Source organism: Parasedimentitalea maritima, assembly GCF_005771405.1.
GTDB classification, from domain to species: domain Bacteria; phylum Pseudomonadota; class Alphaproteobacteria; order Rhodobacterales; family Rhodobacteraceae; genus Parasedimentitalea; species Parasedimentitalea maritima.
This window is the reverse complement of record NZ_VAUA01000003.1, coordinates 55,162-110,428: the sequence shown is the minus strand read 5'-3', so window position 1 is coordinate 110,428 and position 55,267 is coordinate 55,162. Positions and strand designations below refer to the sequence as shown.

General features: G+C 54.5%; 62 protein-coding genes and 1 tRNA gene (2 of these 63 running past the window's edge). 38 read left to right on the top strand and 25 right to left on the bottom strand.

All coding sequences use genetic code 11. The features are described 5' to 3' along the window. The 6 genes from FEE96_RS06790 to FEE96_RS06760 form a co-directional block, all read right to left on the bottom strand. Positions 1–660, bottom strand: partial view of a VirB4 family type IV secretion/conjugal transfer ATPase gene (locus FEE96_RS06790; protein ID WP_138162268.1) — the beginning only. The gene continues 1,707 nt to the left of window position 1, outside the view; 660 of the gene's 2,367 nt are visible here — the first part of the coding sequence; it begins with the start codon at positions 658–660; the stop codon falls past the left edge of the window. Then, positions 650–928 (bottom strand): VirB3 family type IV secretion system protein, encoded by a 279-nt coding sequence (locus tag FEE96_RS06785; protein ID WP_138162267.1) that lies wholly within the window; start codon positions 926–928, stop codon positions 650–652. Before FEE96_RS06785 ends, FEE96_RS06790 begins: the two co-directional genes overlap by 11 nt. A 7-nt stretch (positions 929–935) precedes the next feature. After that, a complete protein-coding gene (locus tag FEE96_RS06780) occupies positions 936–1,226 on the bottom strand; it encodes a TrbC/VirB2 family type IV secretion system protein (RefSeq protein ID WP_138162266.1) in 291 nt (96 codons plus the stop codon). Continuing rightward, entirely contained in the window at positions 1,226–1,804 is a 579-nt protein-coding gene (locus FEE96_RS06775) for a lytic transglycosylase domain-containing protein (protein WP_138162265.1), read from the bottom strand. Before FEE96_RS06775 ends, FEE96_RS06780 begins: the two co-directional genes overlap by 1 nt. A 64-nt stretch (positions 1,805–1,868) precedes the next feature. Continuing rightward, a complete protein-coding gene (locus FEE96_RS06770) occupies positions 1,869–2,195 on the bottom strand; it encodes a hypothetical protein (protein WP_138162264.1) in 327 nt (108 codons plus the stop codon). A 585-nt stretch (positions 2,196–2,780) separates the two neighbouring features. After that, complete coding sequence (locus FEE96_RS06760; protein ID WP_138162263.1) at positions 2,781–3,200, bottom strand: MerR family transcriptional regulator; 420 nt, start codon at positions 3,198–3,200, stop codon at positions 2,781–2,783. A gap of 73 nt (positions 3,201–3,273) precedes the next feature. Here FEE96_RS06760 and FEE96_RS06755 point away from each other — a divergent pair, with 73 nt between their 5' ends. Genes FEE96_RS06755 through merA form a run of 4 tightly spaced genes read left to right on the top strand, consistent with a single transcriptional unit; the run spans position 3,274 to position 5,641 of the window. Beyond that, on the top strand, positions 3,274–3,678 hold the full coding sequence (locus FEE96_RS06755) for a mercuric transporter MerT family protein (protein WP_138162262.1): 405 nt from the start codon (positions 3,274–3,276) through the stop codon (positions 3,676–3,678). 11 nt (positions 3,679–3,689) lie between these two features. Then, positions 3,690–3,980, top strand: coding sequence for a cation transporter (locus FEE96_RS06750; protein ID WP_138162261.1), 291 nt, complete (start codon positions 3,690–3,692; stop codon positions 3,978–3,980). Between the two features lie 2 nt (positions 3,981–3,982). Beyond that, positions 3,983–4,189 (top strand): mercury resistance system transport protein MerF, encoded by a 207-nt coding sequence (merF, locus tag FEE96_RS06745; protein ID WP_138162260.1) that lies wholly within the window; start codon positions 3,983–3,985, stop codon positions 4,187–4,189. 18 nt (positions 4,190–4,207) lie between these two features. Further along, positions 4,208–5,641, top strand: a complete 1,434-nt coding sequence (merA, locus tag FEE96_RS06740) for a mercury(II) reductase (protein WP_138162259.1) — start codon at positions 4,208–4,210, stop codon at positions 5,639–5,641. Positions 5,642–5,644: 3 nt separating this feature from the next. On the opposite strand, the gene FEE96_RS06735 is transcribed toward merA, so the two are convergent. Together FEE96_RS06735 and FEE96_RS06730 are read right to left on the bottom strand one after the other, a co-directional pair. Next, positions 5,645–6,055, bottom strand: a complete 411-nt coding sequence (locus FEE96_RS06735) for a VOC family protein (protein WP_342770956.1) — start codon at positions 6,053–6,055, stop codon at positions 5,645–5,647. A 128-nt stretch (positions 6,056–6,183) separates the two neighbouring features. Next, positions 6,184–6,612: a MerR family transcriptional regulator gene (locus FEE96_RS06730; RefSeq protein WP_138162257.1), complete on the bottom strand. Its 429-nt coding sequence runs from the start codon at positions 6,610–6,612 to the stop codon at positions 6,184–6,186. A 74-nt stretch (positions 6,613–6,686) separates the two neighbouring features. On the opposite strand from FEE96_RS06730, the gene FEE96_RS06725 reads away from it, so the two are divergent. Together FEE96_RS06725 and FEE96_RS06720 are read left to right on the top strand one after the other, a co-directional pair. Next, entirely contained in the window at positions 6,687–7,322 is a 636-nt protein-coding gene (locus FEE96_RS06725) for a cation efflux transmembrane domain-containing protein (protein WP_138162601.1), read from the top strand. Further along, entirely contained in the window at positions 7,322–7,870 is a 549-nt protein-coding gene (locus FEE96_RS06720; protein WP_171021632.1) for a methyltransferase family protein, read from the top strand. The genes FEE96_RS06725 and FEE96_RS06720 overlap by 1 nt, the downstream gene beginning before the upstream one ends. A 71-nt stretch (positions 7,871–7,941) precedes the next feature. On the opposite strand, the gene FEE96_RS06715 is transcribed toward FEE96_RS06720, so the two are convergent. After that, a complete protein-coding gene (locus FEE96_RS06715) occupies positions 7,942–8,142 on the bottom strand; it encodes a hypothetical protein (protein ID WP_138162255.1) in 201 nt (66 codons plus the stop codon). A gap of 2 nt (positions 8,143–8,144) precedes the next feature. Next, entirely contained in the window at positions 8,145–8,357 is a 213-nt protein-coding gene (locus FEE96_RS06710; protein WP_138162254.1) for a helix-turn-helix domain-containing protein, read from the bottom strand. Between the two features lie 158 nt (positions 8,358–8,515). Here FEE96_RS06710 and FEE96_RS06705 point away from each other — a divergent pair, with 158 nt between their 5' ends. Next, positions 8,516–9,157, top strand: a complete 642-nt coding sequence (locus tag FEE96_RS06705) for a hypothetical protein (RefSeq protein ID WP_138162253.1) — start codon at positions 8,516–8,518, stop codon at positions 9,155–9,157. A gap of 2 nt (positions 9,158–9,159) precedes the next feature. Here FEE96_RS06705 and FEE96_RS06700 read toward each other — a convergent pair whose 3' ends face one another. Continuing rightward, positions 9,160–9,474 (bottom strand): Arc family DNA-binding protein, encoded by a 315-nt coding sequence (locus tag FEE96_RS06700; protein WP_138162252.1) that lies wholly within the window; start codon positions 9,472–9,474, stop codon positions 9,160–9,162. A 60-nt stretch (positions 9,475–9,534) separates the two neighbouring features. Between FEE96_RS06700 and FEE96_RS24075 the strand changes: the two genes are divergently transcribed. The 3 genes from FEE96_RS24075 to FEE96_RS06685 are packed head-to-tail and all read left to right on the top strand — an operon-like array spanning position 9,535 to position 10,997. Further along, complete coding sequence (locus FEE96_RS24075; protein WP_106607234.1) at positions 9,535–9,753, top strand: Arc family DNA-binding protein; 219 nt, start codon at positions 9,535–9,537, stop codon at positions 9,751–9,753. 24 nt (positions 9,754–9,777) lie between these two features. Next, on the top strand, positions 9,778–9,969 hold the full coding sequence (locus tag FEE96_RS06690) for a hypothetical protein (protein WP_024096637.1): 192 nt from the start codon (positions 9,778–9,780) through the stop codon (positions 9,967–9,969). Next, on the top strand, positions 9,966–10,997 hold the full coding sequence (locus FEE96_RS06685; RefSeq protein WP_138162251.1) for a site-specific integrase: 1,032 nt from the start codon (positions 9,966–9,968) through the stop codon (positions 10,995–10,997). Before FEE96_RS06690 ends, FEE96_RS06685 begins: the two co-directional genes overlap by 4 nt. A 68-nt stretch (positions 10,998–11,065) precedes the next feature. Here the strand turns inward: FEE96_RS06685 and FEE96_RS06680 are convergent. From FEE96_RS06680 to FEE96_RS06655, 6 genes are all read right to left on the bottom strand, one after another. Continuing rightward, positions 11,066–11,139, bottom strand: a tRNA-Cys gene (locus FEE96_RS06680). Between the two features lie 888 nt (positions 11,140–12,027). Then, positions 12,028–12,876 carry a flagellin N-terminal helical domain-containing protein gene (locus FEE96_RS06675; RefSeq protein ID WP_138162250.1) on the bottom strand — a complete coding sequence of 283 codons (849 nt, stop codon included), beginning with the start codon at positions 12,874–12,876 and terminating at the stop codon, positions 12,028–12,030. Between the two features lie 987 nt (positions 12,877–13,863). Next, complete coding sequence (locus tag FEE96_RS06670) at positions 13,864–15,294, bottom strand: hypothetical protein (RefSeq protein ID WP_138162249.1); 1,431 nt, start codon at positions 15,292–15,294, stop codon at positions 13,864–13,866. A 772-nt stretch (positions 15,295–16,066) separates the two neighbouring features. Further along, positions 16,067–16,777, bottom strand: a complete 711-nt coding sequence (locus FEE96_RS06665) for a CbiX/SirB N-terminal domain-containing protein (RefSeq protein WP_342770955.1) — start codon at positions 16,775–16,777, stop codon at positions 16,067–16,069. A gap of 39 nt (positions 16,778–16,816) precedes the next feature. After that, positions 16,817–17,995 carry a 4Fe-4S double cluster binding domain-containing protein gene (locus tag FEE96_RS06660; protein ID WP_138162247.1) on the bottom strand — a complete coding sequence of 393 codons (1,179 nt, stop codon included), beginning with the start codon at positions 17,993–17,995 and terminating at the stop codon, positions 16,817–16,819. Positions 17,996–18,075: 80 nt separating this feature from the next. After that, positions 18,076–18,951, bottom strand: a complete 876-nt coding sequence (locus tag FEE96_RS06655; RefSeq protein ID WP_138162246.1) for a LysR substrate-binding domain-containing protein — start codon at positions 18,949–18,951, stop codon at positions 18,076–18,078. 115 nt (positions 18,952–19,066) lie between these two features. Here FEE96_RS06655 and FEE96_RS06650 point away from each other — a divergent pair, with 115 nt between their 5' ends. Both FEE96_RS06650 and FEE96_RS06645 read left to right on the top strand, forming a co-directional pair. Continuing rightward, entirely contained in the window at positions 19,067–20,023 is a 957-nt protein-coding gene (locus FEE96_RS06650) for an NAD(P)-dependent oxidoreductase (protein ID WP_138162600.1), read from the top strand. 88 nt (positions 20,024–20,111) lie between these two features. Beyond that, positions 20,112–20,603, top strand: a complete 492-nt coding sequence (locus FEE96_RS06645) for a hypothetical protein (protein ID WP_171021630.1) — start codon at positions 20,112–20,114, stop codon at positions 20,601–20,603. Here the strand turns inward: FEE96_RS06645 and FEE96_RS06640 are convergent. The 3 genes from FEE96_RS06640 to FEE96_RS06630 are packed head-to-tail and all read right to left on the bottom strand — an operon-like array spanning position 20,600 to position 23,420. Beyond that, on the bottom strand, positions 20,600–21,199 hold the full coding sequence (locus FEE96_RS06640; protein WP_138162244.1) for a TadE/TadG family type IV pilus assembly protein: 600 nt from the start codon (positions 21,197–21,199) through the stop codon (positions 20,600–20,602). The genes FEE96_RS06645 and FEE96_RS06640 overlap by 4 nt on opposite strands. A 2-nt stretch (positions 21,200–21,201) precedes the next feature. Then, the gene (locus FEE96_RS06635; RefSeq protein WP_138162243.1) at positions 21,202–21,738 is read right to left on the bottom strand and encodes a TadE/TadG family type IV pilus assembly protein; all 537 of its coding nucleotides are present in this window, start codon (positions 21,736–21,738) and stop codon (positions 21,202–21,204) included. Beyond that, positions 21,735–23,420 carry a TadE/TadG family type IV pilus assembly protein gene (locus FEE96_RS06630; RefSeq protein ID WP_138162242.1) on the bottom strand — a complete coding sequence of 562 codons (1,686 nt, stop codon included), beginning with the start codon at positions 23,418–23,420 and terminating at the stop codon, positions 21,735–21,737. Before FEE96_RS06630 ends, FEE96_RS06635 begins: the two co-directional genes overlap by 4 nt. 334 nt (positions 23,421–23,754) lie before the next feature. On the opposite strand from FEE96_RS06630, the gene FEE96_RS06625 reads away from it, so the two are divergent. The 17 genes from FEE96_RS06625 to ribD all read left to right on the top strand — a co-directional run bounded on the left by FEE96_RS06625 (position 23,755) and on the right by ribD (position 40,305). Next, positions 23,755–25,185, top strand: coding sequence for a Glu/Leu/Phe/Val family dehydrogenase (locus tag FEE96_RS06625; protein ID WP_138162241.1), 1,431 nt, complete (start codon positions 23,755–23,757; stop codon positions 25,183–25,185). Positions 25,186–25,648: 463 nt separating this feature from the next. After that, a complete protein-coding gene (locus FEE96_RS06620) occupies positions 25,649–26,902 on the top strand; it encodes a sarcosine oxidase subunit beta family protein (protein WP_138162240.1) in 1,254 nt (417 codons plus the stop codon). 93 nt (positions 26,903–26,995) lie between these two features. Further along, on the top strand, positions 26,996–27,265 hold the full coding sequence (locus tag FEE96_RS06615) for a sarcosine oxidase subunit delta (RefSeq protein ID WP_138162239.1): 270 nt from the start codon (positions 26,996–26,998) through the stop codon (positions 27,263–27,265). Beyond that, positions 27,262–30,192, top strand: coding sequence for a sarcosine oxidase subunit alpha family protein (locus FEE96_RS06610; RefSeq protein ID WP_138162238.1), 2,931 nt, complete (start codon positions 27,262–27,264; stop codon positions 30,190–30,192). The genes FEE96_RS06615 and FEE96_RS06610 overlap by 4 nt, the downstream gene beginning before the upstream one ends. After that, entirely contained in the window at positions 30,185–30,730 is a 546-nt protein-coding gene (locus tag FEE96_RS06605; RefSeq protein WP_246079327.1) for a sarcosine oxidase subunit gamma, read from the top strand. The genes FEE96_RS06610 and FEE96_RS06605 overlap by 8 nt, the downstream gene beginning before the upstream one ends. A gap of 38 nt (positions 30,731–30,768) precedes the next feature. After that, the gene (locus FEE96_RS06600; protein ID WP_138162236.1) at positions 30,769–31,086 is read left to right on the top strand and encodes a hypothetical protein; all 318 of its coding nucleotides are present in this window, start codon (positions 30,769–30,771) and stop codon (positions 31,084–31,086) included. An 82-nt stretch (positions 31,087–31,168) separates the two neighbouring features. Next, positions 31,169–33,151 carry a DNA primase gene (gene dnaG / locus FEE96_RS06595; RefSeq protein WP_138162235.1) on the top strand — a complete coding sequence of 661 codons (1,983 nt, stop codon included), beginning with the start codon at positions 31,169–31,171 and terminating at the stop codon, positions 33,149–33,151. A gap of 115 nt (positions 33,152–33,266) precedes the next feature. Next, complete coding sequence (gene rpoD, locus FEE96_RS06590; RefSeq protein ID WP_138162234.1) at positions 33,267–35,252, top strand: RNA polymerase sigma factor RpoD; 1,986 nt, start codon at positions 33,267–33,269, stop codon at positions 35,250–35,252. Beyond that, positions 35,249–35,842, top strand: coding sequence for a hypothetical protein (locus tag FEE96_RS06585; protein ID WP_138162233.1), 594 nt, complete (start codon positions 35,249–35,251; stop codon positions 35,840–35,842). The genes rpoD and FEE96_RS06585 overlap by 4 nt, the downstream gene beginning before the upstream one ends. After that, the gene (locus FEE96_RS06580) at positions 35,839–36,216 is read left to right on the top strand and encodes a hypothetical protein (protein WP_138162232.1); all 378 of its coding nucleotides are present in this window, start codon (positions 35,839–35,841) and stop codon (positions 36,214–36,216) included. The genes FEE96_RS06585 and FEE96_RS06580 overlap by 4 nt, the downstream gene beginning before the upstream one ends. A gap of 216 nt (positions 36,217–36,432) precedes the next feature. Beyond that, positions 36,433–36,711, top strand: a complete 279-nt coding sequence (locus tag FEE96_RS06575; protein WP_138162231.1) for an HlyU family transcriptional regulator — start codon at positions 36,433–36,435, stop codon at positions 36,709–36,711. 124 nt (positions 36,712–36,835) lie between these two features. Continuing rightward, positions 36,836–37,117 carry a hypothetical protein gene (locus FEE96_RS06570; protein ID WP_138162230.1) on the top strand — a complete coding sequence of 94 codons (282 nt, stop codon included), beginning with the start codon at positions 36,836–36,838 and terminating at the stop codon, positions 37,115–37,117. Positions 37,118–37,264: 147 nt separating this feature from the next. After that, positions 37,265–37,678 carry a hypothetical protein gene (locus tag FEE96_RS06565; protein WP_138162229.1) on the top strand — a complete coding sequence of 138 codons (414 nt, stop codon included), beginning with the start codon at positions 37,265–37,267 and terminating at the stop codon, positions 37,676–37,678. Between the two features lie 89 nt (positions 37,679–37,767). Continuing rightward, a complete protein-coding gene (locus tag FEE96_RS06560) occupies positions 37,768–38,190 on the top strand; it encodes a hypothetical protein (RefSeq protein ID WP_138162228.1) in 423 nt (140 codons plus the stop codon). Between the two features lie 10 nt (positions 38,191–38,200). Then, entirely contained in the window at positions 38,201–38,620 is a 420-nt protein-coding gene (locus FEE96_RS06555) for a secondary thiamine-phosphate synthase enzyme YjbQ (RefSeq protein ID WP_138162227.1), read from the top strand. 120 nt (positions 38,621–38,740) lie between these two features. Continuing rightward, entirely contained in the window at positions 38,741–39,208 is a 468-nt protein-coding gene (nrdR, locus tag FEE96_RS06550) for a transcriptional regulator NrdR (protein WP_138162226.1), read from the top strand. Further along, positions 39,205–40,305, top strand: coding sequence for a bifunctional diaminohydroxyphosphoribosylaminopyrimidine deaminase/5-amino-6-(5-phosphoribosylamino)uracil reductase RibD (gene ribD, locus FEE96_RS06545; RefSeq protein ID WP_281278353.1), 1,101 nt, complete (start codon positions 39,205–39,207; stop codon positions 40,303–40,305). Before nrdR ends, ribD begins: the two co-directional genes overlap by 4 nt. A gap of 110 nt (positions 40,306–40,415) precedes the next feature. On the opposite strand, the gene FEE96_RS06540 is transcribed toward ribD, so the two are convergent. From FEE96_RS06540 to FEE96_RS06525, 4 genes are all read right to left on the bottom strand, one after another. Next, positions 40,416–40,907 carry a metal-dependent hydrolase gene (locus FEE96_RS06540; RefSeq protein WP_138162225.1) on the bottom strand — a complete coding sequence of 164 codons (492 nt, stop codon included), beginning with the start codon at positions 40,905–40,907 and terminating at the stop codon, positions 40,416–40,418. Positions 40,908–40,991: 84 nt separating this feature from the next. Continuing rightward, complete coding sequence (locus FEE96_RS06535; protein ID WP_138162224.1) at positions 40,992–43,004, bottom strand: capsular polysaccharide biosynthesis protein; 2,013 nt, start codon at positions 43,002–43,004, stop codon at positions 40,992–40,994. 5 nt (positions 43,005–43,009) lie between these two features. After that, the gene (locus tag FEE96_RS06530) at positions 43,010–44,143 is read right to left on the bottom strand and encodes a polysaccharide biosynthesis/export family protein (RefSeq protein ID WP_138162223.1); all 1,134 of its coding nucleotides are present in this window, start codon (positions 44,141–44,143) and stop codon (positions 43,010–43,012) included. Positions 44,144–44,241: 98 nt separating this feature from the next. Further along, entirely contained in the window at positions 44,242–45,534 is a 1,293-nt protein-coding gene (locus FEE96_RS06525; RefSeq protein ID WP_138162222.1) for a capsule biosynthesis protein, read from the bottom strand. 170 nt (positions 45,535–45,704) lie between these two features. On the opposite strand from FEE96_RS06525, the gene FEE96_RS06520 reads away from it, so the two are divergent. From FEE96_RS06520 to nusB, 9 genes are all read left to right on the top strand, one after another. Beyond that, positions 45,705–46,307: a riboflavin synthase gene (locus FEE96_RS06520; protein ID WP_138162221.1), complete on the top strand. Its 603-nt coding sequence runs from the start codon at positions 45,705–45,707 to the stop codon at positions 46,305–46,307. Positions 46,308–46,367: 60 nt separating this feature from the next. Further along, positions 46,368–46,907: a GNAT family N-acetyltransferase gene (locus tag FEE96_RS06515; RefSeq protein ID WP_138162220.1), complete on the top strand. Its 540-nt coding sequence runs from the start codon at positions 46,368–46,370 to the stop codon at positions 46,905–46,907. Beyond that, positions 46,908–47,126, top strand: a complete 219-nt coding sequence (locus FEE96_RS06510; protein WP_138162219.1) for a DUF6500 family protein — start codon at positions 46,908–46,910, stop codon at positions 47,124–47,126. 87 nt (positions 47,127–47,213) lie between these two features. After that, positions 47,214–48,317 (top strand): quinone oxidoreductase family protein, encoded by a 1,104-nt coding sequence (locus FEE96_RS06505; protein ID WP_138162218.1) that lies wholly within the window; start codon positions 47,214–47,216, stop codon positions 48,315–48,317. Positions 48,318–48,488: 171 nt separating this feature from the next. Continuing rightward, positions 48,489–50,258: a caspase family protein gene (locus FEE96_RS06500; protein ID WP_138162217.1), complete on the top strand. Its 1,770-nt coding sequence runs from the start codon at positions 48,489–48,491 to the stop codon at positions 50,256–50,258. Positions 50,259–50,458: 200 nt separating this feature from the next. Beyond that, positions 50,459–51,655 carry a trans-sulfuration enzyme family protein gene (locus tag FEE96_RS06495; RefSeq protein WP_171021627.1) on the top strand — a complete coding sequence of 399 codons (1,197 nt, stop codon included), beginning with the start codon at positions 50,459–50,461 and terminating at the stop codon, positions 51,653–51,655. A gap of 534 nt (positions 51,656–52,189) precedes the next feature. Further along, positions 52,190–53,311 (top strand): 3,4-dihydroxy-2-butanone-4-phosphate synthase, encoded by a 1,122-nt coding sequence (gene ribB / locus FEE96_RS06490; protein ID WP_138162216.1) that lies wholly within the window; start codon positions 52,190–52,192, stop codon positions 53,309–53,311. A gap of 1 nt (position 53,312) precedes the next feature. Then, positions 53,313–53,864 carry a 6,7-dimethyl-8-ribityllumazine synthase gene (locus FEE96_RS06485; protein WP_138162215.1) on the top strand — a complete coding sequence of 184 codons (552 nt, stop codon included), beginning with the start codon at positions 53,313–53,315 and terminating at the stop codon, positions 53,862–53,864. After that, complete coding sequence (gene nusB, locus FEE96_RS06480) at positions 53,861–54,352, top strand: transcription antitermination factor NusB (RefSeq protein ID WP_138162214.1); 492 nt, start codon at positions 53,861–53,863, stop codon at positions 54,350–54,352. The genes FEE96_RS06485 and nusB overlap by 4 nt, the downstream gene beginning before the upstream one ends. 162 nt (positions 54,353–54,514) lie before the next feature. Here the strand turns inward: nusB and FEE96_RS06475 are convergent, their stop codons facing one another. Continuing rightward, positions 54,515–55,267: the 3' portion of a hybrid sensor histidine kinase/response regulator gene (locus tag FEE96_RS06475; RefSeq protein WP_138162213.1), read on the bottom strand. Its footprint extends 1,242 nt past the window's final position; only the last 753 of its 1,995 coding nucleotides appear in the window; the start codon falls outside the window, past its right edge — the gene reads right to left on this strand; it ends in the stop codon at positions 54,515–54,517.

Here is a 55,267-nt window from a genome sequence, read left to right as displayed (position 1 = left end):
CCGCGTATTGGCCACATCCTCAGCGATGATGCCAAGGCGGGATTTTGCGAAGAGCGGTCGTTCCTGGCCGATGTTGAGCGCCCCGAGGAACCCCAGCAGTTCGCCGCTCTCAGCCCCAAGCAGGCGTGGGTTCATCTCGGCAAAAGATGAGAGCAGAAACCCAACGACTTCTTCGAGCTTGCGCAGCTGCTTGGCCGTCTGGTCTTTCAGCTGTGCGATTGAGTCTGCACGATTCAGGCGCAGCCGCGCGCCGAGGGGAGGACGTTTCAGCACCGTGAGCGTGAGTGTTTTATCTCGAAGGCCCGCACGCGTCATGGCGGCATGCCAACGGGCATCCAAAGCTTGGGCAAACCCTTCACTGGGCACTGGTGGCAAGGCGGTCTCAATCGCTTTTGAGACCTTGTGCACATAGAAACTGTACTCCGGCCCGATCTGCGCGATGATCGCCGCGAAGAGCGCGCGGATCTTTTCCAAATGCGCATCATCGGTGGTCATGCTGTTGACGCCATCAAGGCGGATGCACTGGAACAAGGCATTGCCGCGCGTGCGGATCGTCACGTCATTCACCAGGCTGACATAGGGCAGCATGCTGGCCATAGGGCGCTCTTTGCGCGCCCAGTCCGGCAGCATCACAAGATCATCCGAAGGATCACGGAGCATAGCTGTCCCCCGAATGGATCTTGCGGTTCGGGGTCGGTGGCGTTTCCTGCAAAGCGGTGACCATCACTTCAAGAAACGCGGGATCCCAGTCAGCCGCTTTCCATAAGGCTGGATAGGCCAGAGCGGCGATGACGATCACCGGCCAGCTCTGAACCCATAAAAACAACAACACAAACCCGAAGAGCCAGACCATAGCATAAATGATCGGCAAGCCGATGAGCTTTGGCGGCCGGATCAGGCCCAAGAAGAGGCGGGTTTGCGTTGCCATGTCGGAGTTACGCGCCCCAGATCGCGGTCACGATGGTCGGCGCAGCTGCGATGCCTGCGATGGCAACCAGTACCCAGAGGGCCTGGCGGAAATCCAGAATGCCAAAGAGCCAGGAGAGGAACACGCCAATCAAGGCCAAGGTGCCGATGACAATACCCAAGGGGCCGGTGATCGTGTCGACGATGCCTTGCAGAAGGTTTTGGACCGGTGAGAGGTCGATGCTCTGCGCAAGGGCGGGATTGGCTATCATCAAGCTGGCCAGAGCCAGCGACAGGATTATGCGGAATTGTGTGTGCATCAGGAGGCTCCAGTCAGTCGGTCACGCACGGCCATGACGCGGCGCACGTGATTTTGGGTTTCTTGGTAAGGGGGAATGCCGCCGTAGCGCGCGACCGCGTCTGGTCCGGCGTTATAGGCAGCAAGCGCGAGTTCGGGCGTGCCGAACTGCGCGAGCATCATCAGAAGGTATCGAGCGGAGCCATCTAGGTTGGCCTGCCAGTCGAGAGGGTCCACACCAAGCTGCGCAGCTGTGGCTGGCATCAACTGGCCGAGGCCGATCGCGCCTGCCGAGCTGCGCGCATTCGGCCGATAAGCGCTTTCGATCTCAATGTTGGCTTGGAAGAGTGCCTGCCATTCCGTCACCGACAGCCCGGCGCGGCGCAGTGCAGGATGCCCGCCATAACGATGCGCGGTGCTTTCAAGAGCTGCGAGGATTTCAGGGCGAGGGAGTGCCGGAGCGGGTGCAGATCGCGGCACTTCAGGCTCAGGTGCTGCGAAAACGATCAGCTCTGTTGGGTTTGTGCCAATCCCGTCGACATAACTTTGCGCAAAACCTGATTGGGGTGTTTTGGTCTCCAGCTGGCCATCGGCCCACATAGAAAGAACGAAACCTTCAGAATAGGCGGGTGTAGCAAGGAATGCTGCGAGGACAGCAAGTGCCTTAACTCGAGTCGTCCAGTGTGTGCGAGGCGACCTTGCCTTCGAACATCGGGATAGAAATGATCGAAACGCCAAGCCCGGCAAGGAAGCTGGATAAGCCGTTGATTGTCTTGAACTCTCGCGCGGCCATGTTGTTGCGCGCGGTGACAAGCAGGCGACGCGTCTCGCCATCTGGCGAGACGCAATGCACGGTCCAAACTCCGGACCACTGAGCACCTGTACGTTTGGGCGTAACTCGGCACACGACATCCGCCGAATGTCTTTCGGCAAGCAGTGTGCGCAGCCCGTCTTCGCTGACAACATTGGGGGCGTCTTGCATCAAATTCATAGGATCGAGCCTTACAGAATTGTGCATTGGCCCGGCAGTCCTTCGTGGACTACCCAACCGATACAATATTATAATCTTGCAATCAATAGGTGTAGTTTGAGTTATTGCACCTTTGATGCGTTGAAACGAATTTACTGCAACGGAGTGGCTGAGCCAAGATAATATGGCGCTTTTGAAACAAACATGGGCAGCACTGGCTATTTTGAGTTGGAGTTCTGCCGCAATCGCGGGCAGTTGCCTGCCGCCTGTGCCGCCATGGATGCCCACCGATCCCGATGATGTCAGGGCATATGCTGACCTGTTGAGGCGTGACGCAGAGGCATACTTTGACGATGCCGAACAGTACTTCCGGTGCCAGGACCAAGAGCGACGTGAGGTTTTTGAGCAAGTGCGGGCAGTCAGCGAAGACTATGCGCGCGTTTTGGAAGTTTTGAGGAGTGGTAGTTAGGAGTGGCTGCGTCGTCGCGAAAGCAGCCACTCACAATCATGGTGGCGAAGGTCGCCAATGCGGGACAAACCGACCATTGGTCCTTAAAAATCCAATGTCCGCTGAGCTTCATTACCTCGCGGCGTCAGACCTTTAGTTCACCTTGCCTCAAACAGCGTTTCCAGGATCGGGCAGTCTGGCAAATCGCCTTGGCTACATTCTGCCGCCATGCCGACAAGCGCCTTTTCCAATTTGCGCAATCCTTTGATCTTTTCACGTACAGACGCCAAGTGCCCGATGGTCAGTCCATGCACCTCGCCACATGTGAAATCTTGCCTGTCCACCATTTCCAGCAGTGCGCGTATCTCATCAATGCTGAACCCAAGTTCTCGGGACGTCTTGATGAAAGACAGCCGTTTTAACTGCTCGTGATTGTACTGTCGGTTGCCACCTGCCGTGCGGTCCGGCTGCGGCATGATGTTGATGCGCTCATAATAGCGGATTGTTTCGATATTCACTCCGGTGCGCTTGGACATTTCACCAATAGGATAACCTCGCGCGTTCGTGATGTCAGACATCGAAAAAACCTCTTGCTTCTGTAGTGGCTACAGACCGCATCTTACATTAAGAAACCTAAATTGCGAGTGCGGTATGACTGACACAATAGACGTTGACCTAAACCAGAGCGATCCTGACAGCCGCAAGGCGCACATGATTGCAGCAGGTGGTATTCTCGGCGCTCTTGCGGCCTCAACATGCTGCATTGTTCCGTTGATCCTGTTTAGCCTTGGCGTATCCGGCGCATGGATCGGCAATCTGACTGCTCTTGAACCTTACAAGCCAATCTTCATCGTGATCACGCTGGGGTTTCTCGGCTACGGCTATTGGATGGTGTACCGCAAGCCCAAGGCCTGCGCAGAGGGCGAAACCTGTGCGCGGCCACTTCCCAATCGCGTGGTCAAATCCGCGCTTTGGGCATCAACATTTCTCATCGTGATCGCGCTGTTCTGGAACTGGATCGCACCGGTCGTTGCCCCCATTCTTCTTGGTCTGTGAAAGGACATACAATGAAACTCTACACTTCCGCCTTGGCCCTGATTGGTTTTATGGCCGCCGCCCCTGTCTTTGCGGCGGAGCAGACCGTGACATTCTCTGTCCCCGGCATGACCTGTGCCAGTTGTCCCTATATCGTTGAATCCGCGATGAGCGGGGTCGATGGCGTTGTTACAGTGAGTGCCGATTCCGACACACGCACAGCTCTGGTTATCTTTGATGACGCCATTACCAACGCAGACGATATTGCCTTTGCATCCACGTCTGCGGGCTATGAAGCCGTTATTTTAGAGCCGAAATCCTGAACATGAACGATAAATCACTTCTCATGGTTGGCGTCATAGGCACCATCATAGCGGCGCTGTGCTGTTTCACGCCTGTCCTCGCAATCCTTTTTGGCGTTGTGGGTCTGTCGGTCATCGTCGGCTACCTCGACTATGTTTTGTTGCCTGCCCTTGCCGTGTTCGTGCTGATCACGATTTACGCCGTCATCCGCCGTGCGCGGAAAACCTGAACCCGAAAGACCAACATCATGCTTGATTTACTGAACCCAAACGCGGTGGACGCCGATACATTTGACCTTGCCGTCATTGGTGCTGGCTCTGCTGGATTTTCCGCTGCAATCACCGCAGCCGAAGACGGTGCGCAGGTTGCTCTGATAGGCTTTGGCACCATCGGCGGCACTTGCGTCAACGTCGGGTGTGTCCCGTCAAAAGCAATGATCCGCGCAGTGGAAACACTGCATTCAGCCAAAGGCGCTGATCGGTTTGATGGCGTGGAGGCTACGGCAAAAGTAACCGATTGGGCGGCGATGGTGGCCCAGAAACAAGCACTGGTGGATGATCTTCGTGCCGCAAAATACGTTGATGTTCTGCCAAACTATGAAGGCGTCACCTACATCGAAGGTCAGGCGAGCTTCGCAAACGATGGTTCTTTGAAGGTTGGCGACCGCACCATTCGTGCACCAAAAGTCATCATTGCAACGGGTTCGGCCCCGCATGTCCCCGATATCCTAGGACTGGACGGCGTCGATTGGCTGGACAGCACTTCTGCACTTGAACAGACGCAGCTCCCGAAATCATTGATGGTGATGGGAGGTGGCTATATCGGCGTTGAGATTGCCCAGATATTTGCCCGTGCAGGCGTCGATGTAACCATCGTCACGCGTCGTGGTTTGCTGCCAGAGGCCGAACCGGAGGTCAGCGATGCCCTGACGAAAGCCTTTGTCGATGAGGGCATCAAGGTGCTGGACGGGCTGTCATATGACAGATTTGAACAGTCAGGCGATGGTGTCACCCTTCACGCCGCGCATAACGGTGTGGCGGTCAGGATCGAGGCCGAAAAGCTCCTGCTGGCGACGGGCCGTGTCCCGAACACTGGCTCATTGGCGCTTGATGTCGCCGGTATCGACACGAATGCGCGGGGCGGGATTGTCATCGATCCGCAAATGCGCAGCACGCGAGACGGGGTTTATGCCACGGGTGATGTGACCGGAACAGATCAGTTCGTCTATATGGCTGCATACGGTGCAAAACTTGCGGCCAAAAACGCTATGAATGGAAACACGTTGAATTACGACAACAGCGTCATGCCTGCCGTTGTGTTTTCTGATCCACAAGTGGCCAGTGTTGGTCTTACGGAGGCACAGGCCATCTCTGCTGGACATGAGGTCGTTTCGTCGGTCTTAGGTCTTGAGCATGTCCCCCGCGCATTAGCTGCACGCGACACACGTGGACTGATTAAGCTGATTGCCGACAAGAACAGCAAGATGCTCTTGGGCGCACATATCATCGCGCCAGAAGGCGCTGACAGCATCCAGACAGCGGCCATGGCGCTCAAAATGGGCATGACCTACGATGATTTGGGTGCGATGATCTTTCCCTACCTCACAACTGTCGAAGGGCTGAAATTGGCAGCGCAGACTTTCGAAAAGGATGTGGCAAAGTTGTCCTGCTGCGCGGGATAGTCATCAACGGTTCTGTTCTGTTGGGGTTTCAGTCCGCTCACCAAAGACAATTTCTCGACCGTCCGGAGCTACGGCAATGATTTCTCGACATCCGTAAGCCTTGTCGACAATTTGACCTTTGAGTTTTGCGCCGCGACTTCTGAATTCGGCCAGCAAACTTTCAATGTCATCAACCCAGAAATACGCGGCCCATCCACGTTTGCGAAGCCCAAATGATCGGCGGCAAGCAAGCATGATTGTTTGACCATCTCTATCCAAAGTCACAAAGCTGGGGCCATTTCCAACTTCAGCTCCAATTTCAAAACCGAGCCGATCAACAAAAAAGTCCCGCATTGATCTTATCGTCCGACTGCTCACTTGAAGAACAGCAGCAGTTTGTTGGATGCGAGTGGACGATGTTTTTGTGCCCTTCATGCAATAGCCATAGCGATACGAGTTCACCAAAACCAGTCATTCTCTGCGAAGCAGAAAGCGAAGAAAATGGGCCCTTCCGTAGCATTTGCCGCACAAACCGCCGTTCGATCACGCCTAAGTAACGTATGCTAAGCGCCTCGTGTATGTTCTCGATCGCATAGACCGTGATCAGCCAAAGACGCCAAAACATAGCAATCTTCCGAAACGCCATGCCCATCACAGCCCTTAGATATTCGGACAAGTTCCTTTTCTAGGGCTTTGAGCCGTTTGATTTTGGCACGCACGTCCACAAGCTGAGATGTTGTGATATTGGTTGCCGCCTCGCACGAACGGTCTGGGTGTCCTTGCAGCTCTATCAACGATGAAATCGCCTCAATTGAGAAGCCAAGATCGCGGGCATGGCGTATGAAACCGAGCCGTTCCAACCCTGCTTTGTCATAGCGCCTTTGATTGCCTACTGTCCGCTCTGCCTCTGCCAGCAATCCCATTTCCTCATAGTAGCGGATCGTCGGAACTTTGACTTTTGTGCGCTTCGAAAGCTCGCCAATAGAAAACATAAAGAAACCTCTTGAACCTCTAGTTACTAGAGACATTACACTGTGGGTAACCAAAGATGAAAGAGGATTCCCAAATGGCTGGTTGCTGTGGACATGACGCCAAATTTGATGGCGTTTCAGACGACTACAAACGACGGCTTTGGATCGTCATAGCCCTTAACGCAACGATGTTCTTCGTGGAAATGACGGCGGGACATCTGGCAAAGTCCCAAGCATTGCAGGCGGACGCATTGGACTTTGCAGGGGATGCGCTCACCTATGGCCTATCGCTTGCGGTAATCGGGGCATCCCTACGCGCCCGCACCAATGCCGCATTGTTTAAGGGCATAACCTTGCTCTTGATGGGGTTATGGGTATTGGGTTCAACCGTATACCGCGTTTTCTACGTTGGCGTTCCAACGGCAGAAATTATGGGCGTTGTTGGTTTTCTGGCTCTGCTGACCAATCTTGCGAGCGTGTTTCTGTTGGTGCGTTACAAAGACGGCGACGCCAATGTGCGTTCGGTTTGGCTGTGTTCGCGCAACGATGCCATTGGCAATGTAGCCGTGATGTTTGCGGCTCTTGGTGTCTGGGGGACGGCAAGCGGTTGGCCTGATCTGATCGTTGCAACAATCATGGCGGGTCTATTTCTTTCTTCGGCATTCCAGATCGTGCGCCAAGCCCTCGGAGAACGTCGGGAGGTGCTAAACCACAAGCACGCGGAAGTATGATGAAGATTTTCTTAGTTAGCCTCGGTCTGGGCGTTGCAGCGGCAACATTTGTAGCAATCTTTTGGTCAATTGCTTTTCCTGCGCATCGTCTATGGCCACCAAAACGCTATACAACGATGACACCGGTTCTGGTCTGGGTTCCCACTTTTACGCTGTTTGGAGTTCTTCTGGTTTTGGGTGTCATGGAATGGAATAGCCTCGCAGTGCCCGCTTGGATTCGTTTTGGCTTGGGTGTTCCCCTGATCGTGGCGGGAAATATCGTCGTCTGGTCAGAGGCTTCCCATTTCGGCATCCCGCAAACAGGTGGTGCCAAAGGTTCCCTTCGGACGGAGGGCATGTATCGTTACTCTCGCAATCCTCAGTATGTGGCCGATATTGCGATAGTTGGAGGCTGGATCATCCTATCCGCGTCCGGGTCAGTCGCTGCTGTGGGCCTCGCAGGAATTGCCATTTTGATCGCCGCACCATTTGCAGAGGAACCTTGGCTAAAAGCACAATATGGGTCGGCATTTCAGGACTACATGCGAAGGGTCAGAAGGTTTTTGTGACGTGTCGCAGATCACCGAAGCCGTCATTCCTGCGTTGCGCAGCATCGGTCAATCTGGGCTCATTCCGGCTCTTAGCCGCGATTTGCACCAAGGTCCGGTCCTGCCTGTTGCTCTGGGCAGATTGTCGATCGAAGCTGGCCGTCTTCGTGCAGCGCGGCCTGCGTGTCGCCGTTATCCCACAGATAAAGTAGGCCGATTTCGACGCCTGTTTTGATGCACGTAATGCGGCCGATGGCTTCGGCTGTTGTGCGACCACTCTCAAATTCGGGCAACACTAGCCCCTCTCGTTAAACAATTCCTTGGGAGCGACCTCGAGAGCATGCGCGATCCGCTCTAGAACATCGATCGATGCTGAGAATTTCGCGAGCTCGATCTCGCTGATATAGCTGCGATCCAGGTCAGCAGCTAAAGCTAATTGTTCTTGGCTCAATCCTTTGGAATTTCTTAGATTCCGAATATTTAACCCTACTGTTTCCCTCAATTTCATGGCCTGTATTCGGCCAGATCACAAGAATTGAGCTACGGAATATATTCCACAAAATGCGCGCGAGTGGATCTAATCCCTTGCTCGCATATGGTGTGCGGGGCGAAGTTGGGCAACAACCATCAAGATTATAGTAATGAAGTCGAAAGGCGCTTATTGATATGTGGCTCAAATCCATCCGAAATTTGCTTGGCGGGGTCGCCATAAGTGTCGTTTCTAGCTTGGCACCGCAGGCAGCAAAAGCCTACCAAGTTGATTGCGCCATTCTGCTTTGCCTGGCTGGCGGGTGGCCAGCTTCAGCAGAATGTGCCCATGCTCGTGCGGTTTTCATTAGGCGGATTACGCCTTGGCCGATCGAGCCGCCGTTGCAAATCTGGCGCTGCCCGATGGGTGTTTCTGAGCGGGTGCCTTTGCAAAGCACGGCCCCAAAGATCTGGGAGGCCAGCAACCAAACAGGTCAGACGCTCGGCCAAGTCATTCTGACACAGATGGCTGAAGGCGGTGCCGATATCGACATCAGTGGTCTGGAATTCGATTTCGTGCGCTCGATCCGCGTCTGGGATGTTCGGTACTACAGCCATCGCGAACGCGGTCGCGACGATGACTGCTCTGAAAGCTACAATATTCGCCTCGGGACCTATGGCACGCAGGGCGAATTCGGATGGCAACGCACGACACCGGCGGCCGCCCCGCAGTGGGTGTTGCCGTCGCGGCGCTGTTCGTCATCGAATTGGCGACGCGGGGTTGGCGTTGAATGGGAAGATCACGAAGGCAACCATGGATACGAGTGGGTGGCCTACTAAGGCTATTCCCCGATATCCTTCATGCGTTCCGATATATCGCCCGCAATACGCTCGTATAGGGCGGCTTGCTTGTCTCTGGGTGAGCCCGGTTGCGGGCTTCTCCGTCGGATTCGTTTGGCGAGCCAGAATAGCATTCGGGCTGCGGGGTCGCTGATGTTTTCCGGGACTGGCGCGGGGTAGTTTTCTTCAAGGACGGCAACGACCTCAGCGTTCATGCTACGGTGGTTGCTCTCGGCCGCAAGCCGTATCCGGTCACGAAGGCCATCCGGCAATCGCACGATGAACTTGTCCTGATTTTGAGCACTTTGTTCTGACATGGTGGCACTGTGCCATAAGATTCGATTGACGCAATAGTGGCTAAGTGCCACTAACGGGGTATGTTTTCAACCTGGAGGCGTTTCATGAATAGTCGTAAACCAATGCAGCTTCGGCTTCCGCAAGAGCTCAAGGAGTGGATCAAGGCGGAGTCCGATCGCAATGGCAACTCCCAAAACTCTGAAGTTATCCGAGCCATTCGCGCGGCGAAGGACAGGCGTTCCACACTCGGTTCAATTGGAAATATCAATATGAATCAGTGTGATAATGCGCGTTGTTAACGAGGTGAGAGAGGTGTCGAGACGATGACCAAAGCAAGTGCACAGACGAAAGCGAAACAAGCGGCCTCAGCCTTTATCCGCGAGGCGCGGGAGGCAGGTTGGCAGCGCGCAAAGTTCGAAATCAAGCCTGATGGCAGTGTCATCGTCGATGCGAATATGGTCGCGCCAGAGGCCGCCGACGACTTTCTCAACAGCGACTTGAGAATGGGCGAATGACCCGCAAGAGCCTGCCAAAATACGTCTATAGTGACAGGGGTTACCTACGGTTCATCCGGCGATCGCGCGGCATCTCTGTTATGATGCACGAGGAAGCGGGCACACCGGAATTTTGGGATCACTACAATCGCTTGCTGAAGGGAAAACCAGCGCCTGCGCCGGTGAAGCGCAATTTTGAGGCGTTGATTCTCAGCTACTATGAGAGCGATGCCTACAAGAAGCTGAAGCCCCGGACGAGATCCGACTATCGGCGTTACATCAGCCACATTCGTGAGATATGGGCGGAGAAAGACCCGGCCAGGATCGAAACCCATCACATTTACGAATTGCACCGCGCCAATGCGGATCACTGGCGGCAAGCCAACTATCTCGTCCAGGTCATGGTCGTCTTGATGAACCACGCCCGTCTGATTGGTTTTATCAAGAAAGAGCATGGCAATCCGGCGAAGGGCATTCCGCTCTTCAAGCAGCAAAGCGACGGGTGGGAGCCTTGGCCAAACGATGTTCGAGCAGAGTTCGAGGCGCTGGCTTCAAAGCGGGCGCGGCTGGTCTACGAGCTTTGCGTTGGTACAGGCCAGCGCATTGGTGATGTCGTGAAAATGAAGTGGGAGCATTTCTCCGATGAAGGATTCGATTTCACGCAGGGCAAAACCGACAAACCGTTGTGGATCCCGCTTACCGACCGCCTGAGAGCCCATCTCGAAGGCATCGCGCGGACAGACGGCACTGTTGTAACCGACGCGAAGGGGCGACCGGTAAGCTATCGGATCGTTGCGGAGGAAATGCGCACCATCAAAAAGAAGATGAAGCACGAGAAGGCGAGCTACTACAAAACGCATGGGCTCAGGAAAAATGCGACGATCGAGCTGTATCTGGCTGGATGTGATGACGAGATGGTCAAGGCCGTCACCGGCCATTCAGGCGTCGAAATGCTGAAAAAGTACGGTGGGCCGATCCGGCAAAGAGAGCTCGCGAAGCGCGCTCAAGAGGCAAGAAATCAAATGGAACGAAGCAAGGCCGAAACGTGAAAGTTTCAACGGTTGTTTCAAAAATGGCAGTGAAGGAGAGAAGGGATGACGCAAGTCATTGATTTTATTGGAGGCGAGTACCGGAATCGAACCGGTGTACACGGATTTGCAATCCGCTGCGTCACCACTCCGCCAACTCGCCCAAGTCGCTGTGGTGCAGGCGTATTAGGCGATTCCATAGAAGAGCGCAAGGGCCTCTGCTACTCAGTTTACCATACATTTTCGTTCTTCTCTTTTAGGGGGGGCACGCTGTTCGATTGCGATGTCATTTGATCGAAGCTCGTGCCTTTTGGCGAACGGCGCGGGTACAGCGCTGCGCGATTTTGTGGCTTTGCCCTGTTACGCTGCTATCGTTTAATCATCGGTACCCGTTAGGCAAAACTCGGTCACCGTGGTGTGCTTCAAAGCGTGAATGCCATAAGCCTCAGAGCCGATCTGTCGCCGGATCCTCAATACGCCATCAGCTGCTCCACGATAAGATCTAGGGCCAGTGGCGCGGTAATGTGCCAGTTTGAAACCGCCGGAATAACAGCAACTGCCCATAGTTAAGAATGATGCTGGGCTTTGGGTTTGGTCAGTTTTCGGCTGGCAGGGAGCAGTGGACCTAGGTCAACCTAGTCCGTAATTCTGTTGCTCCTTTTGGGGACGAAACAAGCACCAACACAGCAGGGCAGGTTCTGGCAGTTAATGTCAGCGATCCATTGGCGGTGATGATCATTAGGAGCAAACCGGGGCACGGTCCCAATGTCACGCGGATAAAGCAACAAGATACCGAACATTGGTCGACGGATAGTGCAGTGCATTCTCGAATTGGGGGGCGATCTGCCAACTGGTGAATGGATGGCATATCAGGTAATTGACCGCCCGTTTTCTGGCTCCGAAACAGAGTCGCTGTTGGACCGGCCAGAAAATGTCCTGACATTTCAAATGTCGAATTACACTCGTTTTGTGGAACTTGTGCTTTTAGTCCAGTTTTACATAGTCGAGCGGTTGGGAAACCGGGGCGATCAGGCGCCCCGGTTTATTTTACTTAGCGGAACAGTGTCATGATCGACTGTGGCGCACCATTTGCGATCGAGAGGGACTGCACTGCCAGCTGCTGCTGGGTCTGCAGGGCCTTCAATCGGGCAGAGGCCTCTTCCATGTTGGTGTCGGTCATCGAGCTGACACCCATCTTCATGGAGTCTGTCAGCTTACCGACAAAATCACCCTGGTCCTTCAGACGCGCGGTATCGGAACCCAGTGCGGCGGCACCAGTAATAGCCACGGTCAGGAAGCCTTCGATTTCACCTAAAGCTGTGGCCGCAGTGGTGACATCTGCAATTGATGTTAGGTTAGCTGCCAAGTCAACATTGGCTTCAAAATCTACCGTAGTAACCGTGATTTCGGTTGCAGTTGGGGTGCCTGTTGCTCCAACGCGATCAAGGGATGCCAGAACGCCCAACGAGGTAGCACCGTTGCCATCAACGTCAGTGGCCAACAGGTTGGCGCCATTGAATTGGGCGGCACCAATGATGGCAGCAACCTGTTCAGCCTTCGCGTCGATGTCGTTTTGGATCTTGGTGTGGTCGACGTTTTCAGACTGAGCGGAAACGATCAGTTCTTTGATTTCAGTTAGTTTTTCCACGATCTGTTCAGCACCGGCCGAAGCAACCGAAACAGTGGCTTCACCAACTGACAGGCTTTCGGAGATGGCTTCAAAACCCGCGATATCGGATTCCATTGTTTTCGAAATCGCCCATACAGCGGCGTTGTCGCTGGCGGATCCAACGCGTTTACCGGTGGAGATTTCGTTCTGGGCAGTGGTCAGGTTGTCGTTCACGGACTGCAGAGTCTGCAAGGCAACCATTGCGCCATTGTTTGTCAGAATACTTGTCATTGGTAGTGCTCCTAGTGGTCACGGTTGTTCGAAATATGGGCCCGTTTTGAGGCCTTCTTCGAAACTGTTGATGGGGGTCATTCTGACATTACGCTTGACCCTCAGGTCTGCATGCCACCTTTGGTAAGAGGTGCAATTGGACACTAGTTCTAGACAAGAAAACAAATCGCTAACGCAAAGGCGGATTTAGAGAAAACAAACAAATTTGGTGGCCGACGACATTCCTGTCGCAAGTTTTTGTTCGAGAGCTGTGAGAGCATGAAATAGATGCTGGTTATATAGAAAGTAGTAATTTCAATGTGTTACTAACATGAGGTCTCATCTGAAGAATGGATTTTCCGTGTGAATTGAAGTGCTCCCTCACCGTATGGTTGTCAAGAATTTGTCCTATTTCGACAAGCGTCACTTGAGGTGAGCCGAGTACCCTCAACGTTTTGCGGGGGCGGATCTCAGTTCTTGAGCCATTTGGAATGTCGCGCATGTTACTTCAAGCAACGATGGGAAGAACCGTCTAAACCGCAGCCACGTTTGTTGTGTTCAAAACTAAAAGGGATGGTGAAAGTCATTAGACTTATGGCCGCCAAATGCTTCCTTAAGAATCGTTGGCACTTCGTTGTTCTTCAGAGCGCTCTTTTTGCAGCGACCAAATGGACCGATCAGCTACAAAGTCGGTTAAGGGCCTTCCACAGCCGTAGCATACGACACAAAGTGCGGATTGCTGACAGACACTGTGCGATAAGCCAACGATGTTAAAGTAGAGACAACTTGCAGCGCACAGGATTTGGAAGGGGTAAAACAGCCCCATATAAGCCATGCTGTTCCTACATCGTAGCTTTCACATTGCAGTATGAAGCGTAGTCCGCTCTGGCTACAACAATAGTTCGAACAGTGCTGTGTTGGAAAAAAACTACCGCCAATGAAATCAGTACAGAATAGCTGGCAAGGTCAATGGAAACTTTGCCAGCTAGATAGTTAGCAAGAAAAACGTTAACCTTGGCACGCAAACATCGAACTAGGGAAGATTTGACCTCGTACAATCTTGGTGTCGTTAGTTTGATACGCTTCCCAAGACATCAGTACACTTCCATCGTCCAGTCTCAATCCAATTGCATTCATTGGATTTCCATTATCACTGTTAATGATGGATATAGGTGTTGAGGCTTTAAATTTTGAGTTTACCAAACTCATTTTGATATCAAAATTTCCATCGCTTAGTACTTCTGCAAAGGTGGCCAGTTTGCAATTCTCCCCAACTGAGGCAAGATTCAAATAAGCACTTTGCGGCGCTGTTAGGTTAGAAACTGAAACTGAGTCCCCTATGCTGCTACCACTCGCGTCAAAGCTTCGAGCTAACCAGTGTGTGTTGCCATCTCCGTTGACATAGGTTGGCCAAAACGCCTCAAATCCACCATCTGGAGTTGCAAAGATTCTTCCATTTGCAAAGTGGTTTGTTTCTTTTGTGTAAAGTTTTTTTGCGGCCGATACATTGGTGCCTTTTGAATTGAACCGGGAAATGTACTTCCAGTCTTCTCCCATATTGTCAGAATATGACAAAACTTCGAAAGAGCCATTGGAGAGAAGCGCCACATCGCTGATGACGTTGTCAGGCGAACCATATTTTGGAATTGGTAGAACAGGTTGAAAGTCATCGATCGTATGTGTGTTCGCATCGTAGATCACAAATCCTCCATACATTGCCAGGACATATCTATGTCCGGTTTGAGGAGATAGTTTCAAAATTTTGACTACAGACGCAGAGACTGTATTGGCTTCATTGTCACCAATTTTCACTGTTAGCCGTTCACCAACACTCTGGCCCGAATTATCATATTTCTGGATGTAGGAAGAACGAATGACGGAACGGTCGACGTGTCCTGTCACTTCGTCATAGAACGCAAGAAACCCTCCGTCGGGCAGCTTGACGATTTCCCCGGGGATTTGCAAAATGGCGCCTGTCCTTACACCCTTATTGCTATAGATTGACAGTTTGTCAGCCCAACGAACGGCAAAGCTTCCATCTGAGAGATTAAGCAGATCCTTTTGCAAACCTCCCGGTGCAGGAACGGTAGCTACATCAAAAGTTCCAAGCGGATACTTTGGCGATTCTTTATTGCACAAACAGCTAAATGTCTCACTCGCAGCCGAATTCTTCCCTGCTGCAGAAAAACAACTTTCGCCTTTTGGTGACCATCCTTGAATGAGATTGTAGCCGGGACGAGGGCTGGTATCCGAATCCGTTTTGAACGAACATATATAGTAATTTTCACCATCGTAAGTGCCCGTGGAGACAGGGGCCTGCTTTGAAGCATTGCATACACTTAAGCATGATGTTGCTGTGCTGTTATGCCAAGAAAACTCAGCTGATGCGGCCCCTAAGGACGACACGTAGGCCGCAGCGATGAAAAGCAATTTTTTCATTGAAATACCTTCTTCGACTATATCGCTAATGTTAGATTTTAGTTTTGGTTGAAAAGCTCTACGTGTATGCAATGCAGGGGGTAGTTAAGCAATACTATTTGCGGAAAGTTCTGTACTGTGTTGAGTTGGATCCATTGCCATTTTGTAGGCTCTGGATCTCATTTGTTTTCGTCAATATTCTGTTCGATTCTTACCCGAATAACACCGCCCGAATTTTATACGAGTATAGGTTTGTGGCTAAGTTCTTGAGGTCGTTTCATTCGGGGGTATGATCCATTTTCATCTTATGATGGAATCAGAGCAGGTGCAGAAAAGATATCTATCTGTCCTAAATTTTGAAACAAGACAGTTGCCTCGGCAATTCTCTCTGGAGCTAGTAGATGCCTTGCAACCGTTCCTGACCGAACTACTTATCGAAGTTGGCGTGGGTTCCAAAACACAAACGCGGATAGTTTAGATCTACTGTATGAAGGGCACGTCTTGGTGGCTGTCTTAGGTTTTGATTTCAATCAGGAAGATCAGCACTAATATGTCCAACTAAAATTGAAGCGGGATGTTTGAAATATCCTGGCATATTTTCATGTTTTGTTCCCCCAATATCACGCAAGTTTCAAACGCATTCTACTTAACTATATCAAGGGGAAACCGTCGAATTGGCAGTCAGCTGCATGACCACTCGGCCAACCCGCTGGCTAAGGTGCGTGCCATGATCCATGATAGGTGTCCGAAGTGAACATGGGCCCAATTCTCAAAGAAGCACGATTGGATATTTTTATCGGATTTCACTCTCTTTTCTGCAAGCCTGCAGGGCCCCGGCAATTAGCGCGGCGGTCCCAGGGAGGGCGCCGGTCACTGTCAAGGGCGTGTCGTGGATCCCTGCCGCGATAAGGGACTGTGGAACATCGGTGCGGCTGTGATCCCCGGCTTGGGCGAAAAAGGGGAGGCATAGAGCGCGGGCTCTCAAGATCTTGGCAGCTGTTTCAATCGTTGGATTCTGTTCCACAAATCCAAGGGAAATCCGGGCGCAGGGCAGCAGGGGGCGCAGGACCTTTGCAAAAGCCTCGGCGGCCTCGGCGGCCTTGGGGCCACGCGCCGAGCCATGTGCTGCCAGCAATAGGTCATAAGTTTGACCGGTCCAGCCGCGTTGGGCAACTTCGTGATCCAGTGCTGAAGCGACAAGCGCGGGCAGGGCAGGGTCGAGCCCAAAGGGGCAGGCCATCTGATGTGGGATGTTGCCGATCCGGCTGGGCAGTACTTTGCCGACAAACCAGCCGCGGGCCATAAAAAACGGATAGATGACAGTGCCGGGTGTCAGTTCAGCTTCAAACCGACCCGGTGTTGATAAGGTGGCCGATCGGATCTGCCAGTCTGGCAATAGATCCTGCAACTGTGCCGCTAACCGCGCCAGCGCTGCCTCAGGTGACTTGGGAGCCGAAGGTTGGCCATGGGCGGTGATCAGGGCTATGGGACGGGCGTTTGGCATTATCATTTGGCTGGCTGTTTGGGCTGAATTTTGAAAGCACTAGTTGGCGTTTTTGGACCACCACCCTCCGGGCTTTTTACGCGCTCCATGGGATTTGGATAATCTTAGCGCCAGGTGGCGCAGTGGGGACAGGGCAAGTTTGAGCCACAACCTGTGTTGTGGCTTGGTATAGTCGCGGTTGAAGGGACAAACCCGCATGCAGATGGCGCAGTCCGACGATAGCTTGGCCCAGAACGAGAAGCATTTCTCGGCATCAGACGTCCATTTGCGCACGCCTTTGATCGCCGAGACATTGCTGCCGCCCACCTCAGGCGGGCCAAAGGGCAAGGCTTTGACCGGGCAGGCAGTGGCGCATTTGGTGCAGATGTCGCAAAAGTCGCGCACACCTTTGGGTTTGGCACTGTCATGGGATAGTGGCAGGTTGGTGAAGATCTTGGAGAACCGCAAACGGGGGCCAAATTCAGGGGTGATGACCATCTGGTTGCGGGCATATTCGCCCAGACCGGCCTTGACCGCATAGGGGATGACCAACCCGGTGTCATTCATCGAGGGGACCGCCTCATAGCCCAGATTACGAATATAGGCGGCCAGTTGCATCACAATTGACGCTTCGTGGCTGTACTCACGCCCCGTCGCCGCCCCGGCCAGTGCAGACGGGTAGGTGGCGACAAGTTCCTCGTCCATCTCATGGCCCAGAACAATCACGTTTGTCAGGCCCTCGGGCAAATCATGCGGCGCGTCAGTCATGTCGCGGGTATCAACGCGGCTGGTATACAGCCAGCGTTCATCCAGATCGGTGACACCGCAGAGGTCAGCACCAAAAAACTTGGCGATACGTTTGATCTCGGCCGACATTTGCGCCGGGTCATCAACCTCAATGGTTTCATCGGCAACAGGGGTGTCAGATTGGATCGGTGCCTGAAACCCCTGACGCAGGCCCTGATCCGCGGTGCGGTTCGACACCATGTCCGAGATCAGCCAAGACGCGTTGCGCAAGGCAAAATCACGGCGGCTAAACCCATCACCACGGCGTGGCGCGGCCTCCATCCTGTAGGAGGCAAAGAATTTAGCACTGTGTTTTGAGATCACCCGATCATCCCAAAAGGCGCGGGTGAAGACATCGTTACGCTGGGCAAAGCCCTCAAAATCATCGGTGACGTCGATGCCAGCGTTGGCGTCGCCATCACGTTGGGGCGGAGTGTTGTTGGGCCAGACCATATCGCGAAGCTAGCGACCCGTGCAGGGGGGTGCAACATCTTCTGTGGCCGCCAATCCCCGCGAAGTATCCCGCCCCGTTTTCAGGAGAAAATCGCAGTGATCCAATCCCGTACGCGCATTTCTTCGGCGCTGTTGGGGCCTGATCCGGTGGTCGGCATCAAGTAATGTCCCTGACCCATAGGCATCTCAAAATCCTTCACCCGTGTAATCCGACCTTGATCCAAAGCTGTTTGCGCATACCGGTGCATGATCATTGCCACACCTGCACCCGCTGCGGCCATCTCGATGGCTGCCAGTGATGTATCCGTCAACAAGTCGGCGTGACCATCTTTTGGGTCTAACCCTTGGCTCCTGGAGAAGCGCAGCCAGTTGTCTTGGTAGCCATGAATGTGAATCAAGTTTTGGCTGAGAATATCACGGGCATTGGTCAGTTGGGCGGCCAGTTCCGGCGAGGTCACTGGAACCACATGTTCAGTCGATAGCAGATGAGCGCGACGGTCAAACCAGCTGGAGGGCCCAAGGCGCAGGTCGATATCCACATCATTGTCACTGGTGCTATCCGCCCAGATTGCAGAGATCAGCCGCAGTTTGATGTGTGGGTGCTGGATCTGAAATTCATTAAGACGTGGTGCGATCCACAAGACTGCGGTTGAGATCGGGGCCCGTAGGGTAATGACGCGCGCTTCCATGGGGCGCAGCAATCCGCGGGTGGAATAGGCAATATCATCCAACGCCTGCGCGACAGTCGGGTAATAGGCATGACCCAATGCCGTCAATTCCAGATGACGGGCACGACGCAGGAAGAGCGCGACGCCAAAACTCGCCTCCAGACTGCGGATCTGATGCGAGACAGCAGCTTGGCTTAACCCCAGCTCTTCGGCTGCGGCGGTAAAGCTGCGCAACCGGGCTGACGCCTCAAATGCACGCAGCCAGACAAGATTGGGAAGATCGGACATGCGCTGCTAATTTTCTTGGGGTCAGGACGCCTTATTATTCGTTTTATTATTGGATGGGGTCAAGTTAGCCGTGGGTCAGCAATGATCTTCAGGGGCTGAAAACATGACAATGGGACTGAACGTGGGCTTTATCGGCCTTGGCAATGTGGGGGGCAAACTGGCGGGTAGCCTGCTTCGCAATGGTGTGGATTTGGTTGCGCATGATTTGAATCCAGATCTTGTGCAGGGTTTTGTTGCTAGGGGCGCAAAGGCAGGTGATAGCGCTGCGGCGCTGATGCGGGATTGTGATGTCGTGATCACCTGTCTTCCCTCGCCAACCGCGTCGGATGCGGTGTTGCAGGAAATGATGCCTGAGGTGACCGATGGTAAGGTTTGGATGGAGATGTCTACCACCGATGAAGCCGAAGTCCGGCGTTTGGGGGCCGCAGTGATTGCACGTGGCGGTGCAGCGGTCGAATGCCCGGTTTCGGGCGGTTGTCATCGGGCTGATACCGGCAATATCTCAATCTTTGCGGGCTGCGACCGCCTCACGTTTGAACGTATCTTACCGCTGCTCACCCTGATGGGGCGTCGTGTGTTGCACACAGGCGAGATAGGAACGGCCAGCATCCTGAAGGTGATGACCAACTATCTCGCCACTGCTAACTTGCTGACACTGTCAGAGGCCATGGTGACGATGAAAGCCGCTGGACTGGATATGGCAACCACCTATGAAGCGATCAAGATCAGCTCGGGCACATCGTTCACCCACGAAACTGAAAGCCAGCTGATCTTATCCGGGGCAAGAGATGTAAATTTCACCATGGATCTGGTACTCAAAGATATCGGATTGTTCCAGGCCATAGCAGATCGCAATGACGTTCCGCTGGAATTGTCCCCCGAAGTCATTCGTATCATGAAAGACGGGCAGCAACGTTATGGGGAGCGGGCCCAGTCTGATCGCATTATCGAGCGGTTGGAAGAGGTGACCGGGCACAAGGTTCTGGCAGATGGTTTTCCAACTGAATTGATCGACGATGAGCCAGAAGAGATTGGCTATGAGGTGGTGATCAACCGTGAACCTGTACAATAGCCTACCCAATTGTGGGGGCTGTTCGTTTTGTCCATTTCAAGCTAAACCCAGCGCGCGCCTTTGATCGGCGCGACATGGGGAGTGAATGATGAGCGACGAAATCGTGGCAACGGTAAAGGCCTCCGAGGCACGCCGGTACATGGGGGTAGGGATGCTCTCGATGGTCGGCGGACTGGTCATCTATGTGGCGCTATCTACACCACCTTCGATGGCCTGGCTGGTCTTTCTGCTGGTGGTCGGGTCAGCCGCACTCTGGCTGGCGGCGCGAATGTGGCAAGCCACCCAATTTCAGATCGAGCTGACTAAGACTGAACTGCGCTGCACCGATGGCAACGTGATAGCGCGGATCGACGATATTCAGAACATCGACCGGGGCTTCTTTGCGTTCAAACCGTCAAATGGATTTCTGATCAAAACCAAAACTCCAGCCAGTCGTATCTGGCGGCCGGGGTTGTGGTGGCGTTTCGGTCGACAGATTGGTGTTGGTGGTGTGACACCAGGATCTCAGAGTAAGGCGATGTCGGAAATCCTGGCCGCGATGATAGCAATGCGCGACCAGGCAGGTGACGGTCGACTTTAGTCTAGCGGATCAACGGCGTCATCATGGGCTCCGCCACTTGCTGTTGATCCTTCAAACACGATTTGTGGGGCAAAGCGTGGCCGGGTGAAGACAAAGTTGAAGATCTCCATGCTTGGGAGGCCAATTTGAAAAGCTGTGTCGACGTTGTTTTGCGTTTCAACCAAAATGACCCGTTCTTGGTCAGGCATGGTGGGCAAATTGCTCTCAACATCGCTGATTGTGCCATCTGCCCAGGCGCTGAGAGCCGTGCCGCGTACAACTGACCAGTCAACATAGTAGCGATTATCGGCTTCATCCCAGCGGATGACCGAAACACGCAATGAGATTGCCGAGTCGGAGCGGATCAGAAGCTCAGTCAGTTTATGCATGCTATCAATGTAATCGTTGTTGATGGCATTGGTCTCGCGAGAGATCAGATCTGATACCGTATAGGCGGCCTTCAGGTTTGCACTTTCCTGCTTGAAAGCGTCGAAAAAGGTGTAGATCGACGCAAAAATCAACAGCAGAAAGGGAGCGTAGAAGGCAAATTCGACTGAGACCATCCCCTCTGTTTCGCGGCGGAATGCTTTTAGGCGGTTTGTGAAAAGGTTTTTCATGACTACCTCGGTTCCTGAACAAATGCAGAGGAGGCAAACAGGCTGACCCGACCTTCGCCATCTTTGTGCAAGCTGTTTCCCAAGCCCCAGAATGGGAAGATGGGTTCAAATTTCATACAGGCGCGAATGAACATCAGTTCATTGGACTGGCCATTGGTGAACTCACGCACGGGCAGAACGACTTCGGCCTGATCGATGCAGTCTGGAACTTCGTTGATGTTGCCCCAGTTGAAGGGATCAACCTGAACCATTTCTAACCGCAATGAGGTGCCGCAATCGTCGATGAAACCAGACCGCTCGCAGATTGAGTTGCGAATACCGTCGTGGGTTTGCCCCGTGCCGGTTCCCAGTCTCAGGTCTCTCACGGTTTGGTCCATGGCCCGTTCAAGCATCGTTTGCCGGATCGTGATCAGTCCCAATTCGACTGTAGACAACAAAATGATGATAAAGGCAGGGATCACCAGGGCAAATTCAACCGAGGAGCTGCCGTCTTCGCGGGAGCGAAAGTTGCGGATCGAGTTTTGAATGCGCGTAATCATTGGGTGAGCCTCAGTTGGCGGATCGACGTTGCAATCGAGGCAAACGCCTCCGAGATTTCTAGACCGTCCACATCAAAGTAGTGGGCGTCCGAGCTGGCACAGTCTTGGAGCACTGCCTGACCACCGCTGGGGGCCTCAAAGCCAATTGTGTAGACGATTATGCCCGCCCCTTTGGCTGCGTCGCATATGCTCTTGGTTCGGGTGTTTTTGGTGCTGGTGCCGTATGAGTCGTAAACACCGTAATACCACTCACTCCTGGCAGAACTGGAGCCCATCCAATCGCCGTAGATGTAATTGTAGTTGTACTTCAGAGAGGTGTAAGCCCAAAGGTCGGCATAGCTAAGTCGCACCGGGTCGCCCGGTTCATCAACACGGTTGTAACAGCTGCTGCTGGTGCACAACGATGCTCCCTCGCCAAATGGATGATCTTCCCACTGACCATAGCTGTAATCAGCTCTCCGGTCCCAATAGTATTGATTGTAGGCAGGAACGTAAGTGGAGTACCGCCGCCTGTCTCTGTCAGAGTCATGCGTGTAGAATACGTTGGAGTCACCGCGGCGATGGTCATCTTCGATGTAATATTGTGAGGTATTCTGACCGTCAGTCATTAGCACCACAATTTTGATCGTATCTCCATCGGTGTAACTCGACGGCCGGGCCGCAAAATCGACTGGAATAATTGCGTCAGGGCCCGAGGTGAGTGCACTGATCACTGGCTGAGCACTCGGGTCCAGCAGTGTGGTTCCCCATTTCATTCCGATATCGATTGAGGTGTTACCCCAGGCCGAAAGATTGCCAATAAAGGCCTTCAGCGTTGCAGCACTCTTTTCGAAGAGCAGCATTTCGCGGCTCTCACGGGGATCGCAGACAGGTTTATCCACCAATCTAGGTGTCGTATATCTGGTGCGGTAGTCATAACTCGCCCAGGGGCTGAAATGCATCGTGCGTTCCAGCTCTGCGGTGTTTGACAGGACCGTTGTGTTATAGTCGGACGATTCAAAGTTTATGCAGCGCGAGTAATTGTGTTCATCTGTAACGTTGTATTGGTTGAACAGCTCATCAGGTGCAGACACCTGCGTGGCGTAGGGGATGATCGAAATAGACATCTTACCGTCGGTGGTATTGGCCACCATTGTATCAATGAAATCTTTCGCCGCGACTTTTAGTCGGCTGAGGCGACTGTTTGAGTTCATCGAGCCAGAGACATCAAGCACCAGCGAGATTTCCAACCCATCAATACTTTCTTCAGCCGTCGCAACCGCATTGAGCGGCATTGTGGAAACACCTGTGAAGTTTAGGAATTGCGTGATGAAATCTGTTTCGATTGTACTTGATACCCGACGGTATCCTAAACCAATTTCCGAGGTTGGTGTCTGGTAATAGTCAGCCATGCCCGATTTGGTCAGATAGTCGAGAACAACCGCCGCTGGCGTCTGGGTCTGATCCAGATCTGCTGCGGCCAGAACCGCCCGGTCCAGGGTATACTGTAACTGTGTGCGGTCACGTTCCATCCGCATCAGGTCGACGCCAATCCCACCCACGGCCAACATTGAAAGAAATGTCGCAATGGTCGGTTTGATCAGGACGCCGTCTTCTTCGCGTGCGTACCGTCGCAAGGCGACCCAACAGGGGTGGGTCATGTTTGTGGATAGGGCAGTTGTTTCGCGAAGGCGCGTTAGCATTTCAATCCTCTCCGGCCCATAAACGGAATTGGGCCCGCATGGATACAGTTGCAATAATTCAAATCGTTAATGCTTGATGAAGATGGCGGAAATGGGGCGCTCATATGGTGTTAATATTCAATTAAGCTATAAAATTAAGGCAATTTTGTGCTGAATTTGATTGGCCTCTTGGTTCGCCGTCTCCTGACGGTTAGGGGGAATGCTGGCGTCGAATCGTCAAAAACAAGATTTTTGGAATGGGAATGGTCAAAAAGGTCGCACTTCTTAAAGAAGTCGTCATAACTTGGTTGTGACAAAGGGAGGCGAGTCGCCTCAAGATCATGGAGAACAGCTAATGAGCAATCTCAACGAACCCAGTTTCCGCGAAAGTGTGGACCTGATGTTCAGCCGGGCAGTCGCCCTGATGGACCTACCACCTGGGTTGGAAGAGAAAATCCGGGTCTGCAACGCCACTTATACCGTGCGCTTTGGTGTGCGCCTGCGCGGTGAGATCCAGACCTTTACCGGATATCGTTCGGTGCACTCCGAACATATGGAACCGGTCAAAGGCGGTATTCGTTTTGCGATGGGCGTGAACCAGGATGAGGTCGAAGCGCTGGCGGCGCTGATGACTTACAAATGTGCGCTGGTTGAGGCCCCGTTTGGCGGCTCCAAAGGCGGGTTATGCATTGATCCCCGTCAGTATGAAGAACATGAGCTGGAGCGGATTACCCGTCGCTTTGCCTATGAGCTGGCCAAGCGAGACCTGATCCATCCTAGCCAGAACGTTCCTGCGCCAGATATGGGCACGGGTGAGCGTGAAATGGCATGGATTGCCGACCAATATGCTCGGATGAATACAACTGATATCAATGCGCGTGCCTGTGTTACGGGTAAGCCGCTGAATGCTGGTGGTATTGCTGGCCGTGTCGAGGCCACAGGGCGTGGCGTTCAATATGCGCTCCAGGAATTCTTCCGTGATCCGCGCGATATGGAACAGGCTGGCCTGACTGGGTCGCTGGATGGCAAACGGGTCATTGTGCAGGGGCTGGGGAATGTGGGCTACCACGCCGCTAAGTTCCTGAGCGAAGAAGACGGCGCAAAGGTCATCGGCATCATTGAATATGATGGTGGCCTGTTTGACGCCAACGGTCTGGATGTCGAAGCTGTCCGTCAGTGGATTGGTCAGCACGGAGGCGTTAAGGGCTACCCTGATGCGACCTATTCCGAGGATGGCTCACCATTGCTCGAAGCCGAGTGCGACATCCTGGTGCCCGCCGCGCTGGAAGGGGTGATCAACCTCTCTAACGCAGCCCGTATCCAGGCCCCACTGATCATCGAAGCAGCCAACGGTCCAGTGACGGCTGGCGCGGACGAGATCCTGCGCGACAAGGGTATCGTGATTATCCCAGATATGTATGCCAACGCAGGTGGTGTAACGGTGTCCTATTTCGAATGGGTGAAAAACCTGTCGCACATCCGCTTTGGTCGGATGCAACGCCGCCAGGAAGAAGCACGCCACCAGCTGGTTCTGAACGAGCTGGAACAGCTGGAAAACGTGATGGAAGGCCGCTGGTCGATGTCACCCGGTTTCCGCCAGAAGTATCTGCGCGGTGCGGGCGAACTGGAACTGGTGCGTTCGGGTCTCGATGACACTATGCGGATTGCATATCAGTCAATGCGTGAAGTCTGGCACAGTCGTGATGATGTCACGGATCTGCGGACCGCTGCCTATCTGGTGTCGATCGGCAAGGTGGCTGCCAGCTACCGCGCCAAAGGTCTGTAAACCACCAGCCAGAAGATTATGACGGCGCGCTGACATCAGCGCGCCGTTTTACGTTGTAATGTCTCTTAGCCCATCTGAGACCCTGAAAACGGGCTGATGAAATCCACGGCCAGAAACCTTAGCGGCAGCTAATATATCACAATTGCGACCGTCTTTTCCAGATCGGTTCCATTCCTAATCATATTCTTGGGTGTTCTTCAGGCCTTATTGAATGGGGGCATTTGATCAGCGTTGTGCCTGCGCCAGAGGTATGACTTGGGCACCGCCAAAGAACGACGCAGGATGTCGCAATCTTCACTAGACAGATCTGCCCAGTGCATGCACTTGTACCGAGACCAGCGGCCGGACCGAAGTGTTTCTTTCAATAGGGGTAGGAGCACGGCGGGAAAGCGGCTAGCAATGCTCTAGCGGGATACGGCAGCTAGTTTGGTGGTGTCCCGATATTCGAATTTGGAGGTATGCCATGCGGTTTTCAGGCTGGCGCGTGCTCAAGGAAGGGCTGACAGGCAACAAAGGCTGGGCGCCGCATTGGCGGGACCCTGAACCACAGCCTGAATACGATGTGGTGATCATCGGCGGTGGTGGCCATGGGCTGGCCACAGCCTATAATCTGGCCAAAGAACACGGCATTACCAATGTGGCGGTGCTTGAAAAGGGCTATCTTGGCGGCGGCAACGTGGGCCGCAATACCACCATCGTGCGCGCCAATTATTATCTTCCGGGCAACTCTGAATTCTATTCGCACTCACTGAAACAGTGGGAAGGGCTGGAAGAAGAGCTGAACTATAACGTGATGATGTCCCAGCGTGGTCAAATCATGGTGTATCATAACGATGGTCAGCGCGATGCTATGGTGCGGCGCGGCAATGCAATCATTAATCAGGGTGACGATGCGGAACTACTAAGCCGCGAAGCCCTGCGCAAATTGGTGCCAATTCTGAATTACGACAATGCACGTTTTCCAATCATGGGTGGCTTGTTGCAGCGTCGCGCGGGCACGGCCCGGCACGATGCCGTTGCCTGGGGATTTGCCCGCGGCGCTGACCAGCGCGGGGTGGACCTGATCCAGAACTGCGAAGTCACTGGAATCGACGTTGAGAATGGCAAGGTGCGGGGAGTGCAAACCAGCCGTGGTGTCATCCGCGCCAAGAAGGTTGCACTTGCCGCTGCGGGTCGGTCGGGGCAGGTTGCGGCGATGGCAGGGCTGCGATTGCCGATCGAAAGCCACGTGCTGCAGGCCTTTGTCAGCGAAGGCATCAAACCGGTTCTGGACCATGTTGTGTCTTTTGCCGAAGGCCATCTCTATGTCAGCCAGTCCGATAAGGGCGGGTTGGTGTTTGGCAGCTATCTTGATTTCTACAGTTCTTATGCGGCGCGGGGTAACTTGCCGATGGTCGAACACACGATGGAAACCTGCGTCTCAATGGTTCCGGCACTGGCCAAGGCTAAAGTGCTGCGCAGCTGGGGTGGCATCATGGATATGACGCCGGATGGCTCTCCGATCATTGATCATTCGGGGATTGAAGGGCTCTACCTGAATTGTGGTTGGTGCTATGGTGGCTTCAAGGCAATTCCCGGATCCGGCAATGCCTATGCACATCTGATTGCCACGGACCGCCCGCACGGGGCGGCCACCAAATTTAAACTGGACCGGTTCCGCTCGGGGCAGGGGCTGATGGATGAGGAGGGGACCGGTGCGCAACACAACCTGCATTGATCTGGTGAACGGCCATCGGCTAAGGGGCGCTGCCCCCTCGGCCAAGCGGCCTCAACCCCGGAGTAATTTTAGCAAAAAGAAGGGGCTTGGCGTATGAGGATTACATGTCCCATTTGCGGCGACCGGGACCGACGAGAGTTCTATGTCAAAGGCGCGGCTTTGGCACGACCCGAAGCCAGCGCGACGCTGGAAGACTGGCACGAGCACGTGAACCTGCGCGATAACCGTGCCGGTGAAACCAAAGAGCTATGGTATCACGAGATGGGTTGCAGTGCCTGGATCGAAGTCTGCCGCAATACCGTTAGCCATGAAATCGTGTCTACACGGTTGGCTGCAACTGCGGATCTGGGAGCCAAACGATGAGGGTCGCTGGCAAAGGTCTGTTGCAGGGCGCAAAACCTGTAACCTTCTCGTTCAATGGTCGCCACATGATGGGCCTGGAAGGCGACACCTTGGCCTCGGCCTTGTTGGCCAATGGTGTGCATCTGGTTGGACGCTCGTTCAAGTACCACCGCCCGCGTGGAATTCTGACCGCAGGCAGTGAAGAGCCAAACGCGCTGGTGACCGTTGGGTCGGGTGCGCAGCAGGATCCAAATGTCCGTGCCACCCAGCAAGAAATATTCGAAGGGTTAGAAGCCCGCAGCCAGAACTGCTGGCCCTCGGTTGAACACGATGTGCAGGCGGTCAACGATTTGGCCGCGCCGTTTTTTGGGGCCGGGTTCTATTACAAGACTTTCATGTGGCCCTCGGCCTTCTGGGAGAAAATCTATGAACCCATTATCCGTAAGGCAGCCGGACTAGGGGCATTATCGGGGCAACCGGATCCAGATATCTCGGAAAAGGCCTATGCCTTCTGTGATCTGCTGGTGATTGGCTCTGGCCCTGCGGGGTTGATGGCGGCATTGGTGGCAGGTCGCGCTGGTGCTGACGTGATTTTGGCCGAAGAAGATGCCAGCATGGGTGGCCGGCTGTTGTCCGAGGTTGAGCAAATTGACGGTCTGCCCGGTGTGGACTGGGTGGCTCAGGTTCTGGCAGAGCTGGGGGACATGGACAATGTCCGTCTGATGCCGCGCACCGCTGTAACCGGCGCTTATGATCAGGGCACTTACGGCGCATTGGAACGAGTGGCGCATCATCACCCCCGCCGTGCCGGTCTGCCGCGCGAGTGCTTTTGGCGTATCGTGGCTAAGCGGGCTGTCTTGGCGGCCGGGGCAATCGAGCGCCCCATTGCCTTTGCCAACAACGACCGTCCAGGCATCATGACCGCCAGCGCGGTGCGCAGCTATCTGAACCGTTGGGGCGTGGCGCCGGGGCTGCGGGTGACGCTGTTTGCCAACAACGATCAGGCCCATCACACCGCGCGTGACTTGGTGCAGGCGGGGATGCATGTGGCAATGGTGGTGGACAGTCGCCATGATGCCCCAGACAGCGATCTGTTCCCGGTGATGAAGGGGGCTCAGGTTTGTAACACAGGCGGGCGCAAACGGATTGACAGTATCACTGTGCGTTCGGTGGCGGGTGAAGAACGTATCCAGACCGATTGTCTGGCGATGTCCGGCGGCTGGAACCCGACGCTGCACCTGACCTGTCATTTGAACGGCCGACCGCAGTGGAATCGCGATATCGCCAGCTTTGTGCCAACGCCAGGAACTGTTCCGGGACTGGCCTGCGCCGGGGCTTGCAACGGTGAATTCTCAACCGCTGGCGCACTACGTGAAGGGGTTGAGGTCGCCGGGCAGGCCTTGCAGGAGCTCGGGCTGAAGGTTGTTGATGCCGCGCTGCCGCAGGCGGGGGATGATGCCTATAACATGACCGCAATATGGGCCGTGCCCGGGAAGGGGCGCGCTTGGCTGGATTTTCAGAATGATGTGACGGTCAAAGATGTGAAGCAGGCCGCGACCGAGAACTTTCGTTCGGTCGAGCATATGAAGCGCTACACAACACAGGGTATGGCGACGGATCAGGGCAAGAACTCGAACGTTGCAGCGCTGGCGGTGCTGGCGGATGCAACCGGCCGGGGGATACCGGAAACCGGAACAACAACCTTCCGCCCGCCATTTGTACCAGTGTCCATGGCGGCCATGGGGGCAGGGGCAGCGGGCATGGGGTTCAAACCACAGCGGTTCCTTACTTCCCATCTGGCCAGCAAGGAACTGGGCGCAGAGCAGATCGAAGTAGGGTTGTGGTACCGCGCCAGTTACTTCCCTGAAGGTGATGAAAGCAACTGGCGGCAATCCTGTGATCGTGAGATCGGGTTGGTGCGTGATCATGTCGGTGTCTGCGATGTGTCGACCCTGGGTAAGATTGATATTCAGGGGCCAGACGCGGCCAAACTACTGGATTTCGTCTATAGCAACACCTTCAGCACCCTGAAGGTTGGCAAAGTCCGTTATGGGTTGATGTTGCGCGAAGATGGTTTTGTCATGGATGATGGCACCACTGCACGCATGGGCGAGCATCATTATGTGATGACCACTACTACCGCGGCCGCAGGGCAGGTGATGGCGCATCTGGAGTTTGTGCGTCAGGCGCTGCGTCCTGAATGGGATGTGCAAATCACCTCGGTGACCGAGCAATGGGCGCAGTTTGCTGTGGCTGGTCCCAAGTCGCGCGAGCTGTTGAACGGTATCTTGAGCGAAAAAATCGACAACGACAGTTGGCCCTTTATGGGCTGCGGGACGGTTGATGTGATGGGGGTGCAGGGGCGGTTGTTCAGGATCTCCTTTTCGGGGGAGATGGCCTATGAACTAGCGGTGCCAGCCCGTTATGGCGATGCGCTGTTTCGTGAATTGGTAAGCCGTGCCAAAACCCTTGACGGTGGGGCATACGGTATGGAGGCCCTGAATGTTTTGCGCATTGAAAAGGGTTTTCTGACCCATGCTGAGCTGAACGGCACCGTCACCGCCTTTGATCTTGGACTGCAGGGTATGGTGTCGAAAAAGAAAGACTGCATCGGCAAACCCATGTCGGCGCGTCCGGGGCTCATGGCTGAAGACCGCCAGCGGCTGGTGGGGCTGAAACCCATCGGAGCGGTGAAACAGCTGACCAGCGGAGCCCATCTGTTCAACCCTGATGATCCGGTCGAACGGATCTATGATCAGGGCTATGTCACCTCGGTTGGGTTCTCACCGGCGCTGGGCCATATGATTGGCCTGGCATTCCTTAAATCCGGCCCTGACCGCATCGGTGATACCGTGCGCTTGGTGGATCATCTGCGGGGCATTGATGCGCTCTGCGAGGTGGTCGATCCGGTATTCTTTGACCCGGAAGGAACCCGTGCCCGTGGCTGATCTAATAGCATTGACACCCTGCGACGGGTTGCTGCCTGTAACCATCGGCAGCATAAATCTGACCGAAGATGTTCCAGAGGCCATGACCCTGATCGCGCCCTATGCAGGACAGGAAGAGGCAGTGAGCGAAAGGTTGGAGGCCGCACACGGTATGGCATTTCCTGCAGCAAACCGCAGCACTGGTAAGGCTGGTGCGCGGGCCATCTGGTTTGGACAGGGGGCAGCGTTGCTGCAGGGATCTGCTGCGACGCAGGAGTTGGCGGATATCGCAGCGCTCACCGACCAAAGCGACGCTTGGGCCGTGGTGCGGCTGGAGGGTAAATCCGCGGCGGAAGTCTTGGCCCGGTTGGCGCCCGTTGACCTTCGTAGTCAGGTTTTCAAACGTGGACACACCGCACGCTGTGAAGTGTCGCACATGATGGGCTCGATCACTCGGGTGGGGCCAGAGGCGTTTCAGATTATGGTGTTTCGCTCGATGGCCCGTACATTGGTCCATGATTTGAAAACAGCGATGGCGGCGGTGGATGCACGCGGTTAGTCTGTGCGCAACTTATCTGATTCACCGGAGCTGCCCCAATGACGATCCGAACTGCCCTGATCCCCGTTCTGACTGCGGTTGTAATGGCCTCACCTGTTGTTGCCGCTGAAAGTGCCAAGGAAACCTGCGGGTATCAGGCGGACGTGGTGGCGGCAATTCAGCAGGCACGGCTGGACCGTGTCAAGGAACGCGATCTGAGTGATGTGTTGATCACTGATGAAACAAGCTGGCCCGAGAATTACAATGCCGCCATTCCGCTGATCGCGCCCTGGATTTATGATCAAAAAATGAAAGTGATCCGCAATGAGGATCTGGGCGCTGTTTGGAACGAACAGTGTCTGGCGCAGTCCCAGTAAGCCTCTACCTTTTCTCTGAATGACGTCGCTCCAGGCCTGTCTCGGTCTTGGATTTCGCCCCCAATTCTGGCACACTGTTCCTATGTCTTTGCCTCCAGGTTTCCTTGATGAACTGCGCACCCGTGTCAGCCTAAGCCAGGTTGTCGGGCGTAAAGTCATGTGGGATCAGCGTAAATCGAATATGGGTAAGGGTGACATGTGGGCGCCGTGCCCGTTTCACCATGAAAAGTCTGCCAGTTTTCACGTCGATGACCGCAAGGGATTCTATTATTGCTTTGGTTGTCAGGCCAAGGGCGATGCAATTGGATTTGTACAGGAAACTGAAAATGTCGGTTTCATGGAAGCGGTCCAGATCATCGCAACCGAAGCCGGGATGGAAATGCCCGCCCGCGACCCCAAAGCGCAACAGAAACAGGATCGCCGCACATTATTGGTGGATGTGATGGAACAGGCGGTACAATTCTTCCGTCTGCAGCTGAACACTGGTCGGGCCCATGATGCACGGGCCTATCTGGATCGGCGCGGGATGTCGGCGCAGTCGCTGGAGCGCTGGGAGATCGGCTTTGCCCCCGATGGCTGGCAGAACTTGTGGGATCATCTGCGTGGTAAAGGCGTCGAGGAAGACCTGATCATTGGCGCCGGATTGGCGAAACCGTCAACCAAGGGCGGCAAGCCTTATGACACCTTCCGCAACCGTATCATGTTCCCAATCCGCGATGCACGAGGGCGTGCCATTGCCTTTGGCGGTCGCGCGATGGATCCTAATGATAATGCCAAGTATCTGAACTCTCCCGAGACTGAACTGTTCGACAAGGGCCGCAGCCTTTACAATCACGCACCCGCCCGCACCGCGGCCGGTAAAGGCCAGCCGCTGCTGGTTGCCGAAGGCTATATGGATGTGATTGCTCTGGCGGATGGCGGGTTTGAGGCCGCCGTGGCGCCACTGGGGACTGCTGTCACAGAAAACCAGTTGATGATGATGTGGCGCATCGCGGATGAGCCGATCATTGCGCTGGACGGTGATACTGCGGGTCTGCGCGCCGCGATGCGGCTGATCGATTTAGCCCTGCCGCTGCTAGAGGCCGGTAAATCCCTGCGCTTTGCCATGATGCCCGAGGGCAAAGACCCCGATGATTTGATCCGTAGTCAGGGGCCGCAGGCCGTACAGGCGCTACTGGATCAGGCGGTGCCAATGGTGCGGCTGCTGTGGCAACGCGAAACCGACGGCAAGGTGTTTGACAGTCCCGAACGCAAGGCCGGGTTGGACAAAAGCTTACGCGAAAAGATCAAACTGATCCGCGACCCTTCAATCCGTAAACACTATGGCGATGACATCAAGGAAATGCGCTGGGCGCTGTTTCGGGGCAGCCGCAAGCCGCCGCGGGCAGGGTTTAACCCCAGTGGCGGCTTCAAGGATGGCGCGCGCGGGAAATGGAAGCCGGGCAAGCCAGTGCCGCAGCCTCTGGCCAGCACCAAGAGCTCGATGTTGGCCGCTGCTGACGATCAGGCGGCCATTGCAATGCGCGAGGCCGTGATCCTGGCCAGTGCCATTGCCACTCCGGCGGTAATCGTTGAATTCGAAGCCAACTTTGAACGCATGCCCTGCGCGGATCCGGATCATGCCATCCTGCGCGACCTGATCCTGCGCTATGGGCTGGGCGCACCGGATCAGTTGCGCGACGAAATACTCTATGCTTTGGGACCGTACGCCCTTGAAAACCTGCATGCGCTTCGCCATGTCGCAATCAGTCCCTGCCTGCGCAAACCCGGCAATCTGGAAATCGCCAGCCTGACGTTAAGTGAAGAATTCGCCAAAATAGAAGCGCGACATGGGTTGGATGCTGAACTCGCCGAGGCCGAGGAGGACCTGTCAGGTCTGGCAGATGAAGCCGTTACCTGGCGTTTGGGGCAGGCTGCCGAAGCCCGAAACAAGGCCGTCCGCAGTGAAAACGAAGACCGCGCTCAATATGATATTGCAGACAACGGCGCGCGTCTGGATAGAGAAGAACGCGACCTCTTAAGTGCGCTAACAGATGGAATCAACTTCTCACGAAAACAGCGCTGAGTCGTTTTGATAAGGAAGTGCTTAAAAAAACCGGGTAAACCGGGTAACGAATCACTCGGTTCACGCGAATCACCAACGTGAACCGAATCGCCCTTAGTCCCTGCAGGAGCTTTTAATGGCCGCCAAAGACACCGACGACCGCAAACGTGACGACCAGGAACCGGAAACTTCTCTGGATATGAGTCAGGCCGCCGTCAAAAAGATGATCGCTGAGGCCCGTGAAAAGGGCTACATCACCTACGATCAGCTGAACAAGGTTTTGCCACCCGATCAGGTGGGCTCGGAACAGATCGAAGACGTGATGTCGATGCTCTCGGAAATGGGCATCAACATCATCGAGGACGAGGAAGCCGAAGAGGAAGAGCAAAAAGGCTCAACCGAACTGGTCACTGCTGAGGGCACCCGTGAAGTTGCCGTAGCTTCTGCTGCGTCTGAGAAACTGGATCGTACCGATGATCCGGTTCGCATGTACCTGCGGGAAATGGGCTCGGTTGAACTGCTCAGCCGCGAGGGCGAAATCGCCATCGCCAAGCGGATCGAAGCTGGCCGCAACACGATGATTGCTGGCCTGTGTGAAAGCCCTCTGACCTTTCAGGCTATCACCATCTGGCATGACGAACTTCTGACCGAAGATATTCTGCTGCGCGACGTCATTGATCTGGAAACCACCTTTGGCAACACGATGAATGAGGACGGAACACCTCAGGAACCGGTTGTTGCGAACTCAGAGGTCAAGACAGAAAAGCCCGAGGCCAGTAGCCCCGAAGTAGACGCTGATGGCAATGCAATCAGCAGCGACGACGATGACGATGATGAAGACGATCAGGCAAACCTGTCTTTGGCCGCGATGGAAGCCGCGCTGAAGGATCAGGTTCTGACCATGTTAGAGCGGATCTCGTCGGACTATGCTGAACTGTCGGAAATGCAGGACAGCCGGATTTCGGCAACCCTGAACGAAGATGGCTCGTTCAGCAAACAGGATGAGTCCCGGTATCAGGCTCTGCGCTCTGAAATCGTCGAGTTGGTGAATGAACTTCACCTGCATAACAACCGTATCGACGCGCTGATCGACCAGCTGTACGGCATCAACCGCCGGGTTATGCAGATTGACGGTTCGATGGTGAAGCTGGCTGACCAGGCTCGTATCAACCGCCGCGAGTTTGTCGACGCCTACCGTGGTCGCGAACTGGATCCAAACTGGTTGGCCGAGATGGGCGAAAAGCCGGGTCGCGGCTGGAAAATGTTTATCGAGCGTTCGACCGACAAGGTTGAAGAGCTGCGCGCTGACATCGCTCAGGTCGGTCAGTATGTTGGTTTGGACATCTCGGAATTCCGCCGCATCGTTCAGCAGGTACAAAAGGGCGAAAAAGAAGCCCGCGCTGCCAAGAAAGAAATGGTCGAGGCCAACCTGCGTCTGGTGATCTCGATTGCCAAAAAATACACCAACCGTGGCCTGCAGTTCCTGGATCTGATCCAGGAAGGTAACATCGGCCTGATGAAGGCGGTGGACAAGTTCGAATACCGTCGTGGCTACAAGTTCTCGACTTATGCGACATGGTGGATCCGTCAGGCGATCACCCGTTCGATTGCTGATCAGGCCCGCACCATCCGTATTCCGGTGCATATGATCGAGACCATCAACAAACTGGTCCGCACCGGTCGCCAGATGCTGCACGAAATCGGCCGCGAGCCTACACCGGAAGAACTGGCTGAAAAGCTGCAGATGCCACTGGAGAAGGTTCGCAAGGTGATGAAGATCGCCAAAGAGCCGATTTCACTGGAAACCCCAATTGGCGACGAAGAAGACAGCCAACTGGGCGATTTCATCGAAGACAAGAACGCGGTCCTGCCGCTGGATTCCGCCATTCAGGAAAACCTGAAGGAAACCACCACGCGGGTTCTGTCTTCGCTGACACCGCGTGAAGAACGCGTGTTGCGGATGCGCTTTGGTATCGGCATGAACACCGACCACACGCTGGAAGAAGTCGGCCAGCAGTTCAGCGTGACCCGCGAACGGATCCGTCAGATCGAAGCCAAGGCACTGCGTAAGCTGAAGCACCCAAGCCGGAGCAGGAAGCTGCGGAGTTTCTTGGATCAGTGATTGCCAAGCCTGAAGATTTGCTTGGACTATTGGGCTCGCCATTCCCTGGCGAGCCCTTTGCTTTTGAAAAGGGGCCTGTACGAACGGAAGTGGGGGAGGCCTACCCTTGGGGAGAATACGGATTACTGGCGCTGGATTTTCCAGACCGGGGGGCAACCGTCAGTTTTTGCGACACGCCACCTTTTTCGTACGACTCGGTGACTTTCTACGAAAATGCCCCCAAGGACGCTTCGGACCAAGTGAAACTCAGTGCACGCCAGCCTTTGCCGGACGGTTTACATTGGGATTTGACTGTTGATGGTGTCAGAAAGATTCTTGGTTCACCTTTGTCACACGGACGGGGCAACTCGGTAGGTCTGTCGATTGAAGTGCCTTGGGGTACGAATGATACCCTGAACTACAAGCTACAAAATGCGTTGTACGTGAGTTTCGCGTTCTTCGATGGGAAATTGTACTCGGTTGAGTATTCGGACCAAGCCCTCAAACCTCAACGTCATGACCCAATGGAAACGTGGAAGGCACGCTTGATTATGGGGGTAGCGGTAATGTTCGGAGGTTTGGTGTTTTGGTTGAAGCAACAAGTAAGATGACCGCTGTTCCTTGTACAAAAAAGTATACGCCTAGCGATGCCCTTACTGCGTTGGAGAGCGCGGTTGTGGACACTGCCTTTTTGCAGATCCCTGCTTTGAAGAATGCAGAGAATGATACCCTGAAAGTCTCTTGTCGCGACTATACTGTCCATGGCCTTTATACATATTTTCGGGCTGATTTTACAGACGGATATCCTGAAGGTTTCGTGCTGGAACCCCTCGATATCCTCATCGAGAGTGATCAAATAGAAAACGGCGCATGTGCGATAGCCTACTATATTGGCAACTGTTTGCTAGGACTTGAGATGGCCAGCCATGGAGGGAGTTTTGCCCTTCCGGTTTCTTCTTTTCAATTGAGCAGCATTTGGAACTGACTAGCGGCGATTAAAAATGAGACGGAAGTTCTCACCACTGCCCGGCAACGCCCGGCCGCGCCTGACCTTCCCATCACGCCGCAGGCGTGCTTTCAGCACGACGAAGGCGCTTTGCGCCACCCCAAGGTCAAGCGCGCCCCTCAGAGAATACCGCCCGTTCACTTTCCAAGCCCCACCCGATATGTCACCATCCATCAAAAGTGTAAGGAGCCCGATATGTCCCTTTTGAAAAAACTCTTTGGCGGGTCTGATGCGGCGGCCCCTAAGGGTCCCGAGCCTGAAATCTACAAGGATTTCACAATTTTCCCCGATCCCATCGCAGAGGATAAACATTACCGTCTTGCTGCACGGATCGAGAAAGAGATCGATGGTGAGCTAAAGATACACAGGCTCATCCGGGCCGACACGCTCAATTCAAGCGAAGCCGCTGGTGAGGCTGCGATCCAGAAAGCAAAACTTGTGATCGACCAGATGGGCGACCGGTTGTTCAACTGAGCCCACTCAACGCAGCTCCGCACCACCCAAGGCGTTAACCATTTGCTAACCCGATGCGTTGCTCTGCACTGGTCTCGGACGTAGACTGTTCCCGGTGGTGATGAAAATTCGACTGGGGAATCCGATGTCTGCAAATTCAAATCTGACAACAGCACTAGGTGTGCTGGATGAAAAGCTCCAGTCGTTGCAGGCGATGACACAGGCCAACCAGTTTCTTGTCGATGCGCTGCGGGAAAAAGAACCGGTACTAAAGGCTCTCGATGCTGAAGGTGCTCGTGGTTTTCTGCGCCAATCGGCGAGGGCAAGATTTGGCGAAGATGAGAACCATGAAGAGGTTCTGGCTCTGCTTGAACAGATACTCGCGCCACGACAATCAGCAGATATCATTCCCTTTCCGAGCAGGTGATCCCCGCAGATTCGTCGTCTTTTGCGCCATAAATGGCTGGTTTCACAAATCGATCATGGCAGGGGTGGCGCAGCACGGCAGCTGTGATCTATGATGGACCAAAGTTATAAAGGTGCCAATTTGGGTGCCGCTATCATTGGTAAATAGATGAAAAAACCCCTGTTTGGTCTGGCGATCGTTGCCTTTACTATCTCTGCCTGCACCGGTGATACAGCTGATTTCAAGAGCACCACGCTAGGCGCTCGGGTCTATCCGCTTGAGGGGGGCATCTTTGAAGTGGTGCCGCCGATAGGGAGTACCGCCTCAGACTATTGGTGCGCGGCCTCTGATTATGCGCGTCGCCAACTTGGCGCCAGTTGGGAGACGCCGATCTATATAAACCGTGGTATGGCGCCGGGTGAGGCCTCCGGGCGCAGATCAACAGTCCTGTTCACGCTTAATCCGGTTGTGTCTGAAGTTCCGCATATTCCTGTGCGGCGGCTCGGCGCCTTTCACGTCGGGGACTCGATGACCGTTCAGGCCGGGGAAAATCAATGTAAGATCTTCCCGCGCTGGTTTTAGGCCACAAGACCCGCCTGACGCGCAAATTTTGACGTGACCATGGGGTTGTGGCGGATATATTTATTTGGACTGACAATGGAGTCATATTGATGAAACCACTTTACAGGTCTTTTGCTCTGATAGCTGCCATAGCGGTTGCGCTGCCAACTGCGGCGTTGGCCTTTCGTGCGGTGAACTCACTGCAGGTTAACCAGGTTGATAGCAACGTTTTCGAAGTGATTGGGCGCGCTGGTGCGTTTAAAGAAGATTACTGGTGTGGCGCTGGTGACTATTTGCGACGTCAATTGCGTCTGCCTTGGAGTACTGAAATTTATGTGGTTAGCGAGATTGGCCGTGGTGTAACCACTGGCGCCAGATCAGCGGTCCAATTCACCATCAACCCAGAAGCGGTTGGGGTGGTTCCATATGAAAAAAGCTGGGTAAGTAACATTCTGACGGTTGGGTATTCACGCAGTGTCACCGCTGCTTTTCATTACTGCGATCGCCGCTTGTTTAACCCTCTTTGGTTCTGATCAACCGCTTATGCCGCACATTTTGTTTGAAATAGAGACACGCGGGACGGGGCTGTACGAATTTACCCGGCAACCCGCACAGTGGGTTGCGAGCCAGGCAGATCATTGCGGCCTGTTGACCCTGTTTGTCCAGCACACCTCTTGCTCGCTCTTGATCCAGGAAAACGCTGATCCAGAAGTGCAGGGAGATCTGCAGGCGTTTTTCAGTCGCTTGGTGCCGCCCAGCAGTGATCCTTCGATGCACTATCTGCGCCATACCTATGAAGGCCCGGATGATATGCCAGCCCATATCAAGGCGGCGATGATGCCGGTTAGCCTGTCTGTGCCAGTCAAAGATGGGCAGCTGATGCTTGGGACCTGGCAGGGCATTTATCTGTTCGAGCACAGGACAGCACCACACCTGCGCAAGGTGGTCGCGCACCTGTCGTGAGGGCCTTATTTAGCGGTGCGAATATCCCTCTACCCAAATCCTAGCGGCTGTCCTATAACTGTGGATAACTGTGCGGAATTGCGTACAATTTATAGTCGAATTGGATGAAGGGAACGATTGATGCGCTGTCCGTTTTGCGGAAATGTTGATACCCAAGTCAAAGACTCTCGCCCGGCCGAGGATCATGTAGCGATCCGGCGACGCCGGTTTTGCCCGGCCTGTGGTGGCCGTTTCACCACCTACGAACGGGTTCAGCTGCGAGATTTGGTGGTGATCAAATCCAAGGGGAAACGCGAAGATTTTGATCGTGACAAGCTGGAGCGCTCGATCCGTATTTCGATGCAGAAACGCCCGGTTGATCCTGAACGGATTGATCAGATGATCTCGGGTATTGTACGGCGCTTGGAAAGCATGGGCGATACCGACATTCAGTCGAGCCGTATTGGTGAGATTGTGATGGAGTCTTTGGCCCGGATTGACACCGTTGCCTATGTCCGTTTTGCCAGTGTCTACAAAAACTTCCAGGCGGCTGATGATTTTGAGGACTTTGTCCACGAGCTGCGGCCTGATGTGCCGCCAGAAGAGTGAGCAGCGCTGACAGCAGATACATGGCGCTGGCCCTTAGCTTGGGGCGGCGAGGGCAGGGCTCATGCTGGCCTAACCCTGCGGTGGGCTGTGTTGTTGTTCTGGATGGTCGGATCATTGGACGTGGCTGGACACAGGCGGGTGGCCGTCCTCATGCTGAAACCATGGCATTGGCGCAGGCCGGGGGATTGGCGCTGGGGGCTACTGCATACGTGACGCTTGAACCCTGTTCGCACCACGGCAAAACGCCACCCTGTGCGCAGGCCCTGATCGATGCAGGTGTCACACGGGTTGTGGCTGCTATTGAAGACAGCGATCCAAGGGTTGCAGGCCAGGGGTTTGAGATCCTTCGCCGGGCTGGGATTGATGTTAAAACTGGCGCGATGGCTGAACAGGCGGCGCAGGACCACGCGGGCTTCTTTTTGAAAACCGAGCAGGGGCGCCCCCTTGTTACGTTAAAGCTGGCCAGCAGTTTTGATGGGCGTATTGCAACTGCAACCGGCCAAAGCAAATGGATCACCGGCCCCGAAGCACGCCGCGCGACCCATGCCATGCGCGCGCGTCATGATGCGGTGATGGTCGGGGCGGGCACCGCGCGGGCAGACGATCCTTCGTTGACTGTGCGGGATCTGGGGATTGATCAGCAGCCGACACGCGTTGTGATTTCAAGACATCTGGATCTGCCCCTGCTCAGCCAACTTGCCCGCAGCGCAACAGAGATCCCGCTGTGGCTCTGCCATGGTCCCGGAGCGGATACAGAGCGGCTGCGAGCCTGGGAGGGGTTAGGCGCCCGATTAATCCCCTGTGCGGTGCAGGGAACGCAGCTGGATGCATCTGACATCTTGCAGCAATTGGGTCGGGCTGGGCTGACACGGGTATTCTGCGAAGGCGGCGGTGCGCTTGCGGCCTCTTTGTTGGCCAATGATCTGGTGGATGAACTGGTAGGTTTTACTGCTGGGTTGGGTATCGGTGCTGAAGGTCTGCCAATGATTGGTGCGCTTGGGCTGAGCCGCCTGGAGCAAGCGCCAAAGTTTCAGTTGGTTGGCACACGTCAGATTGGGCAGGACATAGAGCATCGCTGGATTCGGGCGCTCAAATAGGGTGGCAGAATCCACGGGTGGGCTGAACGCGACAACGGCGCCCAAATTTGGATCTTCGCCTGGTTTGGCTGTGCGCACCAAACTGATCGTATCGGTATCTCAGTCTGATCTCAGGTCGCGTTCTTCTTTCTGCGCAAAAATACAATTGCAGCGGCCAAACAGATGATAATCTCAACGGCGAAAGTCCAGTGAAAGACGAAACTCCAAACCCACCAGTCAAATTTTGCTGGGACTTCGACAGCATTGAGGTGAAAATCTGAGAAGGGCCTAAGCCAGTAAATTTCTGCTGCAAAACTATCTAGCAGCGTGTGAACAAGTAAGCATGTCAGTGCTACCAGAATGTAGCGTCGTATTTGTTCTTGCCCCAGAACCCAAGACAGAATCCAAGTTGCAAAGGCAAGGAAGCACCAGAACAATGGCCAGTGAAAGAAATACTCGTGGTGCGCGGTTTGCCGGTTATCGACCAGATAGAACCATAACAAATCAAAGTCTGGCAAAATTGAGCAAACAAGCCCGACAGCTATCAAACTAGATCTGTTTTTGTGTTTCCTGGCAAGCAGGTTAGCGGTCAAATAGCCCGCTGGAAGATGTGCGATGAACATGATTGAATTGGGCCTCTAACAAGCAAAAATATTTAAACCATTCCCTTGCTTGGCGGGTGTCGACAGCTTGGATGGTCACGGCCATTACCGCCAAATATGTGCGTAGGTGGCCAGCAAGCCCTGCAACTTGGATAAAATCCGGTTGGCTGCGCCGGGGTGTGGGATCTCACCCGTTTGTAACCGTTGAACAGCCACTTCAACCGGGCAGGGCAGGCCGGTGACGGGGTCAAAATAGCGTGGGTAGTCGATGAGCGTCGCATGAACTAACCCCAGCAGTCCGGGGCGGGCTTTGCGGCGTTCGGGGATCTTGCCCAGATCTTGGGTCAGCCCCCAGCCTGCATAAAATGGTACCCCCAGTGTGGTGACCTTTACCCCCCGCAGCAGCGCCTCAAACCCCATCAAAGAGGTCATGGTCCAGACCTCGTCCACATGATCAAATAGCGCAGCCGGATCCGCCTTGGTGGCAATGACATCGGCCAGTTCTTCGGCCTCTATCTCGCCGTTGCGTAGGCCTGCCTCAACGTCTGGGTGCGGTTTGTAGATGATCACTGCATCAGGGTTCGCTGTGCGAGTGGTACGCAGTAAATCGAGGTTGTTCTTGACCTTGCCCGCACCGGTCAGGATCGACGCATCATCTTCGACCTGACCCGGCACCAGAATACGGCGACCAGCGGGCAGGTCCGGGCTATCGCCACCCAGATTGTATTTGGACAGACTGGATTGGACCAGACTGCGCAGCAAGTTTTCAGCGCGACGTTCCTGCGTTTCGGTCAGGCGGGTGCGTTGGGCAATCAGATCTTCCAGATCACTCGACTGGCTGGGGTCGTAATAGATGCCTTGGCGATCCGTCACCAGCGACAAGGGCGGCACCAGTTCGGCGCCCAGACCGCGTGAGCGCAGAAATCCGTCTTCGACCCGTGTGACACCGATGTGATCCGCGGTGGCTTTGCCCGCCCAGACCATCCAGTTGCGGCCGCTGGACTGCGCCTTGTGGACATCCTCGGTGAACAGAACCTTTTTCTCGCGGCCAAACATTTTTTGCATGGGGCGGCGTTTCCACAGCCGCATCCCAGATGCCGCCCAACCGTGGCGATCTTGCCGCCAGGCACCAACTTGAGCTTCAAGATTATCAAGCACGGTCTCCAGCTCACAGAGCTGGTCCTGAAACGGATCATACCACGTAGGGTACAGGAACATGGTGGCGGCACAAAGCTGTTGCCGGGTAAGGTTTCGCTGGCGGCGTGCCAGTGGGAACTCATCCTGTGTCAGGCCCCAGCCTGCATAGAACGGTTGCCCAAAAATACGGGGCTTGTGACCGGCCAGAATGGCTTCGAACCCCATTTGTGACGACACTGTGTAAACGCCGATGGCCCCGTCCAGTAGCTTCCAAGGGGAGACAGGCGTAGAGAGGAGGGTGATACGGTCGTTGGCCTGTTCGGGGCCATAGTGGCCGGGCCGATACCCTTGCTCGGTTTCCGGGTGGGTCTTGATGACAATACGGGCGCCGGGGTTTTCCTCTTGCGCAAAGACCAGCATTTCAAGGAACCGGGCCTTATCCGCGTTACTGGCGCGAACCGAGGCATCGCCGCGCGCCTGATCAACCACCAGTACATACCCGGGTTCGGGGGCTGGAGAGGCAGGATCAAAGGCGTTGTATTTACTCAGCTGCACTTCGGTCAGGCGCGCCACCGCATCACGGGCGCGACGCATCAGGGCGCTGTCATCCAGCGGATGGGTCGCAAGTAGCTGTTCCAGATCTGATGGCGTTGCCGGATCAAAATGAACGCCGGAATGGTCCAGTTGCAGACCAACGGGTGGTTCACCGGCGCGTCCGGGGTGGATGGACCGTAAAAAGGCGTCTTCAACCCTTAGCAGCCCTACCTCGCGTCTTTTGGCGACGGTCCGTCCACGGTGGGCGGTAGGGGAATTGCCCCAGATGCCAACCAGATCTTCAGGGCCGGGAAGTCCGAGCCGGATATCATAACCCGCCAGTTTCAGGATTCGGCGTAGTCGTTTTTGCCTGACGAATCCGCCGTTATAAACAAACAACCGGGAGCGTTTGCCCCCGGCCTGATGTCTGTCGTCAAGACGGGTCATCGGTGTTAGCCGCCGAACAGAGTATTGACGTTTGCCAGTGGCGTCAGTGGTGCGGCTAGCAGCGAGATGGTCTTCGTCCACTGCGCATATGGAGCCTCGGTTACATAGAGCGTGTCATCGTCGCGAATGACAAAGTCACGGGCGATGAACAACCCGTTGGGTTGGGTCAGGTTTAACACATAGACCATGCGCTGTGCCCCCTCCAGATCATCACGGCCCAGGACCTGACCTGCAATTTCGGCTGGTTCATTGCGGAACACAAATACGCCAGTGGGATCAGAGGCGGTGGAGATCAGGCCGCCGACCTGGGCAATTGCCTCAAGGGCTGACAGATCCTGGCTTTCAAACCGAACACGGGCTTGCGCACTGGTTGCCCCCAATGCAGTGAAGGCACGGGTGTCTTCTTCGACCAGAATCCGGTCGCCACCGCGCAGTGCTATGTCCAGCTCTGGGTGATCATACAAATCTTGGAACCAGATTTTGCCGCTTTCATTGCCACGGATCACTGTGACCTGAGCGATATCTGGTTGGATCGCCACACCGCCAGCGTTGGCCAGCATGGTGGCCAGTGTCCGGGTCGGACGTTCGATTGGGTAGACGCCCTGTGCACCAACGGCACCAATCAGGCTGACGGTTGAGCCATCACCGGCCAGACGACGCACCTGCACCTGTGGGTCCGGGGTCTGGTCTTCCAGCTTGGTGGTGATGGTTTCACGCAATTGATCCGGCGTATTGCCCGATGCACGCACGCGGCCTGCATAAGGCACAAAGATAAATCCGGCACTGTCGACCTGGACTTCTTCCAGAACTGTTGAATTTGTGGCTTCGCCGGCCAGCAGCCCGTCATCAACGTTTTCCCAGATCGTCAGACCCAGGACATCGCCGGGGCGAATAGTGTCTGATGTCAGCTGCCCGGCAGATTGGAACCCATTGGAAAAGCCAAGGGCAGGGACCACAGCTGTGGCGCGGGTCACCCGATCATTTACTGATACAATAAAGGCATCACCCTCTTTTTGCACCGATCCGGCAAAAATTTCACGCTTGTTGGGGCCAACTTTGGGCAGACTGCACGAGGCAGCAAGCGTAAGCGCGGCCAGCATAGCGATGGGGCGTGCCCACCGAAAGGGAACGGAATTCACTGCTCGGTCTCCTCGACCTATTATTGTTCTGCCTCAGGTCTTTTTTTGTCAAACTAGCGTAATGCAGAACAAAAATCCAGTGCTGCAACTGATACGACTTAGTTCACCGCATGCAACTGTTGCCGCGGGGCCGCGGTGCCTGATCTCAAGGCGTCGTAGGGATCGTCGCCACTTAGCATCATGTCGACCACCTGACGCATCAGTTGGCGGCGTCCTTTACGCGAATAAAAACCACCCGGAAGCTGCGAGGTTTCCAGCAAATACCGTCGATAATCCTTGTAAGCGCGGTTGTCTGGGCGCGATGCCGCAGCGAAAAAATCTGGAAGGGCCTGGGTCGAAACAAACTGTGGCTTGGCATAGACAGCCTGTCCAAACACCTTCAGCGGAATGCCGCGCCACAAGACCTGCTGACCTGCGGTCGAATTCACCGTCACAGCGGTTCGGGCTTCGTTCAGAAGCTGTGCCAGCTTGCCCCCCCGCACATAGTGAACCCTGTCAGAAAGGCCCTGTTCGCGCGCCAACCGTTTGACCTCACGGCGTAGCGGCACCCGTCCGTCTTCCAGCGGATGTGCTTTGACCACCAGATGATGATGCCGCGGGGCGCCTTTGGCAAAGCCTTCGATGATTTCGCTCAAAAACTCGTTCATGGTGGAAAACGGTGAGTGTTTTTGGAACGAGCTGTCATGCTCCAGTTGCAGCAGGGCAAGATGATAGGGAAATCCACCGCTGCGGATGCGCCAGGTGGCAAGGCGGCGCTGGACCGCCAGCACAGGCATCAACAGCAGGCGTTTCAGATAGAGTTGAAATTCTTTGGTCACAGGGATGGACCGATGAGGTTTGAAATTGCGGTAGTCGCCGTTTCTGAACATCACAAACCAGTGGTATAGCGCCCCGTAGAAAACGTGTTGGCGCATGTCACCCCAATGCGACGGCGGCAGTGGGGCCTCCATATCCGACAGTTCCAGTGCCTGCTGCATGTCTTCGATCGACATGTTCATCAGCTTTGAATTGCCGTTTGATCCACCACGTTCGTAGGTGACCCAGTAGGGGCGCAAATAGCCTTCTTCAAACACATGTACGCGAATACCGCGGGCCTTGGCCTGATCAACAGCCTGCGCATGAATGGGGCGCGTGTCGCCATAGAGGACTATATCGGTGACTTGGCGGTTTTCGAACAGATCTTCTAGCGTCTGTTCCCAGTCTTCTGGGGTGCCACGAAAAGGGATATAGCTGGCGGGATGAAACCAAAAAGCGCGATCCCCGGCATTAAACCCGACCCGCCAGACATCACATCCGGCAGCGCGCAACATTTTGCCAAGCGCATTAAAAAACGGCCCGTGTGGTCCCTGCAGGAACAAAAAAACGCGGTTGGTGTCGCTTGGTGTCGGCATATTGGCACTCATATTAGCCCTGCGGAATAACACAATGGTTAACGCATCACTGCGGCGAAACTAAGTCCGGGGCAGGGCGGTTGGCAAGTGGAGGATGATCTGGGCTTGTGCAGCTGTGGCGCACTGACTACCTGTTTCGAATATAGTTTCAGACCATCAAGGGGCACGCCATGTTCACAGGTATCATCACTGACGTCGGCACCATTGTCGAGCTCGAGCAAAAGGGCGACCTGCGGGCGCGGATCCGTACGGGATATGACACAGAGAGCATCGATATAGGGGCATCAATTGCCAGCGATGGTGTGTGCCTGACAGTGATCGCACTGGGTGAGGATTGGTACGACGTGCAGATCTCGGCTGAGAGCGTGTCAAAGACCAATATTGGCCGCAATGGTTGGCATGCTGGTAAACGTATCAATCTGGAACGTGCCTTGAAAGTGGGCGACGAATTGGGCGGTCATATCGTGTCAGGCCATGTCGATGGCGTCGCCGAAGTGGTCGAGATGGTTGAAACAGGCGACAGCACCCGTGTCACTTTGCGCGCACCCGAAGCTCTGGCCAAATTCATTGCCCCTAAAGGCTCCGTTGCGCTGAACGGTACCTCGCTGACGGTGAACGACGTGCGGGGCTGCGACTTTGACATCAATTTTATCCCCCACACCAAAGAGGTGACCACCTGGGGGGACGTCAAGCTGGGAGCACAGATCAACCTCGAGATTGACACGCTGGCCCGTTATGTGGCCCGGCTGGGCGAGTTTAACGCCAGCGCGTAACGCTCTGAAAAACGACTTTGGTTATACAACGGTCGCAGTTTGTAAGAAGTGGATTGAGACATGGATTTTGACTTCCAACCTTACATAATTGGTGAAACGCTGGTTGTTCGCCCGCTAAAGGCGGATGATTTTGACGGCTTGTATCTGGCCGCAAGTGATCCCTTGGTTTGGGCGGGGCACCCGGCCAAGGATCGCCACGAAAAGGAAGTCTTCAGGCCATATTTCGATATGCTGCTTGCAACTGAGGCAACAGTTGTTGTGCTGGAAAAAAGTACAGGTAAGGTCATCGGCTGCTCGCGCTATTACGAGGCCCCCACATCGGATCAGGACATTTCGATCGGCTATACCTTTCTGGAGCGCGCCTGTTGGGGCGGCACTGTGAATGCTGAACTGAAATCACTAATGATGGGTCATGTGTTCAAATTCCGGCCCGAGGTCTGGTTTCACATCGATCCGACAAACATCCGCTCCCAAAAGGCCACCGCCAAACTGGGGGCTGTCAACATGGGCGAAGAGGAACTGGATTTGGGCACCGGTGCTGCGCGCTGGATGTGCTTCAGGTTGACCAGTTCCGATTGGGAAGAAAAGGAAACGACATAGATGCGAGCCAGTTTGCGTGCCAAAGCGATTGAGATCTGTAACAAGAAGATCGCCGCCAAGGGCGAGGGGGTAGGGCTGTCCTTCTACGCCTTCTTTGCCAACAAAAATGACAATCCCGAGCTGCTGATGGAGGCAGCGACATGGTGGATCGAAACGCATGCGCTGGATCATTTTGAAAAAGCGGTGAAGGTGCGTGAAATGATTGAGGCAGGGGAGTAGATTCCGGCCTGCAGACCTCAACCAGAGTACCAAGTCCAACAACTTCATCTCATTTTGTGTCAAAGCGGAAAAACCAGAGAGACGTAAATGGAAGACCACATCAAGCCTTTGGTCGATGCCTACAACGATGCAGCTGAAATGCAGGCCGTGGGGATGGTGAACGATCCCGCGATTGGCCAGGTCGCCCGCGAATTACAAATGCTACAGATGCCTACACCGCGCCCTGCCAAGGGGGAAGTGACCGTCAGAATTGCAGCCTCTTCGATGCATGTTGACGAAATATATGCTGCGCAGGGAACTGCCCTTGGCCGGTTTTATGGCCCAAAGAACGTGTCCAAAGCCAATCCGGCGCGGATTGGGTCCTGCGCAACGGGCACGATTGTCGGGCTGGGTGAGGGGGCTGAAAACTTCAAAATTGGTGATGACGTCATCATAATTCCGTCGGAATATCCGCAGGCCGGATCTTGGGCAACTTACCAGTGCTTTGATGAAAAATGGATCATGCACAAACCGGATCAACTGTCGCATGTAGAGGCAGCAGCTGCGGTTATGGCGGCCTGCGTGTCTTGGGGCGCAATTGGGTTTGCTAAGGTGAATGCGGGCGACAATTGTGTCGTGGTTGGCGCCTCCGGAGCGATCGGGGTCATGGTCTTGCAATATCTCAAATCGCTTAACTGCCGGGTGACGGCGGTCTGCAGTGGCGCCAACGAAGAATTTGTTCGCAGCCACGGCGCTGACCAGGTGGTTGATTATACGAAGGATGATTTCGGCGAGGTGTTTTCTGCAGGCAATGACCCTGTCGATGCAGTGTTTGACTGCGTGGGGGGGCGAGACATCGAAGCCAGCGCTTTCAGGTGCCTTAAAAATAGCGGTACTTTTGTAACGGTGGTTGGCCCACGTCAGTACATTGGCGAGGAAAAACTGTCTTGGCCTGCAGTCCTCAAGGTGATGTCGCATATCGGATGGCGCATGCTGGTGACACGTCTCACCACCGGGCCAAAGTATAGTTTTGGCGCAAAGTTCCCCCGATTGGTTGTAGATGACGCGGTTGAGCAATTGCTGGAGCACAACATTCGAATGCCCGTGCCTGCCGCCATTCCGTTTGAAATTGATGCAATCAGGGACGCAGTGCAAAAACTCGTGACGCACCGGGAAAAGGGGCGCACCGTCATTTGTTTTGGCTCTGATTGACAGGCGTCCGGAAAGGGCGGGAAACAGATTTGAAAGATGGCAGCTTCAGGTGATTTTAATCGGCATCTAAGCGTTGCAGTCAATACGAGGGCAATGATTGGGGCAAGGTATTAGGTGCGAAGTCTTCCTTCTCTTGCAAAAAAGAACAATCGTCGGCAATCTGAGCGCGTTATGATTGCAAAATTTTTTCTATCCGTTTGGTTACTATTGGTGTCTTGGTCTTTTGCTGCTGCGGAAAAGGCTGAACGCAAGGTCGCACTGGTCATTGGCAACGCTGCGTACCAGAATGTTCCTTCGTTATCGAACCCCTCAGCAGATGCTACGGATATTGCGTCTGCTCTTGGACGTTTGGGGTTCGATGTTTCTTTGGGGTTGGATCTGGACGATGCTGAGATGCGCCGATCTTTGCGAGACTTTTCGCGCGCCACTGAAACCGCTGATCTGTCCTTAATTTATTTTGCCGGACATGGGATTGAAATCGACAAGACCAATTTTCTCATTCCTGTGAATGCTGAGCTGCATAAAGAACAGGATGCTGATTTTGAGGCCGTGTCGTTAGACACAATTATGTCGTCGCTGGCGTCTTCCGACGGGGTAAAGATTGTGCTGGTTGACGCCTGTCGGGATAACCCTTTTGCGGATAAGCTTAATGCGCAAAGGGGATCTCGTTCAATCGGTCAGGGTCTGGTTCGGGTGGACCCAATTGGTGGGGTGCTTCCAGGTGGTATTTTGATTGGTTACGCCGCTCGCGAAGGGCGTGTTGCATTTGATGGGGAAGGGCGGAACAGTCCTTATGCGCAGGCACTGTTGGAACAGATCGAAGAACCTGGACTGGAAGTAAGTAAGCTTTTCCGACGTGTGCGCGATCGGGTGTTCGAGCTGACGGCTGGTGATCAAGAGCCTTTTACATACGGGTCGTTGCCCGGGGCTGACATTTTTTTGTCTTCCGCCACTGCCAATCACATCGTTCTGGCGCACGAGGACACAGTGTTGATTGAGGAATTCGCTGCTGCAGAGCAAGTCGACGCTTTGGAAGTCTGGAACGATTTTCTGAAAAGATTTGGAGATCGGGTTGAACATCCGCTTGTCAGGGTGGCACTGCGACGGCAGGCTATCCTGCTGGCCCAAGCGCAGGAATTGGAAAGAGAGCAGGATCGAAGGGTTTGGCTTGTTCCTCAGTCGGGGCGTAAAACTATGCCTTTGGAGCTGAATTTAGACGAAAGAAAACTTGTTCAAAAGTCACTAGGCTATTTGGGTTTTGATACTGGCGGAATAGACGGAAATTTTGGTCCCAAAACCCGTGACGCAATTTTTTCCGCCCGAATAGCGGCTGGCTTACCGCCCGGAACTCAAGTTGATTTGCTGCTGCTTCGTGCTCTGCCAGACGTAACGTTAGTCGATGGGTTGCGATCTGAAACAGCGAGAACCTACCAACCAGATGAACTTCCCGAGTATCTGGAACCTAGACTGCGCAGAGCGTTGCTCGGTTTGGAGGGGTTTGAGGTTAAGTTCGACTATTTTGAAGGGCATTTGTATCTCGCTGTGTTGGCGCGCGGATTTGGAAGTTGGAATTACAAGAATGCACTTTCTGGGCGTGTCGGGGGGCACTTAGCTACTATTTCCAATGAACGTGAGAATGAGTTTCTGCTGAACCTTTTTAAAAATGACGAACGATTTGTTTCCCTCGATGGTTCGGGTTACCTACACGGCCCCGCATTTGGTTTGGTTCAACGAGAAGGGGCACCTGAACCTGGCGGAGGTTGGGGTTGGGTGACAGGAGAGCCATTTTCTTACAGGAAATGGGCGAGAGGCAGACCTAATCATGGGCATTTCAATCATGAATTTGGAAGTTTTTTCAGTGAGTCTGGAAATGTAAACAGGATGTCATCTTGGAACGACACAGCTGGAGAACGCCCCCCGTTTTTGGTCGAGATTGAATGAAATCTTCACAGGAATTAGGAGTTAAGACTGCTGCAGTTAAACGCAGCCAAGCCGTGATTTCGTCGCAATACAAAACAGTCGCGACATAGACAATTCAATTTCCATCTCAAATATTTTCGGTCTCCAACACATTGTAAGACCTACAGACATATGCTCAAGTGCCTGTCGCTCACAGCGCGACTATTCTAGGGGAATACCAATTGACCAACCGATCCAGCAACCGAGATGCATTTGAAACCCGGGCTATTCATGCAGGCCAAGAGCCTGATCCGCTGACAGGCGCGGTTGTGACCCCGATCTATACCGCAAGTACGTTTGTGCAGGATGGCATCGGTGAAAATCGTGGCTTCATGTATTCCCGATCTGCAAATCCGACCCGTCTGGTGCTCGAAGCCTGTCTTGCGGACCTTGAAGGCGCGGCGACTGCCATTGCTTGCCCAACTGGACTGTCCGCAGCCTCGACCATTCTGGAGCTGCTGGAATCCGGGGCGCATGTTATTGCGCACCATGATGTCTACGGTGGTATTTACCGGCTGCTGGAGCTGGTGCGCAGCCGTAGCGCAGGTTTGGATGTTACATTTGTCAACTTTTCAGACCCTGATGCGGTTAAGGCGGCCATCCGTCCTGACACCGCCATGTTATGGTTTGAAACTCCGTCGAACCCGTTGTTGGAAGTGGTCGATATTGCCTTTGTGGTTGAGCAAGCCCGCAAAGTTGGGGCCCTGACGGTCTGCGACAACACCTTTTGTTCGCCCTATTGCCAGCGACCGCTGGAGATGGGGGTGGATATCGTGATGCACTCAGCCACGAAGTTCCTGAACGGGCATTCGGATCTGCTGGCCGGTGTGGCAGCGGTTTCTCCCAACACAGATCCAGCGGTGGCAGAGAAGCTCAGGTTCTTGCAAAACTCGACCGGCGCGGTGATGGATCCGATTGCCTGTTCCACCCTGCTGCGCTCGCTTAAGACGCTGCCACTGCGGATGGAACGTCATGCGGGGAACGCTATGGCCATTGCCGAGTTTCTGGATCAGAACAAGGAACGGTTGGGTATCACCAGGTTGACCTATCCCGGCCTTGCCTCACACCCACAGCATGAGCTTGCCAAACGCCAGATGACCAGCTTTGGCGCAATGATCACCATGCAGCTGACCGGAGGGCAGGCCCGCGCCAACAAAGTTGCACAATCTTTGCGGCTGTTTGCTTATGCGGTCAGTCTGGGTGGAGTTGAAAGTCTGGTTCAGCACCCTGCGAGCATGACCCACGCTATCCTGCCGCCTGAACGCCGCGAAATGCTGGGTGTCACGGACAACCTGCTGCGCCTGTCGGTAGGCGTTGAACATGTCGACGACCTGATCGCTGATCTTGAAGCCGGGCTAAGCGGTGTCGGCTCAGAGTAACCAGCTGCAACCGTTGCGCATCTGGCGCACACCCAATTGAGGCAGGCTTAACTAAGCTATGGCAAGGTGCCTGCCAATCGCGATTACCGCTGGGCCTATCACCCCCGGCACAGGAAACAGGGCCCCGGGTTGCGCCGGGGCGCATCTGATCTGGATCACGCACGGGGGCACTGCTCCCGTCCGCCTCCGCTTTGGCGACGTCGCCATTTTAATCTGACTGGACGACATTCCGAATAATATGATGAACCGACGGGGCTGGGATCCTGTTGGGCAGTTTCGCATGTCTTATACTGTTTTATTTGGCCGTTAGACCGGGTGCGCCCGACCCTCCCCACAGGAGGGCGCTTTGCACCCACCCAGGGTCAGGCGCACCGTAAGAGAATACCTGCGGTTCCGGTGTCTTGATAATGAACTGGCGACGCCGCGATTTACCCCTGCCATGCCGTTACCGGGTCTGGCATTTTCCCCTCATCTGCACTATCTGCCCTTTGTACATGAGAGTCCCTGACTCCTGCCCATCGAAAGGCTGCCCTTATGAGCTTTGAAACCCCCAGTCCGGTCGAAACAGACCTGCGCGCTGCAATCAGCCCCATCGAAGAGATTATTGAGGATGCGCGCCAAGGCCGTATGTTCATTCTGGTTGATCATGAGGATCGTGAAAACGAGGGAGATCTTATCATTCCCGCTCAGCACGCCGATGCGGCAGCGATCAATTTCATGGCAACTCATGGCCGTGGTTTGATCTGCCTGACCCTGCCTGCCGCGCGGATTGATGAGCTGGGCCTGCCAATGATGGCGATGCACAATTCCTCGCGCCACGAAACCGCATTCACAACTTCGATTGAGGCCCGTGAGGGTGTCACAACCGGAATTTCGGCTGCTGACCGTGCTCTGACAGTGGCCACAGCGATCAACCCCGATCAAGGTGCTGCTGATATTGCGACCCCAGGTCATGTGTTCCCACTGCGTGCGCGCAACGGCGGTGTGCTGGTGCGAGCAGGCCATACCGAGGCTGGCTGTGACGTGGCGCGTCTGGCAGGCTGTTATCCGTCGTCAGTGATCTGTGAGATCATGAACGAAGACGGCTCCATGGCGCGCCTGCCGGATCTGCTGGGTTATGCCAAGACCCACGAGTTGAAAATCGGTACGATTTCGGACCTGATCAGCTATCGTTCGCGCAATGACAATCTGGTGGTAGAAACCTCGCGTGAAACTGTGACCTCTGAATTCGGCGGTGACTGGGATATGCGCCTGTTCACCGACCAGACCCACGGCATCGAACATGTTGTGTTGATCAAGGGGGATATCACGACCCCTGAGCCCGTTTTGTGCCGTACTCATGCCTTGCACGAAGCATCCGATGTGCTGGGGCTTGGTCCCAAACCAACCAGCGAATTGCCCAAAGCGATGCAACTGATTGCGGACGAGGGGCGTGGCGTGGTTTGTCTGTTCCGGCAACCTCGGAATTCGCTGTATGTGGTCGAGGACGAAGGTCCACGCACCATCAAACAAACCGGCCTTGGCGCTCAGATTCTGTCCAAGTTGGGCGTCAACGAACTGGTGCTGTTAACCGATTCTCCCGAAACGCGCTATCTGGGTCTGGACGCCTATGGTCTGTCCATCACCGGCACACGCCCAATTCTGTCGGAGGCCTGATATGGCTGGTCACGAGCAACACTACATCATGCCACGCGCGCAGTTCGACAAACCGGTCAAATTGCTGATCGTGGTGTCGCCTTACTACAAAGATATCGCCGACAACATGGTTGCCGGTGCTGTGGCCGAGATCGAAGCCGCAGGTGGCACTTACGATGTTATTCAAGTCCCCGGTGCACTGGAAATCCCTACAGCCATTGGCATTTCCGACCGTGCGTCCAATTTTGACGGCTACGTCGCGCTGGGCTGTGTGATCCGCGGCGAGACCACTCATTACGACACAGTCTGCAACGACAGCAGCCGCGCCATTCAACTGCTTGGCCTTCAGGGCTTGTGCATTGGCAATGGGATCCTGACGGTCGAAAACCGCGCTCAGGCCGAAGTGCGCGCCGATCCCAAGGATCAAAACAAAGGCGGCGGAGCCGCTGCGGCGGCCTTGCATCTGATCGCCTTGGGGCGTAAGTGGGGCGCCCAGACCAAGGGCGTTGGCTTCAAGGCCCGCTCGGACGCCATTATATTGGCCGAAACCAGCAACGGACCCAAAAACGCATGAGCACGGACAGCCAAGGTGGAGCCCTGAACAAGGGACTTCAGAAACGTCAGATGAAATCAGCAGCGCGGCTTTACGCGGTGCAGGCTTTGTTCCAGATGGAACACAGTGATCAGACATTTGACGCGGTGATTGTCGAGTTTCTTGATCACCGGTTTGGGGCAAGCTACGACGGTGCAGAGATGGCCGAAGGCAATGCCAAGCTGTTTCGCAAGCTGGTCGAGGATGCCGTCAATCATCAGGCGGTTATCGACCAGATGACCGACCGCGCGCTGGTGGCCAAATGGCCAATCGCCCGGATCGACCCAACACTGCGCGGCTTGTTCCGTGCTGCCGGTGCAGAGCTGACCCAGGCGGACACTCCGCCCAAAGTGGTGATCAATGAATATGTCGATGTGGCACGGGCGTTTTTCCCGGATGGCAAAGAGACAAAGTTTGTTAACGCTGTACTGGATCACATGGCGCATGAGGCCAAACCCGAAGCGTTCTAAAGCTCGGTGAACTCTTGGAAATAACGTCTTCGCGTTATCATAATTGATGCAGGCCTTTCGGTATTCGAAAGGCCTGTTTTGTTTGATATCTGGTTTGGGTTCAGGGGCGGCACTCGGGCTGAAAATTCAAGACAATTTCTTTATGAGATCTCGTCGAAAGCCTTAGTCTTTGAGTTGCGCGGTCAGAGAGGTCTTAATTGCAGTCAACATATCAACTCGCGAGACTGGTTTTGTCAGCCGAATATCATCCGAATATGGTTCGTTGTTTTGGTCAGTCGCTTCGTTTTCGTAGCCGGACATGAAAACTACGGGTAGATCGGGAACAGTTTCACGAACTGCACGGCTCAATGCGCGTCCCTTTAGGGTACCTGGCATCATGATATCCGTTAAAAGAAGATCGAATCGAGGATCAGCCTTAAATAGTGCAAGGGCCTCGTCACCAGTTTTGGCGGACGTCACGCGATAACCTGCTTTTTCAAGCGTCTTCACAAGTATCGACAGTACCATCTTATCATCTTCAACAACCAGTATTTTCCGTCCGTCGCCCAACAGGTTTTTTATTTGGATGGTGTCCTCCACCAGGCCTTCGTCCTCCTCTAGGTAGGCCTTGAAGTAGAGTTTGAAAACCGCTCCTACGCCTGCTTCAGAAGTGACCTGAACGGTACCGCCCGACTGTTGCATGAACCCAAAAACCATCGACAGGCCAAGGCCTGCACCTTTGTCAGGGGGCTTGGTGGTAAAGAAAGGCTCAAAGATACGCGATACTATTTCCGCCGGAATGCCGTGCCCGGTATCGCTGACGGCCAGCATGATGTATTGACCTGGAGCAACCTTTTTTGGGTGTGCGTCCAGAGAGGCCTCATCCAACCGTACGTTCTGAGTTTCAATGGTAAGTTTGCCTCCATCAGGCATGGC

What these genes read in the sequence shown, in the direction of transcription:
- FEE96_RS06640 (WP_138162244.1), bottom strand. Translation starts at nt 21,199, where the DNA reads ATGAAAAACCTTTTCACAAACCGCCTAAAAGCATTCCGCCGCGAAACA.
- FEE96_RS06660 (WP_138162247.1), bottom strand. Translation starts at nt 17,995, where the DNA reads ATGGTCTGGCCCAACAACACTCCGCCCCAACGTGATGGCGACGCCAAC.
- FEE96_RS06540 (WP_138162225.1), bottom strand. Translation starts at nt 40,907, where the DNA reads ATGTTCATCGCACATCTTCCAGCGGGCTATTTGACCGCTAACCTGCTT.
- FEE96_RS06705 (WP_138162253.1), top strand. Translation starts at nt 8,516, where the DNA reads ATGTGGCTCAAATCCATCCGAAATTTGCTTGGCGGGGTCGCCATAAGT.
- FEE96_RS06675 (WP_138162250.1), bottom strand. Translation starts at nt 12,876, where the DNA reads ATGACAAGTATTCTGACAAACAATGGCGCAATGGTTGCCTTGCAGACT.
- merF (WP_138162260.1), top strand. Translation starts at nt 3,983, where the DNA reads ATGAACGATAAATCACTTCTCATGGTTGGCGTCATAGGCACCATCATA.
- FEE96_RS06520 (WP_138162221.1), top strand. Translation starts at nt 45,705, where the DNA reads ATGTTCACAGGTATCATCACTGACGTCGGCACCATTGTCGAGCTCGAG.
- FEE96_RS06780 (WP_138162266.1), bottom strand. Translation starts at nt 1,226, where the DNA reads ATGCACACACAATTCCGCATAATCCTGTCGCTGGCTCTGGCCAGCTTG.
- FEE96_RS06730 (WP_138162257.1), bottom strand. Translation starts at nt 6,612, where the DNA reads ATGTTTTCTATTGGCGAGCTTTCGAAGCGCACAAAAGTCAAAGTTCCG.
- FEE96_RS06620 (WP_138162240.1), top strand. Translation starts at nt 25,649, where the DNA reads ATGCGGTTTTCAGGCTGGCGCGTGCTCAAGGAAGGGCTGACAGGCAAC.
- FEE96_RS06655 (WP_138162246.1), bottom strand. Translation starts at nt 18,951, where the DNA reads ATGTCCGATCTTCCCAATCTTGTCTGGCTGCGTGCATTTGAGGCGTCA.
- FEE96_RS06645 (WP_171021630.1), top strand. Translation starts at nt 20,112, where the DNA reads ATGAGCGACGAAATCGTGGCAACGGTAAAGGCCTCCGAGGCACGCCGG.
- FEE96_RS06635 (WP_138162243.1), bottom strand. Translation starts at nt 21,738, where the DNA reads ATGATTACGCGCATTCAAAACTCGATCCGCAACTTTCGCTCCCGCGAA.
- FEE96_RS06555 (WP_138162227.1), top strand. Translation starts at nt 38,201, where the DNA reads ATGCCGCACATTTTGTTTGAAATAGAGACACGCGGGACGGGGCTGTAC.
- FEE96_RS06690 (WP_024096637.1), top strand. Translation starts at nt 9,778, where the DNA reads ATGACCAAAGCAAGTGCACAGACGAAAGCGAAACAAGCGGCCTCAGCC.
- nusB (WP_138162214.1), top strand. Translation starts at nt 53,861, where the DNA reads ATGAGCACGGACAGCCAAGGTGGAGCCCTGAACAAGGGACTTCAGAAA.
- FEE96_RS06785 (WP_138162267.1), bottom strand. Translation starts at nt 928, where the DNA reads ATGGCAACGCAAACCCGCCTCTTCTTGGGCCTGATCCGGCCGCCAAAG.
- FEE96_RS06500 (WP_138162217.1), top strand. Translation starts at nt 48,489, where the DNA reads ATGATTGCAAAATTTTTTCTATCCGTTTGGTTACTATTGGTGTCTTGG.
- FEE96_RS06760 (WP_138162263.1), bottom strand. Translation starts at nt 3,200, where the DNA reads ATGTCTGACATCACGAACGCGCGAGGTTATCCTATTGGTGAAATGTCC.
- FEE96_RS06580 (WP_138162232.1), top strand. Translation starts at nt 35,839, where the DNA reads ATGACCGCTGTTCCTTGTACAAAAAAGTATACGCCTAGCGATGCCCTT.
- FEE96_RS06710 (WP_138162254.1), bottom strand. Translation starts at nt 8,357, where the DNA reads ATGAAATTGAGGGAAACAGTAGGGTTAAATATTCGGAATCTAAGAAAT.
- FEE96_RS06670 (WP_138162249.1), bottom strand. Translation starts at nt 15,294, where the DNA reads ATGAAAAAATTGCTTTTCATCGCTGCGGCCTACGTGTCGTCCTTAGGG.
- FEE96_RS06600 (WP_138162236.1), top strand. Translation starts at nt 30,769, where the DNA reads ATGACGATCCGAACTGCCCTGATCCCCGTTCTGACTGCGGTTGTAATG.
- FEE96_RS06630 (WP_138162242.1), bottom strand. Translation starts at nt 23,420, where the DNA reads ATGCTAACGCGCCTTCGCGAAACAACTGCCCTATCCACAAACATGACC.
- FEE96_RS06615 (WP_138162239.1), top strand. Translation starts at nt 26,996, where the DNA reads ATGAGGATTACATGTCCCATTTGCGGCGACCGGGACCGACGAGAGTTC.
- FEE96_RS06725 (WP_138162601.1), top strand. Translation starts at nt 6,687, where the DNA reads ATGGCTGGTTGCTGTGGACATGACGCCAAATTTGATGGCGTTTCAGAC.
- FEE96_RS06515 (WP_138162220.1), top strand. Translation starts at nt 46,368, where the DNA reads ATGGATTTTGACTTCCAACCTTACATAATTGGTGAAACGCTGGTTGTT.
- merA (WP_138162259.1), top strand. Translation starts at nt 4,208, where the DNA reads ATGCTTGATTTACTGAACCCAAACGCGGTGGACGCCGATACATTTGAC.
- FEE96_RS06700 (WP_138162252.1), bottom strand. Translation starts at nt 9,474, where the DNA reads ATGTCAGAACAAAGTGCTCAAAATCAGGACAAGTTCATCGTGCGATTG.
- FEE96_RS06535 (WP_138162224.1), bottom strand. Translation starts at nt 43,004, where the DNA reads ATGACCCGTCTTGACGACAGACATCAGGCCGGGGGCAAACGCTCCCGG.
- FEE96_RS06685 (WP_138162251.1), top strand. Translation starts at nt 9,966, where the DNA reads ATGACCCGCAAGAGCCTGCCAAAATACGTCTATAGTGACAGGGGTTAC.
- rpoD (WP_138162234.1), top strand. Translation starts at nt 33,267, where the DNA reads ATGGCCGCCAAAGACACCGACGACCGCAAACGTGACGACCAGGAACCG.
- FEE96_RS06770 (WP_138162264.1), bottom strand. Translation starts at nt 2,195, where the DNA reads ATGAATTTGATGCAAGACGCCCCCAATGTTGTCAGCGAAGACGGGCTG.
- FEE96_RS06610 (WP_138162238.1), top strand. Translation starts at nt 27,262, where the DNA reads ATGAGGGTCGCTGGCAAAGGTCTGTTGCAGGGCGCAAAACCTGTAACC.
- FEE96_RS06525 (WP_138162222.1), bottom strand. Translation starts at nt 45,534, where the DNA reads ATGCCGACACCAAGCGACACCAACCGCGTTTTTTTGTTCCTGCAGGGA.
- FEE96_RS06510 (WP_138162219.1), top strand. Translation starts at nt 46,908, where the DNA reads ATGCGAGCCAGTTTGCGTGCCAAAGCGATTGAGATCTGTAACAAGAAG.
- ribB (WP_138162216.1), top strand. Translation starts at nt 52,190, where the DNA reads ATGAGCTTTGAAACCCCCAGTCCGGTCGAAACAGACCTGCGCGCTGCA.
- FEE96_RS06485 (WP_138162215.1), top strand. Translation starts at nt 53,313, where the DNA reads ATGGCTGGTCACGAGCAACACTACATCATGCCACGCGCGCAGTTCGAC.
- FEE96_RS06625 (WP_138162241.1), top strand. Translation starts at nt 23,755, where the DNA reads ATGAGCAATCTCAACGAACCCAGTTTCCGCGAAAGTGTGGACCTGATG.
- FEE96_RS06505 (WP_138162218.1), top strand. Translation starts at nt 47,214, where the DNA reads ATGGAAGACCACATCAAGCCTTTGGTCGATGCCTACAACGATGCAGCT.
- FEE96_RS06735 (WP_342770956.1), bottom strand. Translation starts at nt 6,055, where the DNA reads ATGAAGGGCACAAAAACATCGTCCACTCGCATCCAACAAACTGCTGCT.
- FEE96_RS06750 (WP_138162261.1), top strand. Translation starts at nt 3,690, where the DNA reads ATGAAACTCTACACTTCCGCCTTGGCCCTGATTGGTTTTATGGCCGCC.
- nrdR (WP_138162226.1), top strand. Translation starts at nt 38,741, where the DNA reads ATGCGCTGTCCGTTTTGCGGAAATGTTGATACCCAAGTCAAAGACTCT.
- FEE96_RS06570 (WP_138162230.1), top strand. Translation starts at nt 36,836, where the DNA reads ATGTCTGCAAATTCAAATCTGACAACAGCACTAGGTGTGCTGGATGAA.
- FEE96_RS06560 (WP_138162228.1), top strand. Translation starts at nt 37,768, where the DNA reads ATGAAACCACTTTACAGGTCTTTTGCTCTGATAGCTGCCATAGCGGTT.
- FEE96_RS06720 (WP_171021632.1), top strand. Translation starts at nt 7,322, where the DNA reads ATGAAGATTTTCTTAGTTAGCCTCGGTCTGGGCGTTGCAGCGGCAACA.
- FEE96_RS06755 (WP_138162262.1), top strand. Translation starts at nt 3,274, where the DNA reads ATGACTGACACAATAGACGTTGACCTAAACCAGAGCGATCCTGACAGC.
- FEE96_RS06665 (WP_342770955.1), bottom strand. Translation starts at nt 16,777, where the DNA reads ATGCCAAACGCCCGTCCCATAGCCCTGATCACCGCCCATGGCCAACCT.
- FEE96_RS06775 (WP_138162265.1), bottom strand. Translation starts at nt 1,804, where the DNA reads ATGTGGGCCGATGGCCAGCTGGAGACCAAAACACCCCAATCAGGTTTT.
- FEE96_RS06575 (WP_138162231.1), top strand. Translation starts at nt 36,433, where the DNA reads ATGTCCCTTTTGAAAAAACTCTTTGGCGGGTCTGATGCGGCGGCCCCT.
- FEE96_RS24075 (WP_106607234.1), top strand. Translation starts at nt 9,535, where the DNA reads ATGTTTTCAACCTGGAGGCGTTTCATGAATAGTCGTAAACCAATGCAG.
- dnaG (WP_138162235.1), top strand. Translation starts at nt 31,169, where the DNA reads ATGTCTTTGCCTCCAGGTTTCCTTGATGAACTGCGCACCCGTGTCAGC.
- FEE96_RS06565 (WP_138162229.1), top strand. Translation starts at nt 37,265, where the DNA reads ATGAAAAAACCCCTGTTTGGTCTGGCGATCGTTGCCTTTACTATCTCT.